This is a genomic window from Streptomyces sp. NPDC059002 (genome assembly GCF_042740435.1).
Taxonomy (GTDB): Bacteria; Actinomycetota; Actinomycetes; order Streptomycetales; family Streptomycetaceae; genus Streptomyces.
This window is the reverse complement of record NZ_JBHYJI010000047.1, coordinates 1-57454: the sequence shown is the minus strand read 5'-3', so window position 1 is coordinate 57454 and position 57454 is coordinate 1. Positions and strand designations below refer to the sequence as shown.

Below are 57454 nucleotides of genomic sequence, written 5' to 3'. Positions count from 1 at the left end.
TCGGTCAGCGCGCTGCCGATCCTGCTCAAGGGGATCCTCACCGACGACGACGCGGCGCGCGCCGTCGAGTCAGGGGCGGACGGCGTCTTCGTGTCCAACCACGGCGGGCGGCAACTCGACGGCGTGCCCGCGACCCTCGACGTACTGCCGGAGATCGTGGCGGCGGTCGCCGGGCGCGTCCCCGTGCTGCTCGACGGGGGAGTGCGCCGGGGCAGGGACGTGCTCGCCGCGCTCGCGCTCGGCGCCGACGCGGTGCTCGTCGGCCGCCCGGTCCTGCACGGCCTCGCCGTCGACGCGGACCGGGGAGTGACGGACGTACTGAACATCCTGCTCGCCGAACTGACCGACGCCATGGGCCTCGCGGGCCTGGGCGACCTCGCTGACATCGGCCCCGAAACGGTCCGGAGGGACAGGCCCTGAGCGGCCTTGCGGAAGACCGGTGCGGTTCGGGTGCGCCCCGAAGGGGCGCGGGTCTGTGACATGTGCGGCTCCGCCGCGTGGGCGCGACCAGCCACGATGCACCCGCAGAGGTGAACCGCACTTCCCCGCGGAGCACTCAGCGGTGCCGCCACCCGCGGTGCTGCAAGGCCGTCGCCAAGACATCCCGCAGCTCCCGGGCGACGCTGAGCTGTACGAGGCCGGTCGGCCGGCCCGCCGAGTGCTCCAGGTGTACGTCCTCCACGTTGACGCCGGCGCGGGAGGCGTCGGTGAAGAGCCGGGCCAGTTCGCCGGGTTGGTCGCCGATCATGACGGTCACCGTCTCGTACTGCTCCGGCACGGTGCCGTGCTTGGCGGGGATCCGGGCCCGCCCGGCCCGCCCGCGGCGCAGCAGGTCCTCGACCACGCGGGCGCCGCTGCCGCGCTTGTCCTCATCGGTGGCGCCCATGGCCCGCAGGCCCAGGACGGCGCCGTCCAGGCCCTCCGACAGCTCTTCGAGGAGATCGGCGACCACCAGCGCGTTGGCGCCGAGTACGTCCACCCACAGGTCCGGATCCCCGGCCGCGGTGCGGGTCAGGTCGCGCACGCCCGAACCCGCGAGGCTCACCATGCGTTCCTCGGCGGGCTCCAGGAGGGCGGCGACCAGGCTCGCCACGAGATGCGGGGCGTGCGAGACGAGGCCGACCGCGCGGTCGTGGGCCGCCGCCTCCATCAGGACGGGCACGGCCCCGCACATCGCCACGAGTTCGAACGCGGCGTTCAGCGTCTCGGTGCCGGTGGCGGCCGTCGGCGTGAGCACCCAGTGGTATCCGTCGAAGAGGTCCGCACGGGCGGCGAGCGGCCCGCTGCGCTCGCTGCCCGCCAGCGGATGGCCGCCGATGTAGCGCGAGTTGTCGCAGTCGAGGGCGCTCGCGTCCTGCTGCGGCCTTGCCTTGACGCTGGCGACGTCGGTGTAGTGCCGGGCCACGCCCTCGGCCTGCAGGCGTACGAGGACGTCGGGCACCAGCGCGGGCGGGACGGCCACGACGGCCAGGTCCACGGTCTTCGGCGGTTCCCGTACGGCACCGGCGCCGATCGAGGACGCGATCCTGGCCGCGGCGGGATCCGTGTCCCGCAGATACACGTGCACACCGTGGGACGTGAGGGCGAGCGCGACCGAGGTGCCGATCACGCCGGTGCCGACCACCAGGACATCTTCCATCGAGTTCACTTCCCGAGCGGGCTGGGATCCTGCTCGGAGGGGGTCGCCTCGATGAGGCTGAAGCTCGAACCGCCGATCGGCAGCACCCTGGTGCGGATCAGACCCGCGGCGGCGAACAGCTTGTCGAACTCCGGAAGGGTGCGTTCCTGGCCGCCGAGGAGCACGAGCATGCCGAGGTCGCTCCAGCGCGCCGGGTGGGGCTCGGAGGTCTCGGGAACGAGGAGTTCGCACACCAGGACGCGGCCGCCGGGGGGCAGGGCCCGGACGCTGGCGCGCAGGATGTCGGCGGCCTTCTCGTCGTCCCAGTCGTGCAGCACGCTGCCCAGCAGATGCACGTCCGCACCCCGGGGAAGCTCGTCGAAGAAGTCGCCGGCCACCAGCGTGCAGCGGTCCCTGACGGGAGCGAGCGGGGCATCGTGGGCCGCGAGGTCGATCACCGAACCGCGGTCGAACAGGACGCCGCTCAGCTGGGGTTGGGCCTTGAGGATCATCGACATCACCGTGCCGGTGCCGCCGCCGATGTCCATGAGCGTGTGCGCACCGTCCCACACCGGCAGATCGGCCAGGCCCGCGTACAGGCGCATGGCCCGCTCCCGCATGCGGGTGTTGAAGGCGGCCTCGCTCGTGGGCTTCGTGTCCTGGTCCTGGAAGAAGGTCTCGCCGTACGCCGCGGGCAGCGGCCGCAGGTCCGCGGCGGCGTCGGCCGCCTGCAGCCAGGCGCGGTGGGAGTCCAGGTTGGACAGCGTGGCCCGCATCGACACGGGCGAGTCGGCCTTGAGCACCGCGCCCAACTCCGTGGGGGTGAAGCGCCCTCGGAGGTCCCGGGCGAAGAAGCCCGCGCCGGTGAGGGCGTTCATCAGGCTCATGAGCGGTTCCGCCGCGAAGCCGACGGTGGCCGAGAGTTCCTCGGGCGTCGAGCCGTCCCGCGCGCAGGCGTCGGCTATGCCGAGACGTGCGGCGATGGCCAGCGTATAGGGAAGTACCGCGACGATGCTATCGTCCGCCATCAACAGGAATTCGCGCACTACCGGATCGGGCACGCCGCGCACCAGCTGTTCCAACTCAGTCAGCGTCCTCGCCCCACTCTTGGTCGATGTCATCCGGGTCGCGAAACTGGATTCGCCATCCGTTGGCAGAGATTTGCAATGCGGGTCCATGATCCCATTCCCGTCTTCATGCGCCACGAATATGAGTCTATCCAGATGCCGCCCGCCAATCACAGGACCATATCCACAACCGGGTTGCCCTGTCGTCGTCGTGACGGGTCGGGAGAGACGCCGACGGATGCTTTCCGCGGAGGAATGGACGTACCGCGGGATGACGTCCTATGGTCGGGCGCAGCGAGAGATCTGGAGAATAACCGGCCAAACGCGGGCGGCCGCGCCCCTGTCCTGTCGACGGGACAGCGAGCCGGTGTCGCCCTTCAAATGGATCCCGGCGCTGTGGGGAGAATACTTCAGGAGTTGCAGGATGGGGGCGGAAGATGATTTCTTCACGTTCGGTGGCAATTCGCTAATCATGGAGTAACTGACACACCCGAGAAGGAGCTGACGCATGAACACACTCGGCGCTGGTGTTCTGGAGAAGGCCGCTGCGGAATATGCCGAGCAGGGCTTCTCCATCATCCGCAACGTTGTGCCGCAGGATCTCCTGGAGGAGGCGCGTGCCCACGTCGAATGGCTCACCCGCAAGTACCCGGACCTGCGCCCGGAGCACTTCCACCACCCGCTGATCCGCAATGACGCCTTCTGGGCACGACTGGTCTCCGACCCGCGCCTGGTGGACATAGCGGAGTTCTTCCTCGGCCCGGACGTGGCGTGCTTCACCGCCCATTACATCTGCAAGCCGCCGTACGACGGACAGCCCGTGCTGTGGCACCAGGACGGCGCGTACTGGTCGCTGTCCCCGATGGAGGCGCTGACGGTGTGGCTCGCCGTCGACGAGAGCATCACGGAGAACGGCTGCCTGCGGATGATCCCCGGCAGCCACGAACTGCCGCTGCACAAGCCGTCGGTCCGTACGGACGAGCCCAACATGCTGTTCTCCGCCTCCGACGAGAACCTGGTGCGGGAGTGGGTGGAAAAGCGCGGGGTCGTGGAGATCGAACTCCAGCCGGGCGACGTCTCCATCCACCACCCCCACCTGCTGCACTGCTCGGAGGCGAACACCTCCGCCAAGCGGCGCTGCGGACTCGACATCGGCTACATCTCGACGACCACGCGGATCCACAGCGACGGGATCTACCTCGACCCGCTGCTGGTGCGCGGAGCCGACACCGAGGCCGTCAACAACTACCGCCCGTTCCCCGCCTACCAGGAGGGCGAGACGATCCCCTTCGCCGGGCAGGACGAGTGGGCCGACAAGGTGGCCCGGCTCAACGCCGCGCTGCCGGCCAGCTCGCGCGAGCTCCCTGACGAGAGCCCGATCGAGACCACCCGGCACATGATCGGCCGACTGCGCGAAGGCACGGCGAAGCGCTGACGCGGCAGCGAACGATGGCCACCGCTCTTGAGCGGTGGCCATCGTTCACGTGTAGGGCGGACGTTTACGTGCAGGGCGGATGCGACCTAAGGGAACGCCCCCTGCGGGATCGTGTCCCGCAGGGGGCGCGGGGCTGTTTCGGCATGCGGCTCCGCCGCGTGGGCGCGATCAGCCCCCGCCGGCCCGCGGAGGGCGAACTTCCCCCCGCGGAGCGCCTCTCACCAGTGGAACGCCTCCCCATCGGCCCGCTTCTCGATGCAGTACGTGCGGAACACCCGGGCCTTCGCGACCATGTCCGCATCCCCGGTGCGCCGCGCTGCCTCCTCGTACCAGTCGTACGTCATGGCCGCATGCGAGCGCCGCTCGAAGTGGAACTCGGCGAACCGCCGGAAGTCCGACCGCATGGACTCCGGGGTCAAGTTCCCGTCGGCGCCCAGGAGTTCTTCAAGTTCCGCCTCGGTCGCCTCGGGCCTTTCGACGATGCTGATCGGCTCGGTCGCGGGAATGTCCTTGCGGATCTCGATGGGCTCATCGGCGCCCGAGAAATCGAGGCAGAGGGAGAGCCGGGCGGTCTCCGCGGAACTGCGGGTCGAATGCGGGTCGGTCGTGTGGATCTTCCACACCTCGCCGCGCCGGAGGTGATAGACGACATCGTTCTCGGAATGCAGGGAATCCGGGCTCGTACGCAGCGGAATCTGCAACCGGGTGCCCGGCTCCTCCCATTCGAGGAAGTCCACGTGCGGGGCGAGGATCGCGTCACTGGCCCGGAAGATGCGGACCCACTGCAACCGGTCGAGGGGGAAATGCTCGGTCACCAGTGACATGATGCCCGGCAGCTTCTTGCCCAGTTCGGTGAGGGCCATACGGCCGTCGTGCGGGCGGAAGGAGGTGTCGGAATCGGCGCCGCTGCCGTTGGCGAGCACATGGGCCGACCACGACCCGAAGGTGAAGGCGTCGTATTCGCCGCCGTATTCGTGGTCGTCCACGATGGAGAACTCGGAATCCAGGTCGTAAGAGTCGATGGGCAGTACCGCGAGCCTTTGCGCCTTCAGCAAGGAAGCCACCCTCCCCTTCAGCAGTTTGATTGTCTGAACGTGCCCGGAAGTTGCCGGGTATTATTTCCGGCGTCACCGTAACTCTTCGCAGACGCCCCGGCAATGTCGGACCGGCGCCCCTTGGGTTCGTCGGCCAGGTCGGGCAGGATGGCGTGGACGCTTGTCCTGTCGGCGGGACAGCCGACGCCCGACGGGCTGTTCGAGCTGTCATCTCTTGCGCTGTCATCTCTTGCGCTGTCATCTCTTGCACGGAGTTTTCCTCGCCAATTACCTTGGCGGTGCGATGGCTCCCGGGTGCGAAAAGTTCACCCGAAGAATTCCCCGGGCTCCTTTCGGAAAGGCTGGCAATGGAATCGTCACCGCAGGTCCATCGGCGCGGCGGGCAGGACGAGGCGCCGGAACGGCAGGCCGCCCCCTCGGGTGCGCCGCTGTCGCTCGTACGGGAAATCTCCGCACTGTGGGAAGAACACCTCAACTGCGACGAAGTCGGTCCCGACGACGACTTCTTCGAGCGCGGCGGGAACTCCCTGATCGGGATCAAGATCATCGACCGGGTGACCCAGGACTACGGCGTCGAACTGTCCGTACGCGACTTCTACTTGGCCCAGACCCCGGCCCGCGTCGCCGAGCTGATCGAGCAGGGGAGGGCGCGGACGTGAGATTGACGCCGGGTCCCGCGCACGACGTCGACCTCGACCGCCTCGACCTGTTCGACCTGGACCTCTACTCCTACGGCGACCCCCACCCGATCTGGGACGTGCTGCGGGAACAGGCCCCCGTGCACCACCAACTCCTGCCGGACGGGCGGGAGTTCTGGTCGGTGACGCGTTACGAGGACGTCTGCAGGGTGCTCGGCGACCACCGGGAGTTCACCTCGGAGCGCGGCACCACGCCGACCCACGTCGGAGTGGACGACCCCGCCGCCGGCGTGCTCCTCACCTCCACCGACCCGCCCCGGCACACCGAGGTCCGCAGGCCGATCGGCACCAAGCTCACCGCGCGCGCGGTGAAGTCCTGGGAGGACTCGATCCGGCGGACGATCGTGCGCTTCCTCGAACCGGCCCTGGACGGCGGGACGTTCGACCTGGCCGAGCAGGCGCTGCTGCTGCCCGCGATGGTCACGGGCCCGCTCCTCGGCATCCCGGAGAAGGACTGGGCGGAACTCGTCCAGCTGACCGCGATGGTCACGGCCCCCTCGGACCCGCACTTCAAGACGGGCAGCGAGGCCGCGACCCTGGCGATCTCCCACCACGAACTCCTCGCCTACGTCAAGGAGTGGGTCAGGACGCGGCGGGCGGACGGCCGCGAGGACGACAGCCTGCTCCACCACCTCATGAGCGTCCGCCCGGGCGGCGCGCCGCTGTCCGACGAGGAGATCGCCCTCGACGGCTACAGCATCCTCCTGGGCGCCAACGTGACGACGCCGCACACCGTCTCGGGCACGGTGCAGGCCCTCATCGAGCGGCCCGAGCAGTTCGAGAAGGCGCAGGCCGACCCGTCGCTGATCCCCAACCTGGTCGAGGAAGGGCTGCGCTGGACGTCCGCCGCCTGCAACTTCATGCGGTACGCGGTGGACGACGTCGAGTTCGCCGGGGGCACGATCCCGGCCCGCGCGGCGGTCGTCGCCTGGATCGGCTCGGCCAACAGGGACGCGTCCCAGTTCCCCGATCCGCACCAGTTCGACATCACGCGGGACGGCGCGAAGCGCCATGTCGCGTTCGGGTTCGGGCCGCACTTCTGCATCGGCGGACCGCTGGCCCGGCTGACTCTGCGCGTCTTCTTCGAGGAACTGCTCCAGCGGTTCGGACCGATCGAACTCGCCGGCGAACCGCAGCACCTGCGGTCGTACTTCATCGCCGGGATGACCCACCTCCCCATCGCCGCCCAGAAACGACAGACGCCATGACTTCCGGCTCCACCACCGTCACCTCGCCGTGGTTCGTCCGGCCGCCCGCCACCGACCACGCCGCCCGGATCTTCTGCTTCCCCTACTCCGGGTCCGGTGCCTCGGCCTTCAGCGCCTGGCCGGCCGCGATCGGCGACGTCGAGGTCTGTCCGCTGCAGTTCCCCGGCCGCGAGAACCGGTTGGGCGCCCCCCACTACGGCACCTACGAGAACCTCGCCGCCAGCCTGGTCGAACAGCTGGCGCCGCGGCTCGACCGGCCGTACGCCTTCTTCGGACACTGCGCGGGGGCGCTGCCCGCCTTCGAGACCGTGGTCAGGCTCGCCCAGCGCGGGCTGCCCCGGCCGGACCGCTTCTTCGTGTCGGGCCAGCCCGCCCCGCACGACGCGTCGCGCGACCGCATGCTCGGCATGCCCGAGCCCGCGCTCCGCGCCGAACTGGAGTCGGTCATCCGGGGCCGGGGCATCGAACCCCGCCCCGACATGGTCGACATGGGCATGGCCGTACTGCTCAGGGACCTCGCCGCCGCGCGCGAGTACCGGCGGTCGGAGCCCGTCGTCCTCGACTGCCCCATCGTCGTACTGCACTGGCGTGACGACCCCGACGTGAGCCTCGAACAACTCGAGGGCTGGCGGCAGTACTCGGACTCGGTCGACATCCAGGTCGTCGACGGCGGTCACCACGACTTCATGGACGCGTCGGACGAGCTGCGGACGTCGTTGACCCGTTGGCGGTGACACCGGCGCAGTCGCCCACAGGCCCGGCGGGGCCGCCCCACCCGGCGGACCCGCCGCAACCGGCCCACCCGTCACCCACGGCGGAACGGCCGGGCCCGCACCACACCGCGCGGCGCCCGCCTCCGGTGGATCCCACCGAACCCGATGGGCCCACCGGAGGCGCACACCCGGGCGGTTCTTGTCCGCCCCGCAGGTCACGTACCGTCCGCCGCCCTGTCGCGGCAGCTGTCCCCAGACACCACTTGACCATCAGTGAGGAGCGGCATGTCTGTTGACGAGAACCGCAGCGATGCACGGCTTGACGAAGGGGACGCCACGACCGGCGTCCCGGGCTTCCGCGGCGCCCCCCTTCCCCTGATCGTCTCCGGGGCCACCCAGGACGACGTACGGGCGCGGGCGCGCGACCTGCTCGCGCACCACGAGGAGCACCGGAGCGCGCCGCGCGACCTCGCCCGGTCGCTCGCCGCCTCGCACAGCGCCGCCGAGCCCGCCGCCGTACGGCACAGGAGCGTCTCCTGGGCCGACGACGACCGGCGGCTCACCGGCGAACTGGCCGCGCTCGCCCGCGGCGACCGCAGCGCCACCCGGGTCGACGGCAGCGCCGCGCCACGGGACCGCGTCGTCTTCGTCTTCCCGGGACAGGGCTCCCAGTGGATCGGCATGGCGGCCGGACTCCTCGACGACTCCGACGTGTTCCGCGCAGCCGTCGACGCGAGTGCCAGGGCGCTCGCCCCGCACATCGACTGGTCCCTGGAGGACGTCCTGCGCGGCGCGCCCGGCGCCGCGTCCCTCGACCGTGACGACGTCGTCCAACCCGCCCTGTTCGCGGTGATGGTGGGCCTCGCCGAGCTGTGGAAGTCCTTCGGGGTGCGGCCCGCCGCGGTGCTCGGGCACAGCAACGGCGAGGTCGCCGCCGCCGTCGTGTCCGGCGGCCTGACCCTCGAGGACGGGGCGCGGGTCGTCGCGCTGTGGAGCAAGGCGCAGAGCAGGCTCGCGGGCCGGGGCGGGATGATCTCCGTCCTCGCGCCGTTGGCGGACCTGGAGCCGAAACTCGCGCCGTGGGGCGACCGGATCGCCGTCGCCGCGGTCAACGGACCTCGGTCGGTGATCCTGTCCGGCGACCGCGACGTCACCGACCGGCTGCTCGACGAGCTGACCGCGGAGGGCGTGCGGGCCAGGCGGATCCCCGTGGACGTCGCGGCACACGGCCCGCACGTCGAGGCGCTGCGCGACGAGGTGCTCACCGCGCTCGCGCCCATCGAGCCCCGCACGCCGACGGTGCCCTTCCACTCCACCGTGACCGGCGACTTCATCGACTCCGCTGCCCTGGACGCCGCGTACTGGTACACCAACCTGCGCAGCACGGTGCGGTTCGAACGCTCCGTGCGGGCGCTCGCCGCGGACCACCAGGCCTTCATCGAGATCAGCCCGCACCCGGTCATCACCATGGTGCTCCAACAGACCCTGGACGACCTGGAGTCCGACGCGGCCGTCGTGGAGTCGCTGCGCCGCGACGAGCCGGGGCCGCGCCGGTTCCTCGCCTCGCTCGCCCGGCTGCACGCCGACGGCGCCGCGGTGGACTGGCGGCCCGCCTTCGGCCCGGACGCCGCACTCACCGAACTGCCCGCGTACACACCGTCGTCGGAGAACCGGAACGCCTCCGCCGGAACACCGGACGCGGACCGCCTCCTGGAGCTGGTGCGCGTCGAGACCGCCCTCGTCATGGGGCTCGACTCGGAGGCCGCACTCATCGGCACCGAGGCGTTCCGGGACCTCGGTCTCGACTCCGCGAACGCGGTGGAGCTGCGCAACCGCCTGGTCGCCGCCACCGGTCTGCGGCTCCCCGTGACCCTGCTCTTCGACCACCCGACCCCGCAGCGGCTCGCCCAGCACCTCGCGGCGCAACTGACCGGCACCGCCGCCGCGTCGGCGCCCGCGAAGCGCCGCACCGCCGACGCGGACGAGCCCATCGCCATCGTCTCCATGGCCTGCCGCTTCCCCGGCGACGTGACCTCGCCGGAAGAGCTGTGGCAGCTTCTCCTGGACGAGCGGGACGTCATGTCAGGCTTCCCCGACAACCGGGGCTGGCACCTCGACACCCTCTTCGACGACGACCCGGACCGCGCGGGCCGCACGTACACCCGCCACGGCGGATTCCTGCACGACGCCGACCGGTTCGACGCCGAATTCTTCGGGATAAGCCCGCGCGAGGCGACGGCGATGGACCCGCAGCAGCGCCTGGTCCTGGAGACCGCGTGGGAGGCCCTGGAGCGGGCCGGGGTCGACCCGGCCTCGCTGCGCGACAGCGGCACCGGCGTCTACCTCGGCGCGTTCGCCCAGGACTACGGGCCCCGCCTGCACGAGGCGGACGACAGCACCGGCGGCTATCTGCTGACCGGCAACTACACCTGCGTGCTCTCCGGCCGTGTCGCGTACACCCTGGGACTGCGCGGTCCCGCCGTCACCGTCGACACCGCCTGCTCCTCGTCCCTGACGGCCATGCACCTGGCCGCGCAGGCGCTGCGCGCGGGCGACTGCGAACTGGCCGTCGCGGGCGGTGTGACGGTGATGCCGAACCCCGGCCTCTTCGTCGAGTTCAGCCGCCAGCGCGGCCTCGCGCCGGACGCCCGCTGCAAGGCGTTCGCCGCCGCGGCGGACGGCACCGGCTTCGGTGAGGGCGTGGGCGTGGTCCTGATGGAGCGGCTCTCCGACGCGCGGCAGAACGGTCACCAGGTCCTTGCGATCGTGCGCGGCTCGGCGATCAACCAGGACGGCGCCTCCAACGGCCTCACCGCCCCCAACGGCCTCGCCCAGCAGGACGTGATCCGCCAGGCCCTGGCCGGCGCGGGCCTGTCCTCGCAGGAGGTCGACGTGGTCGAGGCGCACGGGACGGGGACCACGCTCGGCGACCCGATCGAGGCCGAGGCGCTCCTTGCGACCTACGGCAAGGACCGGCCCGCTGACCGGCCGTTGTGGCTGGGCTCGCTGAAGTCGAACATCGGGCACACCCAGGCCGCGGCGGGCGTCGGCAGCGTCATCAAGATGGTGCTCGCCCTGCGCCACGGTGTGCTGCCGAAGACGCTGCACGTGGACGAGCCGACCCCGCACGTGGACTGGACCGCGGGCGCGGTCGAGCTGCTGACCGAGGAGCGGCCCTGGCCGCGGACCGGACGTCCGCGCCGCGCGGGCATCTCGTCGTTCGGCATCAGCGGCACCAACGCACACCTGATCGTCGAGCAGGCCCCGGAGAGCGGGAACACCGCGGCCGACGGCGCGCCGGAGCCGGTGGTGGCCACGGACGGGACGCTGCCGTGGCCGGTCTCCGCGAAGTCGGAGGCCGCACTCGGGCAGCAGGCGCAGCGGCTCCTCGACCATCTGGACCGTCATCCGCGGGCGACGCCCGCCGAGTTGGGGCACGCGCTGGAGTCGGGCCGTTCGGTGTTCGACCACCGGGCGGTGGTGATCGGCCGGGAGACGGCCGACTTCCGGGAGGGCCTCGCCGCGCTCGCCGCGGGCGAGCCGTCCCCGCACGTGGTGACAGGGGCGATGGCCGCACGGCCCGGCAAAACCGTGTTCGTCTTTCCCGGGCAGGGCTCGCAGTGGGTCGGCATGGGCGCCGAACTGCTGCGCTCCTCACCGGTGTTCAAGGAGCATCTGACGGCCTGCGCCGCGGCGCTCGAACCGTTCGTCGGCTGGAATCTCGTCGACGTGCTGTCCCAGGCGCCCGGCGCCCCCGCCTTCGACCGCGTCGACGTCGTCCAGCCCGCCCTGTGGGCGGTGATGATCTCCCTGACCCGGCTGTGGGAGCACCTGGGCGTCACCCCGGACGCCGTGGTGGGCCACTCCCAGGGCGAGATCGCCGCCGCCCACATCGCGGGCGTCCTCACCCTGGAGGACTCCGCCCGCGTCGTGGCGCTGCGGTCCCAGGCCATCACCGGCATCGCGGGCCGGGGCGGCATGGTCTCCCTGCCCCTGTCCACCGCCGATGCCTCGGCCCTGGTCGGACGCTGGCCGGGGCGGCTCGCCGTCGCCGCCGTCAACGGCTCCACCGCCACGGTCGTCGCCGGTGACAGCGACGCCGTCGACGAGCTGCTCGCCCATTGCGAGGGCGAGGGCGTCTGGGCCCGGCGGATCCCCGTCGACTTCGCCTCCCACTCCCCGCACGTGGCGACGCTCCACGACCGGCTCCTCGAACTGCTCGCGCCGATCGAACCGCGGCCCGCCACCGTCGCCTTCTACTCCACCGTCGCGGGGCGGGTCGGCGGGCCCATGGCCGACACCACGGTGATGAACGCCCGGTACTGGTACGACAACCTGGCCACCACGGTCGAGTTCGAGGCCGCCACCCGCAGCCTGCTGGACGACGGGCACACCGTGTTCATCGAGGCCAGCCCGCACCCCGTCCTGACCCACCCCGTGCAGGAGACCGCCGAGGACCACCCGGCGGGCGGCCGGGTCGCCGTCACCGGGACGCTGCGCAGGGACGAGGACACCTGGCAGCGCGTGCTGGCCTCCCTCGCCACGGTCCGCACCCGCACCCACGCGACCTGGGCCGACTTCTACCCCACGGCCCCGGCCGCCCACACCGGCCTGCCCACCTACCCCTTCCAGCGGCAGCGCTACTGGGTGGAGACACCCGTGGCGGGCCCGCGCGACCCGATCGCTCCCGATGCGGCGTCCGCCGGGGCGGCGAGCGGTGCGGCAGGAAAGCCGGGCGGAGTCGTCTTCATGTTCCCCGGGCAGGGCTCGCAATGGGTCGGCATGGGCCGCCAGTTGTACGACACCTTCCCCGCCTTCGCGCAGAGCCTCGACGCGTGCGCGGACGCGCTGGCCGAGTGGGTCGACTGGTCGCTGCTCGACGTGGTGCGCGGTGCGGAGGGTGCGCCGACCCTGGACCGGGTGGACGTGGTGCAGCCGGCGCTGTTCTCGGTGATGGTGTCGATGGCAGCCCTGTGGCGGTCCTGGGGCGTGGAGCCCGACGCGGTGGTGGGGCACAGCCAGGGCGAGATCGCCGCCGCCCACCTCTGCGGTGCGCTGTCGCTGCGGGACGCCGCCAAGACCGTGGCGCTGCGCAGCAGGGCCCTGGTGGACCTGATCGGTCACGGCGGGATGGCATCGGTCGCGGAGTCCGCGGACGTCGTGGCGGAACGTCTCGTTCCGTGGAGCGACCGGGTCAGTGTCGCCGTGGTCAACGGACCCCGCTCGGTGGTGGTCTCCGGGGAGCCGGACGCCCTCGACGAATTCGTCGAGAAGATGAATGCCGAAGGCACCCAGGCCCGGCGAATATCGGTCGATTACGCGTCTCATTCCCACCATGTGACCCGCGTCCGCGACCAGGTGATCGACCCGCTCTCCGATGTGCGTCCGACGACGTCGACGTTGCCCTTCTGCTCGACCCGGTACGGCGAAATCATCGACACCGCCGAGCTGAACGGCGAGTACTGGTACAACAACCTGCGCGAAAAGGTCCTCTTCGAACCTGCCGTACGGCGACTCGCCGACGACGGATTCCGGGTCTTCATCGAGATGAGCCCGCACCCCGTCCTGACGGTCCCGGTCCAGGAAACGGTCGAGGAACTGGCCGACGCGCTCGTCCTTTCGTCGTCGCGGCGGGACCGCGGCGAGGTGGAGGCCGTGGTCGGCTCGCTCGCCGAGTACGCGCTCCACCGGCAGCGCTACGGGACGGATTCCGGGCGTACGGCGGTGGCGGCTCAGACCCCGCCGACGGAGCGGCCCGCGGCCGAGGACCCGCAGGTCCCCCTGCCGGAGAGGCTCGCCACCCTCTCCGACGACGACGCGCGGGCTCTCGTCCTCGACCACGTCCTCGACAAGGTCGCCGTCGTGCTCGGCCGTGACTCCGCCGATGCCGTGGACCCCGACCAGGAGTTCAAGGACATCGGATTCGACTCGCTCCTCTCGGTGGAACTGAGCAAGCGCCTGACCGCGACGACCGGGCTCAAACTGCGGGCGAACATGGTGCTGCGGCACCCCACGCCGAAACAGGTCGCCGGGCACATCATGACCTCGCTGTCGGGCCGCGCCCCGCGGTAATCCCCTTGCGTCCCGGGCGCTTTGCCGCCCGGGACGACTGTCCCGTCGGCGGGACAAAGAAGTACGACAACGCTTTCCCCGTCCGGGGTCGGCGTTGCCTTGACCGGCTGATCCGCCTCCGTGAAGGTAGAGGCGCTCCGCGAATTCCTCCTTTTTGCCAAGGGGTTGATCCGTTTGCCTTCGTACAATGCGTCGTCCGCGCAAAAAGGGCTGTGGCTTGCACAGAAAATGTCTCCCGATACCCTGAACCACGCCCTCGCCCTGTGGGACGTGGACGGTGAGCTGGACGCGGCAGTCATGGAATCCGCGTTCCGGCATGTGCTCGGCGAGGCGGAAGTGCTGCGCGTCAACTTCGTCGACGAAGGCGGCGAGTTGCGGCTCGTGCCCAGACAACTGGGGGACTGGCGGCCGTTCTTCCTGGACCTCGCCGACGCGGCCGACCCCGAGGGGGCGGCGCGCGAGGCGCTGGCCGATCTGGTGCGGCAGCCGTTCGACCTGGCACAGGACATGCTGATCCACCTGGGCGTGGTCAGACTCGCGGCGGACCGCTCGCTCGTGGTGATCGCCTACCACCACCTCATATCGGACGGCTTCGGCGTGGGCGGCCTGCTGTCCCGCCGCCTCGCCGAGGTGTACTCGGCGCTGGTGCGGGGCTCGGCGGTACCGGACCTGCCGCATCCCTGGGACGTCGAGTCGTTCGCGGCCGAGGCGACGGAGTACCTCGCCTCCCAGCGGTTCACGGACGACACCGAGTTCTGGCGCGACTATCTGAAGGCCGCGCCGGCGCCCGCGCAGGTCCCGCGCGTCGCCCTGTCCGACGCGGCGCGGGCCGCGCTCGCCGAGCCCCTGGGCGGCGCCGACCGCTGGTCGGAGGTGGCGGGCTCCATCGGCATGGTGAGCCGGACGCTGACCGTGCCGCGCGCCGCAGCGGACGCGTGGGGCGAGACCGCGAAGTCCCTGGGCGTCTGGATGTCGTCCCTGCTGACCACGGCCGCCGCGGTGTACTTCAGGCACCGCTGCGACCGTGCGGAGTTCCTGCTCTCGCTGGCCGTCGGCAACCGGGTCGGGGTGGCCAGCAGGACGCCCGGCCTCGCGGTGAACGTCGTGCCGGTGCGGGCGAGGGTGCCGCTGGACGGCACCGTCGCCGAGCTCGCCGACGCGCTGGGCGACGAGACGTTCGAGATCTTCGACCACGCCGCCTGTCACTACTCGGACATCCAGCGCGCGAGCGGAACCGTCCTGGACGACCGCGGCAGTTTCGGCGCCGTCATGAACGTCGTCGACTTCGCGGAACAACTCCACTTCGCGGAAAGACCGGCGCGTTTCATCGCCGCGACGAGCGGCACCTTCGACGAACTGTCCGTCGCCGTCTACGGAGACGGAAGCGCCGACAGCGACATGTTCATCCGGCTCGACGCCCCCGCGCACCTGTACTCCCGGGCCGAACTGCGCTTCATCGGCGAGGAGTTGATCAGTTTCATCCACGCCGTGGTGAACGCCGGTGAGCGGCCGGTCGGCGCGCTCGACGTGCTGAGCGGTGCCGGACGCGACCAGGTGCTCACGGCGCCGAACGACACCCGGGCGATGGTTCCGGAACTGACGGTTCCGGAGCTGTTCGCCCGCCAGGTGGAGCGGACCCCCGACGCGGTCGCGCTGGTGTCGGGCGACTCCGAGGTCTCGTACCGCGAGCTGGACGAGCGCGCGAACCGCGTGGCCGACGCGCTGCGACACCGCCAGGTCGGACCCGAGACGGTCGTGGCGGTCGCGCTGCCCCGCTCGGTGGACCTCGCCGTCGCCCTGCTCGCAGTGGCGAAGGCGGGCGGCGCCTACCTGCCGGTCGACCCGGCGTTCCCCGTCGCGCGGATCACGTCGACGGCCGCCGACGCGTCGGTGCGCGCACTGCTCACCGACGCGACGACGGCCGAGGCGCTCGCCGCCGAACTGCCCGTGCCAGTACTGCTGTTCAACGATCTCGCGTCCGGCACCGCAGCCGACGCCGACGGTGCGCGCAAGACCCCGGTCCCGCCGCACCCGGACAACCTGCTGGCCGTGACGTACGGCTCCGCACCCGACGGCGCGGTCACCGGAGTCGCCCTGACACACCGGAACATGGAGCGGCTGGTCCTGGACCGCGCCTGGCAGACGGGCGCCCGCGGCACCGTGCTGTGGCATGCGCCGCCCACCTCCGACGGACTCGCCCTCGAACTGTGGGTGCCGCTCCTGAACGGCGGCCGGGTGGTCGTGGCGCCCTCGGCGGACCTGGACATCGACGCGCTGACCGGGGCGTACGACATCTCCACCGTGTGGTTGCCCGCGGGCCGGTTCTCGGCGATCGCGGCCCAACACCCCGAGCGCCTCGCCGGGTTGACCGAGGTGTGGACCGGCGCCGAGCAGGTGTCCGCGGCCGCCGTACGACGGGTGCGCGACGCCTGCCCCGAGCTGACGGTCGTGACCGGCCGCGGCCCGGCGGAAGCGACCGTGTTCGCCGCCTCCCACCGGCTGACGGCGGACCGGCCCGTGCCGCCCCCGGGCACGGTCGGCCGCCCGATGGACAACACCGCGCTCTACGTCCTGGGACCGGGCCTGACGCCGGTGCCCGTCGGCGTGGTCGGCGAGCTGTACGTGGCAGGACCCGGTGTGGCCCGCGGCTACGCCGGACGCCCCGGACCGACCGCCCAGCGGTTCGTGCCCTGCCCGTTCGGTCCCGACGGCGGGCTCATGCACCGCACCGGGGACCGGGTGCGGTGGGATGCCGAAGGGCGCCTGGAGTTCGTGGGCCGGGCCGACGCCCAGGCGGAGATCCGCGGTGTCCGCGTCGAGTCGTCCGAGATCGAAGAGGCGCTGTCCGAGCATCCGGGTCTCGCCCACGCGGTGGTGGTCGCACGGAACGACGACTCCGGGCAGCAGCGCCTCGTGGCCTACGTGGTCCCGGCACAGGGCCGCGACCACGGGGACAGCCTCGCGCCCGAGGAACTGCGCCGGTTCGCCGCCGCACGCCTGCCGGAGATCATGGTGCCTTCGGTGTTCATGGTCAGGGAACGCCTGCCGCTGACGGCGGGCGGCAGGGTGGACAGGACGGCGCTGCCGCAGCCCGCCTTCGAGGACGGCACGTACCGGGCACCCCGCAACCGCACCGAGCGCGTGCTGGCCGAGGCGATCGCCGAGGCACTCGAACTCGACCGTGCGGTGGGCATCGACGAGGACTTCTTCGACCTCGGCGGCAACTCGCTGCGGGCGATCAGACTGGTCGGCCTGATCCGGTCCGGGCTCAACCAAGAGGTCTCCATCCGCACGCTGTTCGCGGCGCGCACCATCGCCGGTCTGTCCGACGTGTGGCAGGACCTCGCCCGGTCCAGCAGGCCGAGCCTGCGCAGGAGGACGAGGGAAGGCGAAGTCCTCTGAGCGCTGTCCGTCGCCGACGCGGGCGCCGCGGCATCGGCTGAAGCCACCGCCGGCGCCGCGCCCCGCTTCCGTGAACGTGGACATGCGCGTGAACGTGAACGTGATCCAACGATGGCAGAGGGGCAGTGGAGTGACGGGGAACGACGTGGGGCACACCCGCGGGGACACGGACGTGGTCATCGCGGGTGCCGGGCCGACGGGTCTGATGCTCGCCTGCGAGCTGCGGCTCGCGGGCGTCGACGTGGTGGTGGTCGAGCGGCTCGCCGAACGGACGGGCGAGTCGCGGGCCGGCGGGATGCACTCCCGCACCCTGGAGGTGCTCGACCAGCGCGGCATCCTCGACCGCTTCCTCGCGGTCGGCGAACTGCAGCCGGTGGGCCACTTCTCCGGACTCAGGCTGGACTTCGACGAGTCCGAGTCCCGGCACCCCTACCCGCTGATGATCCTGCAGTCCGCCATCGAGCGGCTGCTCGAGGAGTGGGCCGACGAACTCGGCGTACGGGTGCGCTGGTCCTCCGAGGTGACCGGGATCAGCCAGGACGAGTCCGGCGTGACGGTCGAACTGGGGGCGGCGGAAGCCGCCCCCGAAACGCTGCGCGCCCGCTACCTCGTGGGCTGCGACGGCGGACGCAGCGCGGTCCGCAAGCTCGCGGGCATCGGCTTCCCCGGCACCCCGGCGACGATGACCGCGATGATCGGCGACGTCGAACTCCCCGATCTGCCCGAGGACTACATCTGGTGGCGCCGCCGCCCGACCGGCGACTATTCGGCGATCGCCTTCGAGGCGGGCTGGCACCGGCTGATCACCTTCGAGTACGACCGTGTCGTGGACCGCGCCGAACCCGTGACGTCCGAGCAGCTCAGGGAGTCGCTCGTCAGGCTCGCGGGCACCGACTACGGCATGCGCAGCCCCCGGGGCGTCTCCCGGTTCAGCGACGCCGCGCGCCAGGCCGACCGCTACCGGCAGGGCCGGGTGCTGCTCGCGGGCGACGCGGCACACATCCACTTCCCGGCCGGCGGGCAGGGCCTGAACATGGGCGTGCAGGACGCGGTCAACCTCGGCTGGAAGCTCGCCTCCGTGGTGCGCGGCCGGGCGCCGGAGAGCCTGCTGGACAGCTATCACGCCGAGCGCCACCCCGTCGCGGAGCGGGTGCTGCACAACACCCGGGCGCAGTCGGCCCTGGCCCGTCCTGGCCCCCAAGCGGACGCGCTGCGCGACGTGTTCACCTCGCTCATCGTGTTCGACGACGTCAACCGGCACCTGCGCAGCATGCTCACCGCGCTGGACATCCGCTACCCGGCCGACGGCGACCACCCGCTCGCGGGCCGCCGGGTCCCCGACGCCGACCTGAAGACGCCCGACGGCGCCTCGTACGTCTACGCACTGCTGCACGCGGGCCGCCCCGTACTGCTCGATCTGCGCGGCATCGCCGAGGTGGCCGCGGTGGCCGAAGGCTGGTCCGACCGCGTCGACTTCGTCCGGGCGCGCAGCGAGGACGACCACTGGATCGTCCCGGGCGTCGGCGAGGTCGACGCACCCGCCGCGCTCCTCATCCGCCCCGACGGCCATGTTGCCTGGGCGGCCGCGGGCGGCGCGCCCGGCACCGCCGCGCTCACGACCGCCCTCACCACCTGGTTCGGCCCGCCCTCGCAGGGGTGACGCCGACGAGGTGACCGCCACGGCCAACAGCCCGTGTGCACTCCGGAAGAAGGAGTGCACACGGGCTTTTTGGTAAGCCGGGTCGCGGTGCGCGCGGTCGGCCCTCTTACTGGAGGGCGCGGTTGAACTGCGCCGTGGACCAGCGGTAGCCGAGCGCGATGAGGCCGACGCACCAAGCGATGGCGATCCACCCGTTGTTGCCGATCTCGGTGCCGAGGAGCAGGCCGCGCAGGGTCTCGATGGCCGGGGTGAACGGCTGGTACTCGGCGATCGGCTGGAACCAGCCCGGCATCGTCTCGGCGGGGATGAAGGCGCTGGAGATGAGGGGCAGCAGGATCAGCGGCATCGCGCTGTTGCTGGCCGCCTCGGGGTTCGGGCTGGCCAGGCCCATGCCGATCGCGATCCAGGTGAGCGCGAGGGCGAAGAGCACGATCAGGCCGAACGCCGCCAGCCACTCCAGGGCGCTGGCGTCGGTGGAGCGGAAGCCGATCGCGACGCCGACGGCGCCGACGAGGATCACGCTCAGGACCGACTGCAGCACACTGCCGATGACGTGCCCGACGAGCAGCGAGCCGCGGTAGATCGCCATCGTGCGGAAGCGGGCGATGAGGCCCTCGGTCATGTCCATCGACATGTACACCGCGGCGCCGATCACGGTGCTGCCGATGGTCATCAGGAGCAGGCCGGGAACGACATAGGCGATGTAGTCGGAGCGGGTGGCACCGCCGCCGCCGATGCCCGAGCTCATCACGTCACCGAAGATGTAGACGAAGAGCAGCAGCATCATGATCGGCGTGAGCAGCAGGTTCAGCGTTCCCGACGGGTAGCGCCACGCGTGCAGCAGATTGCGGCGCAGCATCGTGTTCGAGTCGCGTACCGCGAGGGCGAGGGAGCTCATCGGGCGTTCTCCTTGGACTGGTTGGGTACGTCGGGGCCGGTCAGCGCGAAGAACACGTCGTCCAGGTCGGGGGTGTGCATGCTGAGCTCGTCGGCCTCGATGCCGGTGGAGTCCAGCCAGTCGAGGATGGAGCGCAGCTCACGCTGGCTGCCGCTGCTGGGGATCGTCAGGACCAGGGCCTCGTCGTCCGTGGTGACCTCGGTCAGCGCGAGGGCGGCGAACTGGTAGGCGGCCGGGTCGGTGAAGCGGAGCCGGACGTGCCCGCCGGGGATGAGCCGCTTGAGCTCCTCGGAGGTGCCCTCGGCGGCGATCTTGCCGTCGTTGAGGACCGCGATGTGGTCGGCGAGTTCGTCGGCCTCGTCCAGGTACTGGGTGGTGAGGAAGACGGTGACGCCGCCCGTGACGAGTTCGCGGATGATGCCCCACATGTTGTGGCGGGCGCGCGGGTCGAGGCCGGTGGTCGGCTCGTCGAGGAAGATCACCCGCGGGCTGCCGACCAGGGTCATGGCGATGTCGAGGCGGCGCTTCATACCGCCCGAGTAGGTGGAGGCGGGCTTCTTCGCGGCGTCCACCAGGTCGAACCGCTCCAGGAGTTCGGCGGTGACGCGCTGCCCCTCGCTCTTGGACAGGTGGTGCAGGTCCGCCATGAGGAGCATGTTCTCCTCGCCGGTGATCAGACCGTCGACGGCGGAGAACTGTCCGGTGACACCGATCGCGGCGCGCACGGCCTGCGGGTCGGTGGCGAGGGTGTGGCCGTTGATCTGCATCTCGCCCGCGTCGGCGTTGATGAGCGTCGAGAGGATCTTGACGGCGGTGGTCTTGCCGGCACCGTTCGGGCCGAGCAGCGCGTACACGGTGCCGGCCGGGATGCGGATGTCGATGCCGTCGAGCACCGTCTTGTCGCCGTACGCCTTGCGCAGACCGATGGCGGAGATCGCGGTCTGCGACGTGTCACGGCCGCCCTTATTGGATGTGGGCATGTCAGACGAAGGCATGGGGGCCTCCCGTTTCGAAAGTCGAAGTGATGTGGGGAAGTAAGTGAGTCGGGAACGGTTCTGCAGGGACCGGGCCCGAGTGCGGCGGATGTCGCTGTAGTCGATGAGGTCGTGCCGGGGACGGCGCGCTGCGCGAGGGTGCCCCTGGATTCATCGGGGTCCCGGACGCGGGGAGTGTGTCGCGCACCGGCGACCGGGCCGCGGGCCGCGTCTGCGTCCTCCGCGGACCCTCCGGGGCGCGCCGCGAGGGCGCCCACCGGGTCTTGTCGAGTCGTTCGGAGCGAAGATGCTGCCCCGCGTCGCGTCGAAGTCCACGCCCCGCAGCATCTCCACCTCCTCCTACGTGGTTACAGGGTCTTGCCGCCCCGGCCCTCGTCCTCCGCCGCGGCGCGGTCGAGGGCCTTTATCAGCCGCTCCCGCTCCCGGTCGGGGATGTATCCGCCCCTGCTGTAGTTCTGGGCGAACACCGAGACGAACTCCACGGGGTCGTCTCCGACGACATCACGGACCGACGTGCCCTCCACCGCGGCCTGCTCGAACAGATCCGCAAGGTCCTCGAAGGCCGCCGACGCGCTGTCGCCGTCCGCCGGCACGAAGAGCATCAGGTACCGCTCGATGGCGTCGACGGCCGCGCGATGGCTCTCGGGAAGCTGCTTGACGCGCGCCTTGTACGCCCACCACCGCTTCTTCGGTCCAATAACCTTCGAGAGCAAGCCGGTTTCTTCCGCGTCGGACATGGTCATCTGCCTCCTTCATGGAGCTGTTCCAGTCGTTCTGAGAGGAAGCTCCATGTCCTCCAGAACTCGTCGAGGTACTCCCGTCCCTTCGCGTTCAGGGAGTACACCTTGCGCGGCGGCCCCTTCTCCGACGGCACCTTCTCCACGTCGACCAGGCCGTGCTTCTCCACTCGGACCAGCAACGCGTACACGGTTCCCTCGGAGATGTCCGAGAAACCCTGTTCCCGCAGCCACGCGGTGATCTCGTAGCCGTAGGTCGGCCGTGCGGACAGGACCTCAAGGACGATGCCTTCCAGGATGCCCTTGAGCATCTCCGTTGTCTGCTTCCCCATGGGCACCCTCACCTACTCAGCGACATTGACTACTGGTACACCGTAACGCTGACTACCGGTACTTGGCAACACCGAATAGTGAAGTCGTTTGCTGCGCGCGGGGCGGCACCGCATAGCCTGGCCGGATGCTGCGCGAAGTCAGGGCCACCCGCTATGTCACCCCGCTGCGTCAGGGCGGTTCGGTGCCCGGTGTCGTCGAGGCCGACGACCTCGGCACGTACGTCGTGAAGTTCACCGGCTCCGCACAGGGCCGCAAGGCCCTGGTCGCCGAGATCGTCGTCGGCGAACTCGCGCGCCGCCTCGGCCTGCGCTTCCCGGAACTGGTCCTCGTGCACTTCGACCCGGCGGTCGCCGCCGACGAACCGCACCAGGAGGTCCAGGACCTGCTGCACGCCAGCGCGGGACTCAACCTCGGCATGGACTTCCTGCCGGGCGCGCAGGACTTCACGCCCGAGGCGATCGACGTCGACCCGCTGGAGGCGGGCAAGATCGTCTGGCTCGACGCCCTCACGGCGAACGTCGACCGCACGGTGCACAGTTCGAACCTGATGATCTGGCCCACGTTCGGCACCCGGCCGCCCCGGCTCTGGCTCATCGACCACGGCGCGGCCCTCGTCTTCCACCACCGCTGGGGCGCGACCCCGCCCGACAAGGCGTACGACTTCCGCCACCACGCCCTCGGCGGCTACGGCCCCGACACCCGGGCCGCCGACGCCGCGCTCGCCCCGCTCGTGACGGCGGAACTCCTGCGGGAGATCGTCGCGGAGGTCCCCGACGCCTGGCTCACCCCCGAGCCGGGCCACGACACCCCCGACGCGCTCAGGGACGCGTACGTCACCTACCTCACCGCCCGCGCGCGCACCTCCGCGGCCTGGCTCCCCACCGACTTCCCCTCGCGCTCCCAGCTGGCCACGGAGGACGCCCGCCGGGCCAGGGCCACCGAGGCGGGGCGCCCCGCCTGGCTGAAGCGGGTCCCCGACCTGCACGGAAAGCCTGCGGCCGAACAGGACTGGTCGAGACACCTGACCGCCGAGAGCAAGGACTGAACCGTGGCGGGGACCGGGGAACGCCCCACGGCGGCACCGCACGACTGCGCCCCCGGCGCTGTGCGGTGCCGGGGGCGGAGCGGGGAGCGTACGGAACGTACGGGAGGAACGGGTCAGCGCAGCTGCTCGTACGCCGGGAGTGTCAGGAAGTCCGCGTAGTCCGCGTCCAGGGAGACCTGGAGGAGGAGGTCGTGGGCCTGCTGCCACTTGCCCGCGGCGAACGCCTCGTCGCCGATCTCGGCGCGGATCGCGGCCAGTTCGGCGGCGGCGACCTCACGGGCCAGGTCGGCCGTGGCGGTCTGGCCCGTCTCGAAGACGACGCCCGCGTTGATCCACTGCCAGATCTGCGAGCGCGAGATCTCCGCGGTGGCCGCGTCCTCCATGAGGTTGAAGATGGCGACGGCGCCGAGGCCGCGCAGCCACGCCTCGATGTAGCGGATGCCGACCTGGACGGCGTTGACGAGGCCGTCGTAGGTGGGCTTCGCGTCGAGCGAGTCGATGGCGATGAGGTCACCGGCGGCGACGCTCACGTCCTCGCGGAGCCGGTCCTTCTGGTTCGGCTTCTCGCCGAGCACCGCGTCGAAGGACTTCATGGCGATCGGGACGAGGTCCGGGTGGGCGACCCAGGAGCCGTCGAAGCCGTCGCCCGCCTCGCGGTCCTTGTCGTTCTTGACCTTCTCGAACGCGACCTTGTTGACCTCCGCGTCCTTGCGGGACGGGATGAACGCGGCCATGCCGCCGATCGCGTGCGCGCCGCGCTTGTGGCAGGTGCGGACGAGGAGTTCGGTGTACGCCCGCATGAACGGGGCGGTCATCGTGACGAGGTTGCGGTCCGGCAGGACGAACTTCGAGCCGCCGTCGCGGAAGTTCTTGACGATGGAGAAGAGGTAGTCCCAGCGGCCCGCGTTCAGGCCGGAGGCGTGGTCGCGCAGCTCGTAGAGGATCTCGTCCATCTGGTACGCGGCGGTGATCGTCTCGATCAGGACGGTCGCGCGGACCGTGCCCTGCGGGATGCCGACGTAGTCCTGGGCGAAGACGAAGATGTCGTTCCAGAGGCGCGCCTCCAGGTACGACTCCGTCTTCGGCAGGTAGAAGTACGGGCCCTTGCCCAGCTCGATGAGGCGCTTGGCGTTGTGGAAGAAGTACAGGCCGAAGTCGACGAGCGCGCCGGGGACCGGGCGGCCTTCCAGCTGCAGGTGGCGCTCGTCCAGGTGCCAGCCGCGCGGACGCATGACGACCGTGGCGAGCTCACCGGCGTCCTTGAGGGCGTACGACTTGCCGGTGCGCTCGTCGGTGAAGTCGATGCGGCGCTCATAGGCGTCGGTGAGGTTGAGCTGGCCGAGGACCACGTTCTCCCAGGTGGGCGCGGAGGCGTCCTCGAAGTCGGCGAGCCAGACCCTGGCGCCCGAGTTCAGGGCGTTGATGGTCATCTTGCGGTCGGTGGGGCCCGTGATCTCCACCCGGCGGTCGTTCAGCGCGGCGGGCGCGGGGGCGACCCGCCACGAGTCGTCGGCGCGGATCGCCGCCGTCTCGGGCAGGAAGTCGAGGGTCGACGTACGGGCGATCTCCGCGCGGCGCTCGGCGCGGCGGGCGAGGAGCTCGTCACGCCGCGGCGTGAACAGCCGGTGCAGCTCGGCCACAAAGGCGAGGGCCGCGTCGGTGAGCACCTCTTCCTGCCGGGGCAGGGGCTCTGCGTCGACGATGGCCAGCGGCGACGGCGCTAGTGCGGACATGAGCTGTCACTTCCTTCAGAGAGCTGCACGGACGGTGCCGGGCGAGCCGCCGGGCAGACGCAGTGGCACTGGGTGCCACAGGGGCCGAGGTACGGCTGCGGGGCCCCGTCCGAGGTAACGGGCCTTCTGGTCAGTGGATACTAGTTTCCTCATGGTGGAAGTTCAATGGTTTGTTGACGTCGAGATTCTCTTCGTCGACAGAACATGTCGCTGAGTGCCATCGCGGTCACTCCAAGTGGATCAGGTCCTCGACGGTGTCTATGTCGTCTGCCCGCGCCACGTCCCCGCACTCGACCAGAGTGAGCCCGGCCGCATGCTCCTTCAGGTAGGCGCGCGCTCCCCGGTCCCCGGTCGCGCTCGCCGCGATCCCGGCCCAGTGCGCGGAGCCGAACAGGACCGGATGGCCGCGCTGCCCGTCGTACGCGGCGGCCGCGAGCGTCGACGGCGAGCGGTACGCCGCCCGCACCCGTGCCGTCGCCCGCGCGCCGATCCCCGGCTGGTCCACCAGCGAGACGAGCGCGGCCGCCGCGCCCGAGTCCCGCAGCGACGCTAGGCCCGCCCGCAGCGACGAGCCCATGCCCTCCGCCCAGTCCGGATTGTCGACCAGGACACAGCCGGGCAGCTCGGCCCTCGCGCGGACGTCGTCGGCGGCCGCCCCGAGCACCACATGCACCCGCGCACAGCCCGCCGCGCGGAGCACCCCCACCGCGTGCTCCACCAGCGGCCGCCCCCGGTGCGGGAGCAGCGCCTTCGGCCGCCCGCCGAGCCTGCGCCCGCCGCCCGCGGCGAGCAGCAGCCCGACGACCTCACCGGCCCCGTCGGCCCCGCCGTCCCCGGAGGCGGACTCCTTCGTCTCTCTCGTCATGACTCCTGCATACACCGCAGACGCCCTCCGGCGCGGCCCGCGACAACGGCCGGAAACTGGCGCATCCCTTGCCGGGTGGCGTTTACTGGCCCGCGACCCCGCGGCGCCTGACCAGCGCCGGGCGGGTCGGTGGAAGACCAGTACGAGAGATACGCGCACGACGGCGTGCGAGGGGGAGAGCTGTGTTGCGGAGCGTGGGGCAGAGACGAGTGACAGGCGGCGGCGAGGATCCACGGGTGGCGGAGCTGTACACCGCCGTGACCCGGCTGCGCCGTGAACTCGCCGCACACCCGGTGGAGTTCGCCGACCGGGGGATCGCCGAGGACGAACTCGCCGCCCTCGCCGAGATGGCCCGCGGCGGCACCCCGGAAGTCCTCAGGATGCGCAGGTCGCTGCTGCTCGTCGCGGGGGCGATCGGCTCGGTGAGCGCGCTGGCGGCGGGACTCGCCGGGGTGCGGGGCGCCGTGGAGATGTTCGGCGACCGGTGAACCGGCCGCCGGGCCCGGGCCCGGCGCTTTCAGGCCACCCAGTTGCGACGGGCCTGATCGACGTTCGGTGACCGCAGATCACCGGCCAGGGCCGCCGCGAGCCGCTGCGCCGCCTGTTCGAGCAGATCGGCGGAGAGCGTGTAGGGGACCCGCAGCCGGTGCTCGTGCGTGCCCGGGTCCGCGCCGAAGCGCGAGCCGCCCTCGATGCGTACGCCGTGGTCGAGGGCGGCACGGGCCAGCGCCGACGCGACCGGGCGGCCCAGATCCACCCAGAGCGAGAGCCCGCCGGGCGGCACCTGCCAGCGCCACTCCGGGAGATGACGGGCCAGCGACGCGGCGAGCGCGTCCCGCTGGGCCCGCAGCCGCGGCAGCCGTTCGCGCAGCACGTCGCCCATGCCGCGCAGCAGATGCAGCGCCACCAGCTGCTCGATCACGGGCGTCGCCATGTCGCTCGGCACGCGCTTCATCGCCAGCTCGGTGACAAGACGCGACCCGGCCCGCACCCAGCCGATCCGCAGCCCGCCCCAGTGCGACTTGCTCAACGAGCCCACGGTGACCACCTGTTCACCCGCGCCGTGCGGCGCGAGCGAGGCGAACGGCGCGGGCGGCGGCCCGTCGAGCGCGATGTCGGCGATCGTCTCGTCGATCAGCAGCCAGGTGCCCGTGGCGCGGGCCGTCTCCAGGATGCGCACCCGCTGCTCGCGCGGCATCAGATTGCCCGTCGGATTCTGGAAGTCCGGCACGAGATACGCGAGGCGGGGCGCGGCCTGCCGCAGCGACGACTCGACCAGACCGCTGTCCCAGCCGTCCTCCGAGACCGGCACGGGCACCGCACGAAGCCCCGCGCCGCGGATCGCGTCCAGGGCGTTCGGGTACGACGGGTTCTCCACCAGGACCCGGTCGCCCGGCCTGCCGAGGAGCGAGAGCGTCAGGGACAGCGCGTGCTGCGCGCCCGTGGTGATCAGGATCTGGTCCGGCAGCGTGGGCAGCCCGCGCCGCGTGAAACGCTCGGCGACGGCCGCCCTCAACTCCGGGATCCCGTACGGGTGGTAGCCGGGCGTCGGCGCGTGCTCCGCCAGCATCGCGGCCGCCGCGCCGAGCGCCGCGGTCAGCTCGGGCTCCGGGGCGCCGGGCGCGGCCACCGCGAGATCGAGCACCCCGTCGCCCGCGGGGAACGCCGCCACGCTGGCCGGACGCTGCCCCTCGGGCAGCTCGGTCCAGGTGCCCGCGCCGCGCCGGCTGCGCGCGTAGCCGCCCTCGCGCAGCACGTCGTACGCCGCCGTGACGGTGGCCCGGCTGACCGCGAGGGCCGTGGCCAGCTCGCGCTCGGCGGGCAGCCGGGTGTGCAGCGGGACCCGGCCGTCGAGCAGCAGGGTGCGCACGCCGTGGGCCAGCGCACGGTAGCCGGGGTGCTCGCCCGCGGCGCCGTGCAGCAGCGCGGCGAGCTGACGGCTGCCGAGCCTCCTGTCCACCGCGTGGACCACACGCGCTTCTGCCATGCCAACTCCCTCGTATTGGCCCTGCTCTCCAGGCCAATCAGCCTACAGACTCCTCTCCAGGCACCTTGAACCGGCTTCTTTGGCCTGGGAGGAACACCGATGGACGGCATGGGCGGCACGGACGGACGCGTGATCGTCGGGGTGAGCGGGTCGCTCGCGAGCCTCGCGGCGCTGCGGGCGGCTGCCGGGGAAGCGCGGCGCGGCGGCCGGGAACTCCTCGCGGTCATCGCCTGGGAGCCGCCGGAGGGCGAGGCGCTCTATCTGCGCCACCCCGACCGGGAATGGGCGCTGCACTGGGAGGCCGAGGCACGGGCCCGCATCGACCGCGCCTTCGACGAGGTCTTCGGCGGCCCGCCGCCCGGGATCGGCACCCGGCGCCTGGTCGTCAGGGACCGCCCCGGCCGCGCCCTGTGCCGCATCGCGGACCGCCCGGACGACCTCGTCGTCCTCGGCGCGCGGCCCGGCCGCCGCCGCGCCACCAGGATCCACCGCCACGTCACGGCACACGCGGGCTGCGCCGTCCTCACGGTGCCCGCCCCGACCGTGCCGAAGGGCCTGCGCAGGGCGCTGCGCCGGGTCACGGCGCAGGACTTCACCCTGGTCGGGCGGTGAACGCGGGGGTCTGGGCGGGGCGCTGCGAGCACGGCCCCGCGACGGTCACGCGCCCCGTCTGATCAGGCCGCGCGACGTCGCCGCCGCCACCGCGGACGTACGCGAGTCCACGCCCAACTTCGCGTAGATGTGCACCAGATGGGACTTCACCGTCGCCTGGCTCAGGAACAGCTCCTTGCTGATCTGCTGGTTCGACAGACCGTCCCGCACCAGGCGGAGCACCTCGAGCTCCCGGCGGCTGAGCGCCTCGGCGGGCGCCCGCATCCGGTCCATCAGCCGGTGCGCGATCGCGGGCGCGAGCGCCGAACGCCCCGACGCCGCCGTACGGACCGCCGTGGCCAGCTCCTCCGGCGGCGCGTCCTTGAGGAGATAACCGGCCGCGCCCGCCTCCACCGCCGCGAGGATGTCCGCGTCCGTGTCGTACGTCGTGAGCACCAGGACCCGCGGCGCCCCCTCGCGCGCGGTGATCGCCGCCGTCGCCGCCGCCCCGTGCATCCCGGCACCGAACTGCAGGTCCATGAGGACCACGTCGACACCGTCGGCGGCGGCCCGCTCCACCGCGGCCTCCGCCGTCGCCGCCTCCGCGACGATCTCGAAGTCCGGCTCCGCGTCGAGGACGGCCCGCAGACCGGCCCGTACGACCGGGTGGTCGTCGGCAAGCAGCAGCCGGACCTTCGTGGCGTCCCGCGTCACGCGGCGGCCTCCCGGGTACGCGCGGGCAGCGGCAGCGAGATCGCCACCGCCGTGCCCTGCCCCGCGGCCGACTCGACCGTGAACGTGCCGCCCAGCGAGCGGGCGCGCGAGCGCATCGCGGGAAGCCCGAAGCCGCCCTCGCCGCGCGGCGCCGCCGGCTCCGGCCATGCCGCGGGGTCGAAGCCGCGGCCGTCGTCCACCACGTCCAGCGTCACGGAGGCGTCCATGAACGTCAGCGTGATCTCCGCGCGGTCGGCCGCCGCGTGCCGCACCGTGTTCGCGAGCGCCGACTGCGCCACGCGCAGGAGCGCCACCTCGTACGGCGTGGGCAGCTCGGTCGGCGTGCCGCTCAGCGAGAAGCGGACCCGCGGGCCCGGGCTCGACGTGCTCAGCCGCTCCAGGGCCCCGGCCAGCGAACCGTGCTCCAGGTCCGGCGGCGTCAGCGCGCGCACGAAACGGCGGGCCTCGGCGAGGTTGTCCTGCGCCGCGGTGCGCGCCTGCTCGATGTGCGGGGCCGCGGGGGAGCCCGCGGGCAGGCCGCGCTGCGCCGCCCGCAGCAGCAGCTGGATCGAGGAGAGCCCCTGCGCCAGCGTGTCGTGGATCTCCCGCGCCAGCCGCTCGCGCTCGGCCAGCGTGCCCGCGGTGCGCTCGGCCTCGGCGAGTTCGGCGCGCGTGGCCACCAGCTCGTCGATCAGCTCGCGGCGGCGTTCGCTCTCGCGGTACAGCGCCTCGTACCCGAGCACCGTGACCACCGCCACGGCGGCACCGAGCAGCGGACCTATGAAGCTCCCCGGAGTGACCTGCGCGCTGTGCACCAGGAAACTCGCGATGGCCGCGACGGCCGTGCCGAGCACCGCGGGCAGCGCCCAGCGGATCGGCAGCAGGTGGAGCTGGAGGAAGTACAGCGGGAACGCCGCCCACAGTCCCTCCGGGGACAGCGTGAGCAGCACGAGCCAGCTCGCGCCCAGCGCCGCGAGCCACACGGCGGCGGCACGCCGCGAACGGGCGACCGGCGGGCTCAGCGTGCCCGCCGTGTACACGGCGGCCATCAGGAGCGCCGCCGCGCCGACACCGGCGGGATGCGTCGGCGCGCCGCCGTCGCCGCCGCCCGTCAGCGCCTTGACCACGGGCAGCGCCAGGAGGCCCGCGAGGAGGGCGTGGAGGCACAGGCGCAGGGCGCGGGGGACGGGCGTCGGGGTGCGGCGGGCGTCTTGGGCGGCCGGGGTTCGGGGGCGGGTCATGATGCTTCCAGCGTATGCGGGGGTGCCCGGGGCCTGCCCTTGTCGGGGTGCGGAGCCCGGCGGGCCCGCGGAGTGCGGGCCAAGTCTTCACCGTAGGGCCGGAGCCCTTCCGCGCCGTCAACCGAAAGTTTGAAAGACGGCTCCCTCCTTCGATTCGGGTGAAGCGTGCTGTGGCGCGATGCCCTGCGGGCGGGCCCGGCCGCAGGGTGGGGGCATGTTCGTCGCATGGAGAGACCTACGGTTCGCCAAGGGGCGGTTCGCCCTGATGGGAGCCGTCGTCGTGCTGATCACCCTGCTCGTCGGCCTGCTGTCCGGGCTGACCGCGGGGCTCGCCAGGGAGAACACCTCGGCGATCACCGGCCTGCCCGCCGACCACCTCGCCTTCGCCGCGCCGCCCGACGGGCAGTCCGTCTCCTTCACCAACTCGCTGGTGGAACAGCGGTCCTGGGAGAAGTGGGCCGCACGCCCCGGTGTGACCTCCGCGCAGCCCGTCGGGATCAGCACGCTCAACGCCACCGCGGGCAAGCGGTCCGGCGCGGTCTCCGCCTTCGGCGTCGAGCCCGCCTCCGGGATCGCCCCCGACGGCATCGCGGCCGGCGACGCGGTGCTCTCCGAGCAGGCCGCCGCCGATCTCGGCGTCGGCGTCGGCGACCGCGTCCGGCTCGGGGCGAGCGGCGTCGAGGAACGCGTCGCGCGGATCGCGTCCGACGCCTCGTACAGCCATACGCCCGTCGTATGGATCACCCTCGACGACTGGCAGGCGCTCGGGAACCGCGGTACGTCCATGGACGAGCAGGCCACGGTGATCGCGCTGCGGACCGGCGACGGGGTCGACCTCGGCGCCGGGGACGCGGCGGCCGGGACCCGGACGACGTCCCTGGACGGTGCGCTCGACGCGATCGGGTCCTACCAGGCCGAGAACGGGTCGCTGCAGCTGATGCGCGGGTTCCTCTTCGTCATCTCCGCGCTGGTGATAGGGGCGTTCTTCACGGTGTGGACGATCCAGCGCGCGGCGGACATCGCCGTCCTGAAGGCGCTCGGGGCCTCCACGCCGTATCTCCTGCGGGACGCGTTGGGGCAGGCCGTCGTGATGCTCGTCATCGGGACGGGGCTCGGGTCCGCGATCGCCGTGGGGGTGGGGTGGTTCATCGGCGGGAGCGACGTTCCGTTCGTCCTTGAGGCGTCGACCGTGCTGTGGCCCGCGGTGGTGATGGTGGTGCTGGGGGTTGTGGGGGCCGGTCTTTCCGTACGGCGGATCACCGCCGTCGATCCGTTGGTTGCGTTGGGGAGTGCTAGGTGAGTGTGTCGTCGTCGGTGAGTGTGCCGTCCGTGAGTGTGTCGTCGCTGGTTGTTGAAGAGGTCACGTTGACCTATCCCGACGGGGACGGGCGGCTCACCGCGCTCGACGGGGTCGGGCTCGATGTGCCCGCCGGGACGATGACCGCGGTCGTCGGGCCCTCGGGGTCGGGGAAGTCCAGCCTTCTCGCGGTCGCGGCGACGCTCGTCACGCCCGATCGGGGGCGGGTGGTCGTGGACGGCGTGGACACGGGGGCGTTGAGCCGGGCCGAGAAGGCGGAGTTGCGGCGGCGGCGCATGGGGATCGTGTTCCAGCAGCCGAATCTGTTGCCTTCGTTGACGGCGGTGGAGCAGTTGGAGCTGATGGCGCGGGTGGATACGGGGCGGGGGCAGGGGCGGGGGCGGTTGCGGGGTGGCCGGGAGGTGCGGGAGCGGGCGCGGGAGTTGCTGTCCGCGGTCGGCCTCTCCGGCGAGGCCGGGCGGCGTCCGCATCAGCTGTCGGGTGGGCAGCGGCAGCGGGTGGGGATCGCTCGGGCCTTGATGAACGGGCCCGCGGTGCTGTTGGTGGATGAGCCGACCAGTGCGTTGGACCATGAGCGGGGGGCCGTGGTGATGGACCTTCTCGCGTCGCTCACCCGGGAGCGGGGGACGGCGACGGTTCTGGTCACGCATGATCGGGCGCGGCTTGGGGTGGCGGATCGGGTGGTGGGGATGGTGGACGGGCGCTTGGGGCCTGTGGAGGGCTGAGGTGCCTTCGCCTTTGCTTCGTCTGTGGGGCGGGGCCGCGGGGGTATGTGCGTACTCGCTATCCCGTGGCTTGTGCCTCGGTCAGTGTGTGCCGTCACGGTGGGTCAAGGTGCTCCGTGCGCACATACCCCCACGTCCCCTCCGGCGCGCTTGCGCCTGCGGGCCGGTGGGGGTTGCTCCGCTTCCCCCCCCCGCCCGCAGGCCCGGGGGGGGCGAGTATGCACGCCGCCCCGCCTTCCCCACCCACCCGATCCCGCCCCGGTGCAGGCCGGTGGCTGCTCCGCTGCACCTGAGCCTCTCTCACCCGCCCGATCCCGCCCCGGCACTGGCCGCTCCGCCGCACCACCGCGTTCCCCGCCCGTCCCTTGCCGCCCCGGCGCAGGCTGGTGGCCGCACCGCCGCGTTCCCCACCCGTCCCGCGCCGCCCCGGCGCAGGCTGGTGGCCGCTCCGCCGCACCGCCGCGTTCCCCACCCGCCCGATGCCGCCCCGGCACTGGCCGCTGGCTGCTCCGCTGTACCGCCACGTTCCCCACCCGGTCCCGTGCCGCCCCGGCACTGGCCGGTGACCGCTCCGCTGTACCGCCGCCTCCCCCACCCACCCCATGCCGCTCCGGTGCAGGCCGGTGGCTGTTCTGTTGTGCCGCCGCCTCCCCCACCCACCCCAGCCCGGGGGCTGGTGGCAGGTGGTCGGCCGCGCCGCTGTGGGCAATCGTGCCGCTGGGCGGCACGGGTGGGCACAGCTCACGGTGCCGGGGGTCGTGAACGGAGGCGTGAGCTCGGGGCGGGTGGGCACAGCTCACGGTGCCGGGGGACGCGAACGGAAGCGTAGGACCGGGGGAGGCGCCTAGGCCCGGGCGGCAGGGCTTGCCCGGTGGGGGAGGTGTGGGGTGGGAGGGGCGTCCGCTCAGGGATGACTCGCGCTGGCCAGCGCCGCGGAAAGTTCCACCGCCACCTGCTGCAGCACAGGGACGATCTTGTCCGTGGCGGATTCCGTGACGCGTCCGGCCGGGCCGGAGATGGAGATGGCCGCCGCGGTGGGGGAGTTGGGCACCGGCACGGCCAGGCAGCGGACGCCGATTTCCTGTTCGTTGTCGTCGACGGCGTACCCCGTGCGGCGGACCTCTTCGAGCGCGTCGAGGAATCCTTCCGGCGTGGTGATCGTCTTCTCCGTGGCGGCGGGCATCCCGGTGCGCGAGAGGAGCGCGCGGACTTCCTCGGGCGGCGTGTGCGCGAGGAGGGCCTTGCCCACGCCGGTGGAGTGGGGGAGGACCCGCCGCCCGACCTCGGTGAACATGCGCATGGAGTGCTTGGACGGCACCTGTGCGACGTACACGATCTCGTCCCCGTCGAGCAGCGCCATGTTCGCCGTCTCGCCGGTCTCCTCGACGAGCCGGGCGAGGTAGGGCCGGGCCCACGTGCCGAGCAGCCGGGACGCGGATTCGCCGAGGCGGATCAGGCGCGGGCCGAGGGAGTAGCGGCGGTTGGCCTGTTGGCGTACGTATCCGCAGGCGACGAGCGTACGCATGAGGCGATGGATCGTCGGCAGGGGCAGACCGCTGCTGGCGGAGAGTTCGCTGAGGCCGACCTCGCCCCCGGCGTCCGCCATCCGCTCAAGGAGGTCGAAGGCGCGCTCGAGGGACTGGACCCCACCGCTCGCGGCGGGGGTTTTGGTGGCGGCGACTTCAGCAGATGCGTCGCTGGCGCTGGACGTCGGCACGGCGCGTTCCTTTCGGTGCTGGCGGGCAAGGAAGCAGCCTACCGGGCGGTTCTTCACAAGGGCTCTTGCGCGTCACGGCGTCTCCGCCGGTCAGAGGGGTTAACGGGGGTCTTTGTCCGCGTCTTCGCTGGGTTGTCCCGCGGTCCCTTGACGGTCTGGTTGTGCATAGCTACGTTCTGGCAAGCGGAATTCTAATTCCACGTTGTGGAAACGTCCAGTACGTCGAGGTGGTGAAGTCGACCCTTGACGTCGCGCGGCCGAGCGTGAAAACTCCTTCAACAGAACGTTGAATTCCGTTAAGCGGAAACACAAGGTCTGTGAAGCGGAACAGAAGAGAGGGGACACGGGTGTCGGAACAGGACGTGGCCGCTGAGCTGGTTCTTCGCTCGACTCGCGTCATCACGCCGGAGGGCACGCGCGCCGCGTCGGTCGCCGTCTCCGGCGGGAAGATCGTGGCCGTCGGCGCGTACGACGCCGAGGTGCCGGCCGGCGCGCGCATCGAGGACTTCGGTGACGACGTCCTGCTGCCCGGCCTCGTCGACACGCACGTCCATGTGAACGACCCCGGCCGCACCGAGTGGGAGGGCTTCTGGACCGCCACCCGCGCCGCGGCCGCCGGTGGCATCACGACCCTCGTCGACATGCCGCTCAACTCCCTGCCGCCGACGACGACTGTGGACCATCTGCGGACCAAGCAGGATGTCGCCAGGAGCAAGGCCCATATCGACGTCGGCTTCTGGGGCGGTGCCCTGCCCGGCAACGTGCAGGACCTCAAGCCGCTGCACGCCGCCGGTGTCTACGGCTTCAAGTGCTTCCTCTCGCCCTCGGGTGTCGACGAGTTTCCCGAGCTGGACCAGGACCAACTCGCCGCCTCCATGGCCGAGATAGCCGGGTTCGGCGGGCTGCTCATCGTGCACGCCGAGGACCCGCACGAGCTGGACGCCGCCCCGAGCAACACCGGGCCCAAGTACGCGGACTACCTGGAGACCCGCCCCCGTATCTCCGAGGACACCGCGATCGAGGGGCTCATCGCCGTCGCCAAACGGCTCGGCGCACGGGTGCACGTCCTGCACCTGTCGTCCTCCGACGCCCTGCCGCTCGTCGCCGCCGCCAAGCGCGAGGGCGTCAGGCTGACCGTCGAGACCTGCCCGCACTATCTGACCCTGACCGCGGAGGAAGTCCCGGACGGGGCCAGCGAGTTCAAGTGCTGCCCGCCGATCAGGGAGGCGGGGAACCAGGACCTGCTGTGGGCCGCCCTCGCCGACGGCACCATCGACTGCGTCGTGACGGATCACTCTCCCTCGACCGCCGATCTGAAGACCGATGACTTCGCGACGGCGTGGGGCGGCATCTCCGGGCTCCAGCTGAGCCTGCCCGCCGTCTGGACCGAGGCCCGTAAGCGCGGCTACGGCCTCGAGGACGTGGTGCGGTGGATGTCCACCCGTACCGCGGAACTGGTCGGACTCGACCAGAAGGGCGCCATCGAGGCCGGCCGCGACGCCGACTTCGCGGTCCTCGCGCCCGACGAGACCTTCACCGTGGATCCCGCGGAGCTGCAGCACCGGAACCGGGTCACGGCGTACGCGGGCAAGACCCTCAGCGGCGTCGTGAAGTCCACCTGGCTGCGCGGCGAACGCATCCTGCACGGCGGCGAGTTCAGCGAACCCGCAGGCCGACTTCTGGAAAGGAACAACTGAAACAGTGACGGCGCAGCATATATCTCCTTTGGCTTCCTTCACCGGCGACGCGAGCCCCTACGGCGGCGGCGAGCCCTTTGCCGACTACCGCACGGCCGACTTCCCCTTCACCCAGTACGCCAACCTCGCCGACCGGCAGCTCGGCGCCGGTGTGATCGCCGCCAACGACGAGTTCTTCGCGATGCGCGAGAACCTGCTGCTCCCGCACGACGCCGTCTTCGACCCGGAGCACTTCGGGCACAAGGGCAAGGTCATGGACGGGTGGGAGACCCGCCGTCGGCGCGGCGTCTCGGGGGAGCACCCGTGGCCCACCGCGGACGACCACGACTGGGCGCTGGTCCGCCTCGGCGCGCCGGGCGTCATCCGCGGCATCGTCGTCGACACCGCCCACTTCCGCGGCAACTACCCGCAGGCCGTGTCCGTCGAGGCCACCAGCGTCGAGGGTTCGCCCACCCCCGAGGAGCTCCTCGGCGACGACGTGAAGTGGACGACTCTCGTACCGCGCACGCCGGTTGGCGGACACGCGGCGAACGGCTTCGCCGTCGATGTCGAGCAGCGCTTCACGCACCTGCGCGTCAACCAGCACCCGGACGGCGGCATCGCCCGCCTCCGCGTGTACGGCGAGGTCGCGGCCGACCCCAAGTGGCTCGCCGCGCTCGGCACGTTCGACGTCGTCGCCCTGGAGAACGGCGGCCAGGTCGAGGACGCGTCCGACCGCTTCTACTCCCCGGCCACCAACACCATCCAGCCGGGCCGCTCCCGCAAGATGGACGACGGCTGGGAGACGCGCCGGCGCCGCGACAACGGCAACGACTGGATCCGCTACCAGCTGGTCCAGCAGTCCGAGATCCGCGCCGTCGAGATCGACACCGCGTATCTGAAGGGCAATTCGGCCGGTTGGGCCTCCCTCTCCGTGCGCGACGGAGAGAGCGGCGAGTGGGTCGAGGCGCTGCCGCGCACCCGCCTGCAGCCCGACACCAACCACCGTTTTGTGCTCGACGCGCCGGTCGTCGGCACGCATGTGCGCATCGACATCTTCCCGGACGGCGGCATCTCGCGGCTCCGTCTGTTCGGTTCGCTGACCGAGGACGGCGCGGCCAAGCTGGCGGCCCGCCACCAGGAGCTGGGCGGCTGATCCGCCCCCGCTGAACGTGGGGCGCACCGGGTGGACAGCCTCGGTGCGCCCCGCATCCATGCCCTGGAACGTCAGGCCGAGTGGCCGCCGTCCACGACGAGTTCACCGCCCGTGACGTATCCGGCGTCCGGGCCGCAGAGGTAGGCGACCAGGGAGGCCACCTCGTCCGCGGACCCGAAGCGGCCGAGCGCCGTGTTCGCCTTCTGCGGTTCGGCGAAGGGGCCGTCGGCCGGGTTCATGTCCGTGTCGATCGGACCCGGGTGCACCAGGTTCACGGTGATGCCGCGCCCGCCGAGCTCCCGTGCCAGGGACTTGGTCAGGCCCGTGAGCGCCGTCTTGCTCAGCGCGTACAGCGTGCCGCCGGGACCGCCCGCGTAACGGCCGAGCGCGGTGCCCGTGGAGATGATGCGGCCGCCGTCGCGCAGCAGGCCCGCCGCGGCCTGCGAGGCCAGGAAGACCGCGCGGACGTTGACGTCGAGCACCCGGTCGACATCGGCGAGCGACAGGTCGCCGATCGGTCCGAGGACCCCGACCCCGGCGTTGTTCACCAGGATGTCGAGCCCGCCCAGGTCGTCGGCGGCCCGCTCCACGGAGCCCACGGCGTCCCCGGCGTCCGCCGCGTCGGCCTTGATGGCGAAGCCGCGCCGGCCCATCGCCTCGATCTTCGTCACGATCTCCTTGGCCGCGGCCTCGTTCTGCACGTAGGTGATCGCGACGTCCGCGCCGCCCTGTGCCAGGCGCAGCGCGATCGCCGCGCCCATGCCGCGGCTGCCGCCGGTGACGAGGGCCTTCTTGCCGGTGAGAGTAGACATGTCGTTCGCGCCTCTTCTGTGTGTCCGTACTGGTATCCGGCGACTTGCGCCGTAAGTGCTTACGGGTTCAATGAAAGGCGTTCGCGCGGGCCACGGCTGGCGGGAAACGGACACGGATTTCCGGGGCCCCGCGCTCCGCGGGCGATGAGTTCGCACCCGGGGCACGGTCTGAAGAGGTGACAGTCCAGGATTCGCTGAGAGGCGCTCACCATGAAGCTCACCTTCACCCAGTTCCTGACCCTCGACGGTGTGTTCCAGGCACCCGGAGGCCCCGACGAGGACCGCAGCGGCGGCTTCGAGCACGGCGGGTGGTCGGTCCCCTACGGAGACGACGACTTCGGGGCCTTCATCACGGAGGTCTTCGACCAGGCCGACGCGTTCCTGCTGGGGCGCGGCACCTACGAGATCTTCGCCGGGTACTGGCCCCAGCACACCGACCCCGCCGACCCGGTCGCCTCGCGTCTCAACTCCCTGCCCAAGTACGTCGCGAGCACCACCCTGACCGGCGTCGACTGGCACGACTCGCACATCATCGGCCGCCACGACCTGGTCAAGGACGTCATCTCCCTCAAGGAGCGGCCCGGGCGCGAACTCCAGATGCACGGCAGCGGCAACCTCGCGCGGTCCCTGCTGGCGCACGACCTGATCGACACCCTGCACCTGGTGACGTTCCCCGTCGTCCTCGGGACCGGCAAGCGGCTCTTCGAGGAGGGCGCCCTGCCCACCGCGTTCCGCCTCGCCCGGTCGCGTGCGACGTCCACGGGCGTCGTCATCAGCACGTACGGTCGAGGAGGGCGCCCGGAGTACGGCACTTACTGAACCTGCCGCCGCCGTGACCGACCCGTGAGACGCGGCGCGCGGACCCTTCACCGCGCGATCTTGGCCGGATACGGTGTGCGCTCGACGTGCGAGCCGCCGAAGTCTCCACACCGCCGCACCCGTTGGAGACCGCGCCCGATGTCGACGCTCACCACCCCGGCCGCGCTCGCCCCGCGCCGCGCCTGGCTCACCGATCTGCCCGTCCTTCTCGTGGCTGTCGTCTGGGGCGCCAGCTATCTGGCCGCCAAGGGCATCACCACGAGCCACACGGTCGTCGCCGTGCTCGTGCTGCGGTTCGGGGTGGTGCTGCCCGCGCTGGTGGCGGCCGGGTGGCGGTCGCTGCGGGCGCTCACGGCCGCGCAGTGGCGCGGGGCCGGGGCCCTGGGCCTGATCCTCGCCGGGATCTTCCTCCTGGAGACCTACGGCGTCGTCCACACCTCGGCGACCAACGCGGGCCTCATCATCAGCCTCACCATGATCTTTACGCCGCTCGCCGAGGCCGTGGTGCAGCGGGCCCGGCCGCCGCGCGCGTTCCTCGCCGCGGCCGGGCTCTCCGTGCTCGGTGTGGTCCTGCTGACCCAGAGCGGCGGCTTCACCCGGCCCGCATCCGGCGATCTGCTCATCCTGCTCGCCGCCCTCGCCCGCACCGCGCACGTCCTGGCCATGGCGCGCATCAAGGCGGTGCGGGACGCCGACTCGCTCTCTCTCACCACCGTCCAACTGGGCGGCGCCGTCCTGGTGTTCGCGGTGCTCGCGGCCGCGGGCACGGGCACGGCGCCGTGGTCCGTCGCGGCGGACTTCGGCGCGGGGGAGTGGGCGGGGCTGCTCTTCCTCTCCGTCTTCTGCACGCTCTTCGCCTTCTTCGTACAGATGTGGGCGGTACGGCGGAGCTCTCCCTCCCGGGTCAGTCTGCTGCTCGGCACGGAGCCGCTGTGGGCGGCCGCGGCGGGCATCGCCGTCGGGGGCGAACACCTGGGCGCGGTCGGCCTGTTGGGCGGGGTGCTCGTGCTCGCGGGGACGAGCTGGGGGCGCAGGGCCGTCCGGTGAGCGGGTGTCCGTCCCCGGTGGTCGCGAGGGCGTCGTCCCCTTGCGAGGAGGCTGTCGGGAAGATGTGACGAAGAGTCGGCGACGTACGGTTAACTCCCGGAAAATTCAACGGACTTGACGTTGACACGCCAACCTCTACGCGCGTCACACTGGACCCATGCGAATCCCCCCACGAATCGTCAGTGTCACCGCCCTCGCCGCCGCCCTGCTGATCGGCGGCCCCGTCGCCGCCACCGCGAGCGCGGCGCCCGTCGCCCCCGTCTCGTACTCCGTCACCGCGGTCGGCGAGATCTGCTACTCCGCCCTGCCCTCCCAGGCGCACGACACCCTGGACCTCATCGAAAAGGGCGGCCCCTACCCGTTCCCGCAGGACGGCACCGTCTTCCAGAACCGCGAGGGCGAGCTGCCCCGGCAGAGCTCCGGCTACTACCACGAGTACACGGTCATCACGCCCGGCTCGGACGACCGCGGTGCCCGCCGCATCGTGACCGGCGAGAAGAGCCAGGAGGACTACTACACCGCCGACCACTACGCGTCCTTCGACCTGGTGGACCACGGCTGCTGAGCCTCTCGGCCCCGGGCCCCGGTTTCCCCGGCCCCGTACGGGGCGTGGCGCACGCCGGTTCCGTACGGGGCGTGGCGCGCGGTCAGGTCAGCGCTTCCCGCGGCTCTCCGCGGCGGCGAACAGCGCGACCGCGAGCACGAGCAGCGTGACGCTCGCATAGATCTCATGGCCGTCGAGGAAGCCGAGACGCTGGACGAGACCCCAGCCGTCGAGGCTCCCGGTCAGCTCGTGGATCAGCCCAGCCGCACCCTGGACCAGCAGGATCACGCCGAACACCTCAAGTACCTGTCTCATACCGGGATCCTCGCCCCGTTGCTTCCCCACGCACATCCGCCGCGGGGCGAGGATCCCCTGCACAGGCGCGTCCGAAAGTCTCGGACCTGCGCGACTTTGGTAGTCGATCACGCGCGCGGGGCGACCGGGGCCGCCTCTGGTGCGTAGATTTGTCGACCATGAGCGGCACTGAGCCCACCCGGCGGCCCGCACCGGCGGCCGAACCCCACACGGGAGCACGGGCCGGCGCCCCGGCCGCCTCCCAGCCCCTGGCCAGAAGGCCATGGGCGCTGCCCTCCGCCATCGCCGCGGAATTCGACCCGGACCGCGCCCTGCGCCGCGGCTCCCGGCGGACCGTGCGCGACTGGCTCGTCGACTTCGCCTGCTTCCTCGCCGCCGTCCTGATCGGGATGATCGGCGCCGATGCGGTCAGCGGCAATCCGCACGTCTCGGAGGGCGTCGCCGAATTCGACCAGGTGCTCGGCGCGCTGGCCTGCGCCGCGGTCTGGCTGCGCCGACGCTGGACGGTCGGCCTCGCCATCGCGATGGTGCCGGTCGGGATCGCCTCCGACACGGCGGGCGGCGCGGCGGCGGTGGCCCTGTTCACCCTCGCGGTGCACCGGCCCTTCCGGTACGTCGGATGGGTCGGCGGCGCCTCGGTCGCCGCGGTCCCCCTCACCTACTGGCTGCGCCCCGACGCCGACATCGCCTACGGGATCTCCATCGCCTTCGGTGTCCTGGTGACCGTGTCGGTCATCGGCTGGGGCATGTTCGTACGCTCCCGGCGCCAGCTCCTGCTCAGCCTGCGCGACCGCGCCCTGCGCGCCGAGAACGAGGCCGCCCTGCGCGCCGAACAGGCCCAGCGCCTGGCCCGCGAGGCCATCGCCCGCGAGATGCACGACGTCCTCGCGCACCGTCTGACGCTGCTCAGCGTGCACGCCGGAGCCCTGGAGTTCCGCCCCGACGCACCCCGCGAGGAGATCGTCCGCGCCGCGGGCGTCATCCGGGAGAGCTCCCACGAGGCGCTGCAGGACCTGCGCCAGGTGATCGGCGTGCTGCGCGGCGGCGACGCGGACGCCTCGGGCCGCCCGCAGCCCACGCTCGCGGCCCTGGACACCCTGGTCGCCGAGTCCCGCGCCGCGGGCATGAAGGTCGCCCTCGACAACCGCGTCGCCGACCCGTCGGCCGTGCCCGCCGCCATCGGCCGCACCGCCTACCGCATCGCACAGGAGGCACTGACCAATGCCCGCAAGCACGCCCCGGGAACCGAGGTGACGGTCACCGTGTCCGGCACCCCCGGCGAGGGCCTCACACTCTCCGTACGCAACCCGGCACCGGACGGCGACGTACCGAAGGTGCCCGGCTCGGGACAGGGCCTGATCGGCCTCGCCGAACGGGCCTCGCTCGCGGGCGGCAGGCTCGGGCACGGTGCGCTGCCCGACGGCGGATTTCACCTGGAGGCATGGCTACCGTGGGCCCCATGAACACCATCAGGCTCCTTCTCGTCGACGACGACCCCCTGGTCCGCGCCGGGCTCTCCTTCATGCTCGGCGGCGCGGACGACATCGAGATCGTGGGTGAGGCGGGCGACGGCACGGAGGTCGCACCGCTCGTCGGCGAACTCCGCCCCGATGTCGTCCTGATGGACATCCGGATGCCGACGATGGACGGCCTCGCCGCCACGGAGTCCCTGCGCAAGCGGCCCGACGCCCCCGAAGTCATCGTCCTCACCACGTTCCACGCCGACGAGCAGGTCCTGCGGGCGCTGCGGGCGGGCGCCGCGGGCTTCGTCCTCAAGGACACGGCGCCCGCCGAGATCGTCGCGGCGGTGCGCGCGGTGGCCGCGGGCGAGCCGGTGCTCTCGCCGACCGTGACCCAGCAGCTGATCACCCAGGTGACCGGCGTCGACCCGCAACTCGACCGCAGGCGGCGTGCGTTGGAGCGGCTCGACGCGCTGGCGGAGCGCGAACGGGAGGTCGCCGTCGCGATCGGCAGGGGCGGCTCGAACGCGGACATCGCGGCGGAACTCTTCCTGAGCGTCGCCACCGTCAAGGCGCACGTGTCCCGCATCCTGACCAAGCTGGACCTCAACAACCGGGTGCAGATCGCGCTCCTCGCGCATGACGCGGGGCTGCTCGACGAGGCGGGCTGAGGGCGGGGCCCGTGCCGGGGGCGGGGAACTCCGGTGGGTGGGCGGGGCGTTGGGTCCAGTGAGACCGGTCGGCGGTGCGGAGGTCCGGACCGCCGGCGGTGGGCCGCGAGCCGTGGCCCGCGAGCCGTGGGCCGCGAGCCGTGAGCCGTACGGGCAGTCCGGAAGGAGTCGCATGGCGGAGAGCGTGGATCTGGCCGCGTTCGGCGCGGAGTTCACCGCGAACCCCCATCCCGTCTACGCGGAGCTGCGCTCCCTCGGCCCCGTCCACCGCGTCCGGCTGCCACCCCCGGACGACACCACCGACATCCACCTCGTCGTCGGGTACGAAGAGGGCAGGGCGGCCCTCGCCGACCCCCGCCTCGTCAAGTCCTCCGCGCCCCTGGGCGTCACCCTCCTGGAAGAAGAGCTGATCGGCACCCATCTGCTGCTCGCCGACCCGCCCCGGCACACCCGCCTGCGGCGCCTGGTCACCAAGGAGTTCACCGCCCGCCGCGTGCAGGCCCTGCGCCCCCGCATCCAGCGCATCACCGACGACCTCTTGGACGCGATGCTGGCGCCGGGAGCGCCGGGAGCGCCGGGAGCGCCGGGAGCGCCGGGAGCGCCGGGGGACCGCCGCGCCGACCTCGTCGACGCGCTCGCCTTCCCGCTGCCCATCACCGTCATCTGCGAGCTCCTCGGCGTCCCCGACATCGACCGGGAGGAGTTCCGCCGCATGTCGAACAGCGTCGTCGCGGCGCCGAGCCAGGAGGCGGAGCGGGCCGTCTTCGTCGAACTCGCCGCCTATCTCGACGACTTGATCGAGGCCAAGAAGAACCGCGTCGGCGATGACGACCTCCTCGCCGCCCTGATCCGTGCCACCGGCGACGACGACAGCGACCGGCTCACCCCCGCGGAGCTGCGGGCCATGGCGTACGTGCTGCTGATCGCGGGCCACGAGACCACCGTCAATCTGATCGCCAACGCCGTCAGGGCCCTCCTCGCCCACCCGGATCAACTGGCCGACCTGCGTGCGGACATGACCCTCCTGGACGGCGCGATCGAGGAGACCCTGCGCTGGGAGGGCCCGGTGGAGAACTCGACGTACCGCTTCGCCGCGGAGCCCGTCGAGATCGGCGGCACCGTCGTGCCCGCGGGATCCGCCGTCCTCATCGGCATCGCGGCCGCCGACCGGGACCCGGAGCGCTTCCCCGACCCCGACCGCTTCGACATCCACCGCGCCCCGCAGGGCCATGTCGCCTTCGGGCACGGCCTGCACTTCTGCCTGGGCGCACCGCTGGCCCGCGTCGAGGCCAAGGCGGCGCTCGGTTCACTGCTCGCGCGCTGCCCGGACCTCGCCGCGGACGGGCCTTCGGGGGAGTGGCTGCCGGGGATGCTGATCAGGGGGGTGCGGCGGCTTCCCGTCCGGTGGTAGAAGTCGACCCATGACCGAGTCACCCCTGTCCGGGCCCGCACCGCAGGCCACGCCCGACGCCACGCCGGAGCCGCAGGCCGAGTCCCTGCCGATCGACCTCGCGATGGCCCAGAAGGTCCTGGACGCCCAGCCGTTCAGCCGTCTCGTCCGGGCGCGCATCACGCGGTTCGGCGACGGCGCGGCCACGCTGGAGATCGACATCCGCGAGGAACTGCACCAGCAGAACGGCTTCGTGCACGGCGGAGTCCTCGCGTACGCGGCGGACAACAGCATCACGTTCGCCGCGGGCACGACGCTCGGGCCCGCGGTGCTGACCGCGGGCTTCTCCATCCAGTACGTACGCCCCGCGACCGGCGCCAGGCTCGTCGCCCGCGCCACCGTCGCCCACTCGGGCCGCCGTCAGGCGGTGGTCCGCTGCGAGCTGTTCGCCGTGCGCGGCGAGGATGGCGCGGGTCCGGCGGAGCACGCGGAGGACGCGGAGGTCCTGTGCGCGATCGCGCAGGGGACGGTGCTCTCGACGGCGTGAGCCGGTGGTCCTACGCCTCGGCGCCGGGGATCTCCGCGAGCCGCACCGGCCTCCGCTCGCGCCGCGACAGCTCGCACGCCTCCGCGATCCGCAGCGCGTGCAGCGCCTCGCGCCCGTCGCAGGGGTTCGCGCGTTCGCCGCGTACGACATCGACGAACGCGGCGAGCTCCGCCTCGTACGCGGGGGCGAACCGCTCCAGGAAGCCGGGCCAGGGCTTGTCCGGGGCCGCGGGGCCCGCGGGCTCCGCCGAGGTGATCGGGGTGCGGTCGTCCAGACCGACCGCCAACTGGTCGCGCTCTCCGGCCAGTTCCATGCGTACGTCGTATCCCGCGCCGTTGCACCGGGTCGCCGTCGCCGTGCCGAGCGTGCCGTCGTCCAGGGTGAGCAGCACGGCCGCCGTGTCGACGTCCCCCGCCTCGCGGAACATCGCGGGGCCCGCGTCCGAGCCGGTCGCGTACACCTCCGTGACCTCGCGTCCCGTCACCCAGCGCAGGATGTCGAAGTCGTGGACCAGGCAGTCGCGGTAGAGGCCGCCGGAGAGCGGGAGATACGCGGCCGGGGGCGGCGCGGGGTCCGAGGTCGTCGCCCGCACGGTGTGCAGCCGACCGAGCCGCCCCGCCCGCACCGCGTCGCGCGCCGCCGTGTACCCCGCGTCGAACCGCCGCTGGAAGCCGAGCTGCAGCACCGTGCCCGCGGCCTCGACCTCGGCGAGCGCGGCCAGCGTGCCCGGCAGGTCGAGCGCGATCGGCTTCTCGCAGAACACCGGGAGCCCGGCACGCGCGGCCCTCCCGATCAGCTCGGCGTGCGCGGAGGTCGCCGCGGTGATCACCAGAGCGTCCACCCCGCCCCGGAAGAGTTCCTCGACGGAGGGCGCGGCCGTCGCCCCGATCCGCTCCGCGAGATCGCCCGCCCGCGCTCCATCCGCGTCGGCGACGACCAGAGACGTCACCTCGGGGTGACGACCAAGAGCCGCCGAATGAAATGTGCCGATACGGCCCGTTCCGATCAGTCCGATGCGCATGCCCCCACCCTCGCCACGCCCCGCCGGTCCTGTCAATGGTTTGTCCGGACAACTGAACTGTCCGGACAACCGAACTTCAGGGATGGTTCCTCCACGAGGCGTTCCGGGGCTTCGGGCCAACCGGCTTCCGTACTCGGGGTGCGGCGGTTGGCGACCTCCGTGCTGATGGTGCCGTGAGGGCATCAATTTGTTCGAGTGGCGGTACCGCGTAACGTCTGAACTCCATTGGCAGCAGCGAAGAGTGGAGTGGCCCATGCACGGCGCAGGCGACCGGATCGACACCTCAACTGCCCACTCGGCACGGGTGTACGACTACATCCTGGGCGGTAAGGACCACTACCCCGTCGATGCCGAGGCGGGCGACAGGATGTCAGAGCACTGGCCGGCCCTGCCGATCCACATGGTGGAGAACCGCCGGTTCATGCACCGTGCCGGGCACTACCTGGCCAAGGAGCAGGGCATCCGGCAGTTCCTCGACATCGGCACCGGCCTGCCCACGGCCCCCAACCTGCACGAGGTGGTGCAGCAGGTGGCGCCGGAGTCGCACGTGGTCTACGTCGACAACGACCCCATCGTCCTGGCCCACGCCCGCGCCCTTCTGCAGAGTTCGCCCGAGGGGGCGACCGCGTACATCGACGCCGACATGCACGACCCGGACGCCATCCTGGACAGCCCCGAGTTCCGCGCCCTGATCGACCTGAAGGAGCCGGTCGGCCTGATGGTCATCGGCATACTCCACTTCATCCTGCCGCCGGACGACCGTCACCTGGTACAGCGCCTGCTCGAACCGCTGCCGTCGGGCAGCTTCCTGGCCATGACCATCGGCACCGCCGACTTCGCACCCGGCGAGGTCGGCCGGGTCGCCGACGAGTACGCCCAGCAGGGCATGCCCATGGCCCTCCGGGACCTGCCGACCGCGACCTCCTTCTTCGACGGCATGAACCTCGTGGAGCCGGGCGTCGCCCAGGTCCACAAGTGGCGCCCGGGACCCGAGCAGGACGGCGTCGACGACCGGGCGATCGCGATGTACGGGGCAGTGGCGCGTAAGCCCTGACAACCTTCGTCGCCCCGCGGCCCGGCCCGCGGGGCGACGCACTTCCCAGGGAGAGTCGGCCCTCGCCGCAGGCCGTGCAGTTGGCCCAGGCTCTTGCGGTGAACTCGACATCTGGGGAGCCGTATTGCCTGGCGTGCTCGCAGCGCTTTCTTCCCGACATGCATACCGACTTCCTCAAGGACCCTCAAGAGGACGTGGATACCAACCCCCAGGAACCGGTGACGCAGTGATCAGGAATGAACAGGAGTTTGACGTCGTAGTGACGGGTGTCAGCATGGTCGGTGTCATGGTGGACATCGATGGCGAAAAGGGGTTCATCGACCAGACGAAGCATCCATCATGGTGGTCACTCGATGTGGAACCCGCCCAAGTCGGAGACGCGCTTCATGTCGTAGTTCTCGATGATTCCAGAACTCCGCCCCGCCTGAGCGCCCTCCAGGACGACATTGATAGTGCGCGACGAGTCCGAGGCGAGGTCAACTAACCTGCCGTACATGCGTGAGAGGGGGCGCTCGCGGTGTGTTGCTGGCCCTCATCCGGCTGGGGGTACACGTGGCAAAGGTGCGCACCCCTCCTCTTCCTCTCCACAGCCGGTGCCGCATCGACGTACCACAACGACCGTCACCTTCTCCCACGGCGCGCTCTGCCATCAGGGGCGGTTCTCCGAACGGGAGTTGGCCCTGCGCTTCTACACCGCGAGCAGATTCTGAACGGCGAGGCGGCACCCCTAAGCGCAAGCGCCGATACAGCAAGGCGCAACAGCAGCGCCGCGCCCGCCAGCGCGTCATCATCGCGCTCAACCGGGACGTGTTCGGCTCCTGGACAACGGTGCCCGCTTGGACTCTCTGCTGCCTCTCGGGAGTGTCGGCAGCGGGCCGGCCCGAGCGCGCATGACGGTGCCGACCACGTCCAGCGACAAGCCCCTACGGGGTGAGCCGGTGCGGCCCGCGGAACAGGAAGGTGGTCTCGCGGATGGAGTCGAGCCCGAGCATGACCATCAACACCCGGCCGAGGCCCATGCCGAGGCCCTCATGCGGCGGGCAGCCGTACCGAAAGGCGTTCAGGTAGTCCTGCAGCGGAGGTCGAAGCTGAGCGTCAAGCCCGGGTCGCCTGCGGGACGCATGTGGTAAAAGGGCCGGATGCGCGTCAGGTAGTGGGTGATGAACACCCACTCGTGCCCGGTCTGCTCCTTGATGTACGCGGCAATGCCACGTTCGCCCTCCGGGTCCAGGTCCTCCTTCGCTCCCTCGCGGTCCCAGCCCTTGGCGCGGAGGATCTGCTGCGCCTCGGCCATCGTGATCCGGGGGAACGGTGTCGCCGGCACCGAGACCTCCACGCCGAACGTCTCCCGGATCGCCTCACCATGGGCGTCGGCGACCTTGCGGATGGCGTGCGTGAGCATCTGCTCCTCGAAGACCTTGTCGATGCCCGCAGCGATCGCCATTTGCTTGTAAATCTGTGGCGACTGCGCCAGGTAGGCGGAGCGGTCGAAGTAGCCGAGCTTGAACACTCCGGCACCGCCCTCGCTCGCGGTGTCCATGAGCTTCGGGGTGTGCATCTCTGAGCGGCGGTTAGTTGATCGTTGATGTGGCTGCTTGCATGAGGATCTCGTACGACAGGGCCCGGTCGGCGAAGTCTTCCATGACGGTCAGGGTGATGAGTTCGTCGAGGGCGAGGTCGTTGGCGTATTGGTGGAGGGCTGCTTCGGCCGTGGTCCGGTCTCCGCAGATCCATTCCTTGGCCCGGGTCTCGGCCATGCTGTGCTGGTGGTTGGGTGTCTGCGCCGTGGGCTTCGGAACGATGGGTGTGCGGTTCCCCCGGCTCTCGACCAGGAGGTGCTCCGCGTAGGTGCGGGCGAGTTGGGCGGCGCGTTTCTGGGTCTTCGCCAGGTACACGCCTGCGCTGGACCGGCGAAGGCAAAGGGGAGGCCGAGGCGGGCCGCTGTCAGGGCGACGGGGATGCTGCCCCCGAGGATCTACACGGGTACGGATGTGTGGTGGGGCAATGTGTTCGCGGCGCTGTGGGAGAGGTATCGCTGCAGCTCTTCGATCTGGGTGGCGAACGCGGTCGGCGAGGCGGAGGGGAGGGTCCCTCGAAGGGTGGTGCTCAGCGTCGGACTGCCGGCCAGGGCACGGCCCACGCCCAGGTCGATGCGGGAGCCGAACAGGGCGGTCAGGGTGGTGAAGGCTTCAGCGACGCGGAGTGTTGAGTGGTTGGGGAGCATGACGCCGCCGGATCCCACGCGAATGGTGGTCGTGGCGGAGGCGATGGCCGCTGTGACGACCTCCGGAGCAGTCGCCGCCGCCGCGGGGTTGTCGTGGTGCTCCGCGATCCAGTAGCGGGTGTAGCCCAGTGCTTCTGCGTGTTGCGCCAGTTCCACGCTGGTGCGCAGTGCCGCAGCGCCGGTGGTTCCGGCAAAGACGGGAGCGGTGTCGAGGACGGAGAGCTTCATGGTCGGTCGCTCACCTTTCCCGGGTGACGCGATCGGCTCGGGTCAGCATCGGCACGGCTGCGGTCGCCGCGATCGCCGCCCACAGGGCCGCCCAGAGCAGGCCGGAAGGATTGCCCGACCAGGTGCCGCGCAGCCAGGCGACTTGGTAGGTGAGCGGATCGGCGTGGGCCAGAGCACGTAGGTAGCCCGGCGCTGAGTCCAAGGGGTAGAACAGCGGTGCCGCCAGCACGACGGGCAGGGCGGTGATGGTCAGGAGGAAGTCCCGTGCGGCGTACGACTGCACACGGGCGGCGACGGCCGCTCCCGCGGCGATCCAGCCGGCGTCGACAAGGAGCGCGGTCAGCACCGTGGTCGTCAGGCGCGACGCCGACACGTCGGCGAGGCCGCCCAGTACGGCAGCGAGGACGAGGACCAGCGCGAGTTGGGCGAGGAAGACCGCGCCGAGGATCGTGACGATGCTCGACAGGTATCCGGCGGGGCCGCCTCCGTGCAGGGTGTAGAGGGCGAACACCCCCCATTTGCGGTCGTTGGCGACATCCGAGATGGCAGCGGTCCCGGAGCGGAACGCGAGCATCGCGAACATGCCCGGGACGACGAACGCGAGATACGTGCCCAGGCTCTGGTTGTGCCCGGAGGCGACCGCTCCGCCGATCCCGGCGGCAAGAAAGAGCAGGTAGGCGATCGGCTCGATGATCCGGCCGTAGTAGACCTGTCGCCAGTTCCACAGGGAGAGCCAGTGGAAGCGGACCGCGATCAGGGGGCGGGCGAGACGGCGCGCCTGCGGGGGCGTCTGCAGGGTGCTCATGGGTGTGCGACCTCGGGCGATGGGAGTTCGGACGTGGTGGAGGGCTGCCGGGTGAGGTGCCGGTAGCCGTCCCACAGGTCGTTGGACTCGCCGACCGGGGCCAGGAAGGCCCTCACTGGCTGGTCGGCGAGGAGGCGGCCGGCACTGAGGGCCAGAACGCGGGTGCAGTGTCCGGCGAAGCGTGACGTGTCGTGGGTGCTGACCAGGACGGTGGACCCCTGCCTCGCGCTGTCACGGAGGAAGTCGAAGACCTGCGCGACGGCGTCGGGGTCCAGGCCGGTGGTCGGCTCGTCGAGGACCATCAGCCGAGGTCGGCCTGCGATGGCGCGGGCGATCTGGCAGCGGCGCAGTTCCCCGCCGGAGAGCGTCTCGGCCTGCCGGTCGAGGAACCGTTCGAGGCCGACGACCTCGCAGACCTCCTCCGCCGGGGCACGTACGCCGCGCAGGGTCCCGCGGCGGAACGCCAGTCCCATCTCGACATTCTGACGCACGGTCAATGACCAGTCGATGATCTCTCGCTGTGGGCACCAGCCGAACTCGGCCGGGCCCACCGAACGCTTTACTGTGCCCGAGTCGGCCCGCTGAAGACCGCACACGATCTCGAACAGGGTCGACTTCCCTGCCCCGTTGTGTCCGAGCAGTGCGACGACTTCTCCTTCCCCGATGCGGAACGAGACGCCGGAAAGGGCCGGGGTGGAGGCGTCGGCGTAGGTCTTGGAGACGGCCTCGGCCATCAGTAGGTCACTCATAGGGCGCTTTCGAGAAGGTCTGCGATCTGACGGGGCGAAGCTTCCTCCGGCACGGGCACGACAGTGGTCGCCTCGGGAAGGTGCCGAGCGATCTCGTGCTGGTCGGCACCGGAGAACCAAGAAGACAGGTCTGAGTCCGTGGTGAAGGGCTCCGTGCGCGAAGCGTGGCGTTCGAGGTGCACGATCCGGTCGACCTTGGCCTCGGAGAGGTTGGGGACGCCCAGGAATTCCGCGGGAGGCACCAGGAGCACGAGGCCGGTGTCCGGGGACACGGTTTCGCGGTGCACACCGTTTGTGATCTTGTCCAGGTGGTGTCGGCGGCTTCCCCTGCGAAAGCCGAGGGGGCTGTCGTGCCGGCGGAACAGGCCGGTGGTCAGGTCGAGCACGGCGAGGCTGTCGCTCACCAGACGTGCTCCGCGTTGACACAGCACCAGGGAGGTTGAGGTCTTGCCGACGTAGTTGGCCCCGGTGATGAGCAGTCCCTGACCGTCGGGCATCACCAGGCAGGTTCCCGGGCCGACCGCGGTGGTCATCCACAGGTCGGAGTAGCGGAAGGGCGGGAGCGGGGAGGGTATCTCGGACCACCCCGTGAAGGCGTGATCGACCACCCGGGCCCAGGAGCCGTCGGTGCGTCGGTCGATCTCGATGCGCTTGGCCAGGTTGTCCTTGCGGAGCAGGCTGGTGAAGAAGCCACGCTCGGGCCATTCGGTGCAGCTCAGGGTCACCACCACATCGGGTTCACCCGCGGGAGGCTGCGAGAGCTGCTGATCCTGAAAGTAGAACAGGGCCTCATCGACGTCGGCCGTGACCACCCGCAGCCGGCTGGTCACCCCGTAGAAGTCGAAGTACAGGTTCTGGGTCATGAAGGGTCTCCGGTGAGTTCCGTGACGATGTCCGCAGCGGCTCGTCGGATGTCCCGTCCTGAATCCAGTGCGATCTCCCAGTGGTTCTCCGCGAGGTGGGTGACGCAGTAGGTGCGGGACGGGCGCAGAGTGACCGTCCACGCCCAGTCGGTCGCGGCCGGGGAACGCTTGGCCGGCAGGAGGTTCGCGTGGACGGCCCAGGTGGTCCCGGTCGGCGTGGAGAAGCTGAGGGCCTGCGCGAGGTGGGCATGCAGCCACGGATGGGTCTCCAGCGTCGACTCCCCGACGCCGATGGGCCGGGTGTAGGAGAAGATCGTGCGCTCGTTGTGCAGCAGGGCGGTGTCATCACAGACGAAGTGCCAGCCCAGCCGGGTCAATTCGAGCAGGACGGACGACTTGCCGGCCTTCGAGGGGCCGTGCAGCAGAACGGCCCGGGAGGGCTCCCGCGGCGAGGCCACCGCGCTCGCGGGCACGGGGCGGACCAGGGAGTTCAAGGGGGGCAGTAGAAACGGCGGCAGCGGTGTCGCTCGGTCCGGCTGCCCCGCGTAACTCTCGTAGAGCTGCCAGGAGTTACCGGCCGTCTGGACATGGATGTCCTTGCGGACATCGGTGGCCCCACTGATGAATCGCCCCTCGGCGGGCAGGAGGGCGAGCGAAATGTCGGCACGCGCGCCGCCCAGAGGCCGCAGGTAGTCCTGAAAGTAGTAGCGGACATGGTCACGGTCCTCGGGGTGCCGGAGATGGACATCGACCGCCACGCCCCAGAAATCGAACGGAATTACCTCAGCTTCATCCAATCCTGCTGGGCGTTCGCCCACGGTTCGCTCCCCCCGATGAACAGAGATGTCCCGCTGTGGCTGCTGGAAATCAGGGAGTCGATGTCCCGGATCGTCGTATGACTGATCTGGGGGGCCATGTCCGGCCGCCATGAAGAAAGAACCGCTGCAACGGCACGGTCGGACGGATAGATCTCCTGAAGCCTGCGAGTGAGCGGGGAGATCCACCAGTACCGTATCCAGGAACGAAGTCGAGGGAAGCACCTTGACCGAGATACCTTCGGCCTCCCCGTCCCGCTCCCTGACCGCCTGAAGCGCCTGAGCCGCCATCTCATGGTAGGCCTGCGACGGATTGGGGTCGGCTCCGTAGACGGATTCCAGATCCACCACTGCCGCACGATAGAGGTCGGCCTGAGCATCGGGGACGCGAAGATCTTCGCGTCTCACACGCACCCGATGAATCCCTTGCTATCGATTTTCAGAGACTCAACAAATGACGAAGCCCGTGCAGCCCTGACGGTGAGCACCGCTGGCAGTGACGGTCTCCTCAATCGTCGGAACATACGTCGGGATCAAAAGCTCCTTATCCTTCTCAAGGGCGTCGACCTCGGGCACAGAATTCGTATTGACGATGGGATCCGAGAGAACGGACATTCGCTCCCACTTTCCAAGCAAAGTGTCCCGCAGGTCGAGACGGTACGACCGTAGACGCTGCCCCCACCTTGATCAATGCCGTAAAACAGGGCCCAGTTGCCCAGAAGCAGGAGCGAAACATTCCATACATGTCAAAGAAAGGCTCACTACATAATTCCGCGGGCCGCAGGGGTCACCTCGGCACACTTCCCCCGGCCAATAGCCTTGATGTGCAACCGACTTGAGGCGGCTTTGCGATCGGAGCTGTCCACCGGGCACCCTCGCCCATACGCCCTTTCCTCGCGTGACGCACATCTCACACCGGAGAGGATTCTGCTGTCCCGGGATTCCGGCGCCACGTTCGCCGGGGACCTGCCGGGGGGCCTGACCGGTCGGCAGACCACCGCTATGGTCCTCCGCGCGATAGACCGAAAGTCCGTGATCGGCGCAGGACTGCCCGATGAGGATGATGCTGGGGCCTTGCGCCCCAGGCCTTGCTCGGCCACAGCGGCTACCAGCTCACCGCCGACACCTGCACCTCACTGATGCCGCAGTCCGAGCAGGCTGCTGCCAAGGAGTGGAAGAGGTGCCCGCTACCTCCGCAGTAAGCGAGGGGGCGACGTTCGCAGTCGGCGAGTCTGATCAGGACGGCGAAGGCAGCCGCCATCTTCGCCTTGTCTTTCCTCCTGTGGCCTCGGGCGAGGTCTTGGGCGCCGCCTGACGCGCTGTCCCCCCTTTGTCCCCCGGCTTACGAAAGCGCCCCCTCGGAGAGCACTCCGAGGGGGGCTCTCCGGCGCTCCGCCACTGCTCAGGGACGTAAGCCCGGACCACGCACGGCTCGGCGCTTGTCCGGACAACAGAACTTCAGAACTTCCCGTCATCATCTCCCGGGGCTACGCTCGCCCCGTGTCCAAACCAGTCGCCAAAGCAGCCCAGGACAAGCCGGCTCAGGATCCCGCTGTCGCGCTCCGGCTCGGCGTCGACCGCAGCAGTCCGGTCCCTCTCTACTTCCAGCTGTCCCAGCAGCTGGAAGCGGCGATCGAGCGCGGCGCCCTGACCCCCGGCAGCCTTCTCGGCAACGAGATCGAGCTCGCCGCGCGGCTCGGCCTGTCCCGGCCCACCGTTCGCCAGGCCATCCAGTCGCTCGTCGACAAGGGGCTGCTCGTCCGGCGCAGGGGCGTCGGTACGCAGGTCGTGCACAGCCAGGTCAAGCGCCCCCTGGAGCTCAGCAGCCTCTTCGACGACCTGGAGGCGGCGGGGCAGCGGCCCGAGACCCGCGTGCTGCGCAACACCGTCGAGCCCGCGTCGGCCGAGGTCGCGGCGGCGCTCGGGGTCGCCGAGGGGGACGAGGTGCACCTCATCGAGCGGCTGCGCCTCGCGCACGGCGAGCCCATGGCGTATCTGACGAACCACATCCCCGGCGGGCTCCTCGACCTCGACACCGAACGCCTGGAGGCCACCGGGCTCTACCGTCTGATGCGTGCGGCCGGGCTCACCCTGCACAGCGCGCGGCAGTCCGTCGGGGCCCGCGCCGCCACCGCGCAGGAGGCGGAGCGGCTCGCCGAGCCGGGTGCGGGCGCCCCGCTGCTCACCATGCGGCGCACGACCTTCGACGACACGGGCCGGGCCGTCGAGTTCGGCTCGCACGTCTACCGCGCCTCGCGCTACTCCTTCGAGTTCCAGCTCCTCGTACGGCCGTAGGGCTCAACTGGCCGTCGTACGGCGGCAGGTCCCAACTCGCTCACGGTCGTCAGAATGTTCTGACAAAGTCATTGACGCTGCCGTACGCCCACCGCTAGAACTCCCCCCAGCCGCATTCGGGCGGCCGGGAGAAGAGGTGGTCCCCCATGCGTACCTCCATACGTACTTCCATGCGTACTTCCATACGTGCCTCCAAGCGCACCCCCACGCGGACAGCCCGCACCGCCGCGGTCCTCGTGGCGGCGATCGCGCTCGTGGCCGGGTGCAGCAGCTCGGGCGGCAAGGACGACGAGGACTCGTCGGGGGATGGTGGTGGGGGTGGTAAGGGTGTGAGTACGCCGCGTTTGAAGATCGCGATGGTGACGCACTCGGGTGAGGGTGACACGTTCTGGGACATCGTGCAGAGCGGGGCGAAGCAGGCGGCGCGCAAGGACAACGTGGAGTTCTTGTACGCGAATGACAAGGAGGCCAAGGGGCAGGCGGAGTTGGTCCAGTCGTTCGTGGACAAGAAGGTCGACGGGATCGTGGTGACGCTGGCCAAGCCGGAGGCGATGAAGGCGGTCCTGGGGAAGGCGGCGGCGGCCGGGATTCCGGTGGTGACGATCAATTCCGGGGCGGAGTTCTCGGCGAGGTTCGGGGCGTTGGGTCATATCGGTCAGGACGAGTCGGTGGCCGGTGAGGCGGTGGGGGAGGAGTTGAACGCGCGGGGCAGGAAGAAGGTCCTGTGTGTGATCCATGAGCAGGGCAATGTGTCGCTGGAGCAGCGGTGTGCGGGGGTGAAGAAGACCTTTGAGGGGTCGGTGGAGAACTTGAATGTGGAGGGGACGAACGCGCCGGGTGCGCAGTCCTCGGTCAGTGCCAAGCTGCAGGCGTCCAGGGGCATCGATGCGGTGGTGACGCTGGGTGCGCCGATCGCGGCGGTGTCGGTGAAGGCGAAGGAGGATGCGGGGAGCGGGGCGGAGGTGGACACGTTCGACCTGAATGCCGAGGTGGTGAAGCGGCTGAAGGCCAAGGAGGTCGGTTTCGCGGTGGATCAGCAGCCTTACCTCCAGGGGTACCTCTCCATCGATGAGCTGTGGTTGTACAAGACGAATGCGAATGTCCTGGGTGGGGGCAAGCCGGTCCTGACGGGGCCTGCGATCGTCACTGAGAAGGACGTGCCGAAGCTGGAGAAGTACACCGCCCGCGGCACCCGATGAACACATGCGTGATCCGCGTGGTCGATACTTGGGCGGCCGGGGCCGGGGATCCGGACCGGCCGCACCGAGGAGCAGAACAAGAAGGGCACGGCGTCGTGGCAAGGGTGAAGACAGGGGTACGTGCGGTGGGCGCCGTGCTGGTGGCGGTGCTCGGAGCCTCCCTGGTGGGATGCAGCAGCACCGGCGGCAAGCGCGCGGAGGATGCCCGCAAGGAGGCATCGGCCCAGGGGAAGGCGGCGGTGAACACGCCGCGCTGGACGTTCGGGATGGTGACCCACTCGGGCGACGGCGACACCTTCTGGGACATCGTCCAGAACGGTGCCAAGCAGGCCGCGGTCAAGGACAACATCAATTTCCTGTACGCCCATGACGACGAGGCGCAGCAGCAGGCCCAGCTCGTGGACTCCTACATCGACAAGAAGGTCGACGGGATCATCGTCACGCTGGCCAAGCCGGACGCGATGAAGGGCGCCCTGGCCCGCGCGAAGAAGGCCGGCATCCCGGTGATCACCGTGAACTCCGGCTCCGCGGAGTCCAAGGAGTTCGGCGCGCTCACCCACATCGGCCAGGACGAGACGATCGCGGGCGAGGCAGTCGGCGACGAGCTCAACAAGCGCGGCAAGAAGAAGGCGCTCTGCATCCTGCACGAGCAGGGCAACGTCGGCCACGAGCAGCGCTGCGAGGGCGCCAAGAAGACCTTCGACGGCACGATGCAGAACCTGTACGTGACCGGCACCAACATGCCTGACGTGCAGTCCTCCATCGAGGCCCGGCTGCAGACCGACAAGTCCATCGACGCGGTCGTCACGCTCGGCGCGCCCTTCGCGGACGCCGCGGTGAAGGCCAAGGAGGGCGCGGGCAGCAAGGCCGAGATCGACACGTTCGACCTGAATGAGAAGGTCGCGGCGGGCCTGAAGTCCGGCGCGCTCGGCTTCGCGGTCGACCAGCAGCCCTACCTCCAGGGGTACGAGGCCGTCGACCTGCTGTGGCTGTACAAGTACAACGCCGACGTCCTCGGCGGCGGCAAGCCCGTCCTCACCGGCCCTCAGATCATCACCAAGGACCAGGCCGCCGAGCTGGAGGAATACGCGAAGCGAGGGACTCGATGACAGCGACCGCACCCGCCCCGGCGCCGTCGCCGGGCACCAAGACCGACGAGCGCCTCCTGAAGACCTCGCCGCTGAAGAAGCTGATGGGCAGGCCCGAGCTCGGCTCGGTGGTCGGCGCCGTCGCCGTCTTCGTCTTCTTCTCGATCGTCGCGGACAGCTTCCTGCAGGCCAACAGCCTTGCCACGGTCCTGTACGCGGCATCGACGATCGGCATCATGGCGGTGCCGGTGGCGCTCCTGATGATCGGCGGCGAGTTCGACCTGTCGGCGGGCGTCATGGTGACGACCTCCGCGCTGATCTCGTCGATGTTCAGCTACCAGATGACCGCGAACGTCTGGGTCGGCGTGGGGGTCTCCCTGCTCGCCACCCTCGCGGTCGGCGTCTTCAACGGCGTCATGCTGACCCGTACGGACCCGCCGAGCTTCATCATCACGCTCGGCACGTTCCTGATGCTGACCGGCATGAACCTCGGCTTCACCAAGCTGATCAGCGGCACGGTCTCCACCAAGTCGATCGCCGACATGGAGGGCTTCTCCTCCGCCAAGGACGTCTTCGCCTCGACGATCACCATCGGAGGCGTCGACTTCAAGATCACCATCGTGTGGTGGCTCGCCCTGATCGCCGTCGCCACCTGGATCCTCCTGCGCACCCGCGTCGGCAACTGGATCTTCGCGGTGGGCGGCGGCGAGGACGCGGCCCGCGCGGTCGGCGTCCCGGTCGCCGCGACCAAGATCGGCCTCTACATGAGCGTCTCCTTCGGCGCCTGGATCTCCGGCCAGCACCTGCTGTTCTCGTACGACGTGGTCCAGTCCGGCGAGGGCGTCGGCA

The 57454-nt window shown here is 71.0% G+C and carries 50 protein-coding genes and 1 pseudogene (1 of these 51 cut by a window edge); 27 read left to right on the top strand and 24 right to left on the bottom strand.

The window, feature by feature from the left end:
- Positions 1-420, top strand: the end of a protein-coding gene (locus tag ACFWZ2_RS32005; protein WP_384551604.1) for an alpha-hydroxy acid oxidase. The gene continues 639 nt to the left of window position 1, outside the view; only the last 420 of its 1059 coding nucleotides appear in the window; its start codon lies off the left edge, out of view; its stop codon occupies positions 418-420.
- A gap of 136 nt (positions 421-556) precedes the next feature.
- Here ACFWZ2_RS32005 and ACFWZ2_RS32000 read toward each other — a convergent pair whose 3' ends face one another.
- Both ACFWZ2_RS32000 and ACFWZ2_RS31995 read right to left on the bottom strand, forming a co-directional pair.
- Positions 557-1639 (bottom strand): prephenate dehydrogenase, encoded by a 1083-nt coding sequence (locus ACFWZ2_RS32000; RefSeq protein WP_384551602.1) that lies wholly within the window; start codon positions 1637-1639, stop codon positions 557-559.
- 5 nt (positions 1640-1644) lie between these two features.
- A complete protein-coding gene (locus tag ACFWZ2_RS31995; RefSeq protein WP_384551600.1) occupies positions 1645-2679 on the bottom strand; it encodes a methyltransferase in 1035 nt (344 codons plus the stop codon).
- Positions 2680-3193: 514 nt separating this feature from the next.
- Here ACFWZ2_RS31995 and ACFWZ2_RS31990 point away from each other — a divergent pair.
- Complete coding sequence (locus ACFWZ2_RS31990; RefSeq protein ID WP_384551598.1) at positions 3194-4120, top strand: phytanoyl-CoA dioxygenase family protein; 927 nt, start codon at positions 3194-3196, stop codon at positions 4118-4120.
- Positions 4121-4338: 218 nt separating this feature from the next.
- Here ACFWZ2_RS31990 and ACFWZ2_RS31985 read toward each other — a convergent pair whose 3' ends face one another.
- Positions 4339-5175 carry a putative nonproteinogenic amino acid hydroxylase gene (locus ACFWZ2_RS31985; protein WP_384551596.1) on the bottom strand — a complete coding sequence of 279 codons (837 nt, stop codon included), beginning with the start codon at positions 5173-5175 and terminating at the stop codon, positions 4339-4341.
- 347 nt (positions 5176-5522) lie between these two features.
- Here ACFWZ2_RS31985 and ACFWZ2_RS31980 point away from each other — a divergent pair, with 347 nt between their 5' ends.
- The 6 genes from ACFWZ2_RS31980 (at position 5523) to ACFWZ2_RS31955 (ending at position 18928) form a co-directional block, all read left to right on the top strand.
- Entirely contained in the window at positions 5523-5834 is a 312-nt protein-coding gene (locus tag ACFWZ2_RS31980; RefSeq protein ID WP_384551594.1) for a phosphopantetheine-binding protein, read from the top strand.
- On the top strand, positions 5831-7081 hold the full coding sequence (locus ACFWZ2_RS31975) for a cytochrome P450 (RefSeq protein WP_384551592.1): 1251 nt from the start codon (positions 5831-5833) through the stop codon (positions 7079-7081). Before ACFWZ2_RS31980 ends, ACFWZ2_RS31975 begins: the two co-directional genes overlap by 4 nt.
- Complete coding sequence (locus ACFWZ2_RS31970) at positions 7078-7815, top strand: thioesterase II family protein (RefSeq protein ID WP_384551590.1); 738 nt, start codon at positions 7078-7080, stop codon at positions 7813-7815. The genes ACFWZ2_RS31975 and ACFWZ2_RS31970 overlap by 4 nt, the downstream gene beginning before the upstream one ends.
- 264 nt (positions 7816-8079) lie before the next feature.
- Positions 8080-13866 (top strand): acyltransferase domain-containing protein, encoded by a 5787-nt coding sequence (locus ACFWZ2_RS31965; RefSeq protein ID WP_384551588.1) that lies wholly within the window; start codon positions 8080-8082, stop codon positions 13864-13866.
- Between the two features lie 120 nt (positions 13867-13986).
- Positions 13987-17268 (top strand): amino acid adenylation domain-containing protein, encoded by a 3282-nt coding sequence (locus ACFWZ2_RS31960; protein ID WP_384551586.1) that lies wholly within the window; start codon positions 13987-13989, stop codon positions 17266-17268.
- Between the two features lie 130 nt (positions 17269-17398).
- Positions 17399-18928, top strand: coding sequence for an FAD-dependent monooxygenase (locus tag ACFWZ2_RS31955; protein ID WP_384551584.1), 1530 nt, complete (start codon positions 17399-17401; stop codon positions 18926-18928).
- Positions 18929-19034: 106 nt separating this feature from the next.
- On the opposite strand, the gene ACFWZ2_RS31950 is transcribed toward ACFWZ2_RS31955, so the two are convergent.
- The 4 genes from ACFWZ2_RS31950 to ACFWZ2_RS31935 form a co-directional block, all read right to left on the bottom strand.
- Entirely contained in the window at positions 19035-19826 is a 792-nt protein-coding gene (locus ACFWZ2_RS31950; RefSeq protein WP_384551582.1) for an ABC transporter permease, read from the bottom strand.
- Positions 19823-20821: an ATP-binding cassette domain-containing protein gene (locus ACFWZ2_RS31945; protein WP_384551580.1), complete on the bottom strand. Its 999-nt coding sequence runs from the start codon at positions 20819-20821 to the stop codon at positions 19823-19825. The genes ACFWZ2_RS31950 and ACFWZ2_RS31945 overlap by 4 nt, the downstream gene beginning before the upstream one ends.
- Before the next feature lie 347 nt (positions 20822-21168).
- Positions 21169-21558 (bottom strand): DUF1048 domain-containing protein, encoded by a 390-nt coding sequence (locus ACFWZ2_RS31940; RefSeq protein ID WP_384551578.1) that lies wholly within the window; start codon positions 21556-21558, stop codon positions 21169-21171.
- A 2-nt stretch (positions 21559-21560) separates the two neighbouring features.
- Positions 21561-21890: a PadR family transcriptional regulator gene (locus tag ACFWZ2_RS31935; protein ID WP_384551576.1), complete on the bottom strand. Its 330-nt coding sequence runs from the start codon at positions 21888-21890 to the stop codon at positions 21561-21563.
- Between the two features lie 125 nt (positions 21891-22015).
- Between ACFWZ2_RS31935 and ACFWZ2_RS31930 the strand changes: the two genes are divergently transcribed.
- Positions 22016-22936: a HipA family kinase gene (locus tag ACFWZ2_RS31930; RefSeq protein WP_384551574.1), complete on the top strand. Its 921-nt coding sequence runs from the start codon at positions 22016-22018 to the stop codon at positions 22934-22936.
- Between the two features lie 113 nt (positions 22937-23049).
- Here the strand turns inward: ACFWZ2_RS31930 and aceB are convergent, their stop codons facing one another.
- Together aceB and ACFWZ2_RS31920 are read right to left on the bottom strand one after the other, a co-directional pair.
- Positions 23050-24669, bottom strand: coding sequence for a malate synthase A (aceB, locus tag ACFWZ2_RS31925; protein ID WP_384551573.1), 1620 nt, complete (start codon positions 24667-24669; stop codon positions 23050-23052).
- 226 nt (positions 24670-24895) lie between these two features.
- Positions 24896-25534: an NTP transferase domain-containing protein gene (locus ACFWZ2_RS31920; RefSeq protein WP_384551571.1), complete on the bottom strand. Its 639-nt coding sequence runs from the start codon at positions 25532-25534 to the stop codon at positions 24896-24898.
- A gap of 236 nt (positions 25535-25770) precedes the next feature.
- On the opposite strand from ACFWZ2_RS31920, the gene ACFWZ2_RS31915 reads away from it, so the two are divergent.
- A complete protein-coding gene (locus tag ACFWZ2_RS31915) occupies positions 25771-26022 on the top strand; it encodes a DUF5955 family protein (protein WP_384551569.1) in 252 nt (83 codons plus the stop codon).
- A 29-nt stretch (positions 26023-26051) separates the two neighbouring features.
- On the opposite strand, the gene ACFWZ2_RS31910 is transcribed toward ACFWZ2_RS31915, so the two are convergent.
- Positions 26052-27521, bottom strand: a complete 1470-nt coding sequence (locus ACFWZ2_RS31910; protein ID WP_384551567.1) for a PLP-dependent aminotransferase family protein — start codon at positions 27519-27521, stop codon at positions 26052-26054.
- 99 nt (positions 27522-27620) lie between these two features.
- On the opposite strand from ACFWZ2_RS31910, the gene ACFWZ2_RS31905 reads away from it, so the two are divergent.
- Complete coding sequence (locus ACFWZ2_RS31905; protein ID WP_384551565.1) at positions 27621-28133, top strand: universal stress protein; 513 nt, start codon at positions 27621-27623, stop codon at positions 28131-28133.
- 45 nt (positions 28134-28178) lie between these two features.
- Here ACFWZ2_RS31905 and ACFWZ2_RS31900 read toward each other — a convergent pair whose 3' ends face one another.
- Together ACFWZ2_RS31900 and ACFWZ2_RS31895 are read right to left on the bottom strand one after the other, a co-directional pair.
- Positions 28179-28826 carry a response regulator gene (locus tag ACFWZ2_RS31900; protein WP_384551563.1) on the bottom strand — a complete coding sequence of 216 codons (648 nt, stop codon included), beginning with the start codon at positions 28824-28826 and terminating at the stop codon, positions 28179-28181.
- Positions 28823-30067 (bottom strand): sensor histidine kinase, encoded by a 1245-nt coding sequence (locus ACFWZ2_RS31895; RefSeq protein ID WP_384551561.1) that lies wholly within the window; start codon positions 30065-30067, stop codon positions 28823-28825. Before ACFWZ2_RS31895 ends, ACFWZ2_RS31900 begins: the two co-directional genes overlap by 4 nt.
- Positions 30068-30281: 214 nt before the next feature.
- On the opposite strand from ACFWZ2_RS31895, the gene ACFWZ2_RS31890 reads away from it, so the two are divergent.
- Positions 30282-31367, top strand: coding sequence for an ABC transporter permease (locus ACFWZ2_RS31890; protein ID WP_384551560.1), 1086 nt, complete (start codon positions 30282-30284; stop codon positions 31365-31367).
- 2 nt (positions 31368-31369) lie between these two features.
- A complete protein-coding gene (locus tag ACFWZ2_RS31885) occupies positions 31370-32110 on the top strand; it encodes an ABC transporter ATP-binding protein (protein WP_384551620.1) in 741 nt (246 codons plus the stop codon).
- Between the two features lie 904 nt (positions 32111-33014).
- On the opposite strand, the gene ACFWZ2_RS31880 is transcribed toward ACFWZ2_RS31885, so the two are convergent.
- Complete coding sequence (locus ACFWZ2_RS31880; RefSeq protein WP_384551559.1) at positions 33015-33827, bottom strand: IclR family transcriptional regulator; 813 nt, start codon at positions 33825-33827, stop codon at positions 33015-33017.
- Positions 33828-34174: 347 nt separating this feature from the next.
- On the opposite strand from ACFWZ2_RS31880, the gene allB reads away from it, so the two are divergent.
- Together allB and alc are read left to right on the top strand one after the other, a co-directional pair.
- Complete coding sequence (allB, locus tag ACFWZ2_RS31875) at positions 34175-35524, top strand: allantoinase AllB (protein ID WP_384551557.1); 1350 nt, start codon at positions 34175-34177, stop codon at positions 35522-35524.
- 4 nt (positions 35525-35528) lie between these two features.
- Positions 35529-36659: an allantoicase gene (gene alc, locus ACFWZ2_RS31870; RefSeq protein ID WP_384551555.1), complete on the top strand. Its 1131-nt coding sequence runs from the start codon at positions 35529-35531 to the stop codon at positions 36657-36659.
- Positions 36660-36730: 71 nt separating this feature from the next.
- Here alc and ACFWZ2_RS31865 read toward each other — a convergent pair whose 3' ends face one another.
- Positions 36731-37471, bottom strand: coding sequence for an SDR family NAD(P)-dependent oxidoreductase (locus ACFWZ2_RS31865; RefSeq protein ID WP_384551553.1), 741 nt, complete (start codon positions 37469-37471; stop codon positions 36731-36733).
- Between the two features lie 210 nt (positions 37472-37681).
- Here ACFWZ2_RS31865 and ACFWZ2_RS31860 point away from each other — a divergent pair, with 210 nt between their 5' ends.
- From ACFWZ2_RS31860 to ACFWZ2_RS31850, 3 genes are all read left to right on the top strand, one after another.
- Positions 37682-38290: a dihydrofolate reductase family protein gene (locus tag ACFWZ2_RS31860; RefSeq protein ID WP_384551551.1), complete on the top strand. Its 609-nt coding sequence runs from the start codon at positions 37682-37684 to the stop codon at positions 38288-38290.
- Between the two features lie 138 nt (positions 38291-38428).
- On the top strand, positions 38429-39337 hold the full coding sequence (locus tag ACFWZ2_RS31855; protein ID WP_384551549.1) for a DMT family transporter: 909 nt from the start codon (positions 38429-38431) through the stop codon (positions 39335-39337).
- A gap of 157 nt (positions 39338-39494) precedes the next feature.
- A complete protein-coding gene (locus ACFWZ2_RS31850) occupies positions 39495-39902 on the top strand; it encodes a ribonuclease domain-containing protein (RefSeq protein WP_384551548.1) in 408 nt (135 codons plus the stop codon).
- An 87-nt stretch (positions 39903-39989) separates the two neighbouring features.
- On the opposite strand, the gene ACFWZ2_RS31845 is transcribed toward ACFWZ2_RS31850, so the two are convergent.
- Complete coding sequence (locus ACFWZ2_RS31845) at positions 39990-40196, bottom strand: hypothetical protein (RefSeq protein ID WP_384551546.1); 207 nt, start codon at positions 40194-40196, stop codon at positions 39990-39992.
- 158 nt (positions 40197-40354) lie between these two features.
- Between ACFWZ2_RS31845 and ACFWZ2_RS31840 the strand changes: the two genes are divergently transcribed.
- From ACFWZ2_RS31840 to ACFWZ2_RS31825, 4 genes are all read left to right on the top strand, one after another.
- Entirely contained in the window at positions 40355-41659 is a 1305-nt protein-coding gene (locus ACFWZ2_RS31840; protein WP_384551544.1) for a sensor histidine kinase, read from the top strand.
- Positions 41656-42327: a response regulator gene (locus ACFWZ2_RS31835; protein ID WP_384551543.1), complete on the top strand. Its 672-nt coding sequence runs from the start codon at positions 41656-41658 to the stop codon at positions 42325-42327. Before ACFWZ2_RS31840 ends, ACFWZ2_RS31835 begins: the two co-directional genes overlap by 4 nt.
- A gap of 172 nt (positions 42328-42499) precedes the next feature.
- Positions 42500-43738: a cytochrome P450 gene (locus ACFWZ2_RS31830; protein ID WP_384551541.1), complete on the top strand. Its 1239-nt coding sequence runs from the start codon at positions 42500-42502 to the stop codon at positions 43736-43738.
- A gap of 103 nt (positions 43739-43841) precedes the next feature.
- Entirely contained in the window at positions 43842-44264 is a 423-nt protein-coding gene (locus ACFWZ2_RS31825; RefSeq protein ID WP_384551618.1) for a PaaI family thioesterase, read from the top strand.
- A gap of 10 nt (positions 44265-44274) precedes the next feature.
- Here the strand turns inward: ACFWZ2_RS31825 and ACFWZ2_RS31820 are convergent, their stop codons facing one another.
- A complete protein-coding gene (locus ACFWZ2_RS31820) occupies positions 44275-45285 on the bottom strand; it encodes a Gfo/Idh/MocA family oxidoreductase (RefSeq protein WP_384551539.1) in 1011 nt (336 codons plus the stop codon).
- A 253-nt stretch (positions 45286-45538) separates the two neighbouring features.
- Here ACFWZ2_RS31820 and ACFWZ2_RS31815 point away from each other — a divergent pair, with 253 nt between their 5' ends.
- Positions 45539-46339 carry an SAM-dependent methyltransferase gene (locus ACFWZ2_RS31815; protein ID WP_384551537.1) on the top strand — a complete coding sequence of 267 codons (801 nt, stop codon included), beginning with the start codon at positions 45539-45541 and terminating at the stop codon, positions 46337-46339.
- 346 nt (positions 46340-46685) lie between these two features.
- Here ACFWZ2_RS31815 and ACFWZ2_RS31810 read toward each other — a convergent pair whose 3' ends face one another.
- The 8 genes and pseudogenes from ACFWZ2_RS31810 to ACFWZ2_RS31775 all read right to left on the bottom strand — a co-directional run bounded on the left by ACFWZ2_RS31810 (position 46686) and on the right by ACFWZ2_RS31775 (position 52374).
- Complete coding sequence (locus ACFWZ2_RS31810) at positions 46686-46835, bottom strand: hypothetical protein (protein ID WP_384551536.1); 150 nt, start codon at positions 46833-46835, stop codon at positions 46686-46688.
- Positions 46836-47262: 427 nt separating this feature from the next.
- Positions 47263-47903, bottom strand: a pseudogene (locus ACFWZ2_RS31805) (amino acid--tRNA ligase-related protein); the annotation flags it as partial.
- Between the two features lie 7 nt (positions 47904-47910).
- On the bottom strand, positions 47911-48234 hold the full coding sequence (locus ACFWZ2_RS31800) for a hypothetical protein (protein ID WP_384551534.1): 324 nt from the start codon (positions 48232-48234) through the stop codon (positions 47911-47913).
- Positions 48235-48314: 80 nt separating this feature from the next.
- Positions 48315-48791 (bottom strand): MsnO8 family LLM class oxidoreductase, encoded by a 477-nt coding sequence (locus tag ACFWZ2_RS31795; RefSeq protein ID WP_384551532.1) that lies wholly within the window; start codon positions 48789-48791, stop codon positions 48315-48317.
- 10 nt (positions 48792-48801) lie between these two features.
- Positions 48802-49596 carry an ABC transporter permease gene (locus tag ACFWZ2_RS31790; RefSeq protein ID WP_384551530.1) on the bottom strand — a complete coding sequence of 265 codons (795 nt, stop codon included), beginning with the start codon at positions 49594-49596 and terminating at the stop codon, positions 48802-48804.
- Complete coding sequence (locus ACFWZ2_RS31785) at positions 49593-50345, bottom strand: ABC transporter ATP-binding protein (RefSeq protein WP_384551528.1); 753 nt, start codon at positions 50343-50345, stop codon at positions 49593-49595. Before ACFWZ2_RS31785 ends, ACFWZ2_RS31790 begins: the two co-directional genes overlap by 4 nt.
- Complete coding sequence (locus tag ACFWZ2_RS31780) at positions 50342-51208, bottom strand: hypothetical protein (RefSeq protein ID WP_384551526.1); 867 nt, start codon at positions 51206-51208, stop codon at positions 50342-50344. The genes ACFWZ2_RS31785 and ACFWZ2_RS31780 overlap by 4 nt, the downstream gene beginning before the upstream one ends.
- Positions 51205-52374 (bottom strand): hypothetical protein, encoded by a 1170-nt coding sequence (locus ACFWZ2_RS31775; protein WP_384551524.1) that lies wholly within the window; start codon positions 52372-52374, stop codon positions 51205-51207. Before ACFWZ2_RS31775 ends, ACFWZ2_RS31780 begins: the two co-directional genes overlap by 4 nt.
- Positions 52375-53523: 1149 nt before the next feature.
- Here ACFWZ2_RS31775 and ACFWZ2_RS31770 point away from each other — a divergent pair.
- From ACFWZ2_RS31770 to ACFWZ2_RS31755, 4 genes are all read left to right on the top strand, one after another.
- Positions 53524-54318 carry a GntR family transcriptional regulator gene (locus ACFWZ2_RS31770; RefSeq protein ID WP_384551522.1) on the top strand — a complete coding sequence of 265 codons (795 nt, stop codon included), beginning with the start codon at positions 53524-53526 and terminating at the stop codon, positions 54316-54318.
- Positions 54319-54488: 170 nt separating this feature from the next.
- Positions 54489-55517 carry a sugar ABC transporter substrate-binding protein gene (locus tag ACFWZ2_RS31765; protein WP_384551520.1) on the top strand — a complete coding sequence of 343 codons (1029 nt, stop codon included), beginning with the start codon at positions 54489-54491 and terminating at the stop codon, positions 55515-55517.
- 104 nt (positions 55518-55621) lie between these two features.
- Positions 55622-56626: a sugar ABC transporter substrate-binding protein gene (locus ACFWZ2_RS31760; protein ID WP_384551617.1), complete on the top strand. Its 1005-nt coding sequence runs from the start codon at positions 55622-55624 to the stop codon at positions 56624-56626.
- On the top strand, positions 56623-57454 hold an 832-nt coding region (locus ACFWZ2_RS31755; RefSeq protein WP_384551518.1), incomplete at its 3' end, for an ABC transporter permease. The genes ACFWZ2_RS31760 and ACFWZ2_RS31755, both read left to right, overlap by 4 nt.

Coding starts and splice junctions, on each gene's coding strand:
- ACFWZ2_RS31855 (WP_384551549.1), top strand. CDS start 38,429: ATGTCGACGCTCACCACCCCGGCCGCGCTCGCCCCGCGCCGCGCCTGG.
- ACFWZ2_RS31965 (WP_384551588.1), top strand. CDS start 8,080: ATGTCTGTTGACGAGAACCGCAGCGATGCACGGCTTGACGAAGGGGAC.
- ACFWZ2_RS31840 (WP_384551544.1), top strand. CDS start 40,355: ATGAGCGGCACTGAGCCCACCCGGCGGCCCGCACCGGCGGCCGAACCC.
- aceB (WP_384551573.1), bottom strand. CDS start 24,669: ATGTCCGCACTAGCGCCGTCGCCGCTGGCCATCGTCGACGCAGAGCCC.
- ACFWZ2_RS31950 (WP_384551582.1), bottom strand. CDS start 19,826: ATGAGCTCCCTCGCCCTCGCGGTACGCGACTCGAACACGATGCTGCGC.
- ACFWZ2_RS31835 (WP_384551543.1), top strand. CDS start 41,656: ATGAACACCATCAGGCTCCTTCTCGTCGACGACGACCCCCTGGTCCGC.
- ACFWZ2_RS31970 (WP_384551590.1), top strand. CDS start 7,078: ATGACTTCCGGCTCCACCACCGTCACCTCGCCGTGGTTCGTCCGGCCG.
- ACFWZ2_RS31980 (WP_384551594.1), top strand. CDS start 5,523: ATGGAATCGTCACCGCAGGTCCATCGGCGCGGCGGGCAGGACGAGGCG.
- ACFWZ2_RS31920 (WP_384551571.1), bottom strand. CDS start 25,534: ATGACGAGAGAGACGAAGGAGTCCGCCTCCGGGGACGGCGGGGCCGAC.
- ACFWZ2_RS31810 (WP_384551536.1), bottom strand. CDS start 46,835: ATGTACGGCAGGTTAGTTGACCTCGCCTCGGACTCGTCGCGCACTATC.
- ACFWZ2_RS31935 (WP_384551576.1), bottom strand. CDS start 21,890: ATGGGGAAGCAGACAACGGAGATGCTCAAGGGCATCCTGGAAGGCATC.
- ACFWZ2_RS31765 (WP_384551520.1), top strand. CDS start 54,489: ATGCGTACTTCCATACGTGCCTCCAAGCGCACCCCCACGCGGACAGCC.
- ACFWZ2_RS31865 (WP_384551553.1), bottom strand. CDS start 37,471: ATGTCTACTCTCACCGGCAAGAAGGCCCTCGTCACCGGCGGCAGCCGC.
- ACFWZ2_RS31845 (WP_384551546.1), bottom strand. CDS start 40,196: ATGAGACAGGTACTTGAGGTGTTCGGCGTGATCCTGCTGGTCCAGGGT.
- ACFWZ2_RS31830 (WP_384551541.1), top strand. CDS start 42,500: ATGGCGGAGAGCGTGGATCTGGCCGCGTTCGGCGCGGAGTTCACCGCG.
- ACFWZ2_RS31890 (WP_384551560.1), top strand. CDS start 30,282: ATGTTCGTCGCATGGAGAGACCTACGGTTCGCCAAGGGGCGGTTCGCC.
- ACFWZ2_RS31910 (WP_384551567.1), bottom strand. CDS start 27,521: ATGGCAGAAGCGCGTGTGGTCCACGCGGTGGACAGGAGGCTCGGCAGC.
- ACFWZ2_RS31795 (WP_384551532.1), bottom strand. CDS start 48,791: ATGAAGCTCTCCGTCCTCGACACCGCTCCCGTCTTTGCCGGAACCACC.
- ACFWZ2_RS31945 (WP_384551580.1), bottom strand. CDS start 20,821: ATGCCTTCGTCTGACATGCCCACATCCAATAAGGGCGGCCGTGACACG.
- ACFWZ2_RS31815 (WP_384551537.1), top strand. CDS start 45,539: ATGCACGGCGCAGGCGACCGGATCGACACCTCAACTGCCCACTCGGCA.
- ACFWZ2_RS31905 (WP_384551565.1), top strand. CDS start 27,621: ATGGACGGCATGGGCGGCACGGACGGACGCGTGATCGTCGGGGTGAGC.
- ACFWZ2_RS31940 (WP_384551578.1), bottom strand. CDS start 21,558: ATGTCCGACGCGGAAGAAACCGGCTTGCTCTCGAAGGTTATTGGACCG.
- ACFWZ2_RS31820 (WP_384551539.1), bottom strand. CDS start 45,285: ATGCGCATCGGACTGATCGGAACGGGCCGTATCGGCACATTTCATTCG.
- ACFWZ2_RS31780 (WP_384551526.1), bottom strand. CDS start 51,208: ATGACCCAGAACCTGTACTTCGACTTCTACGGGGTGACCAGCCGGCTG.
- ACFWZ2_RS31860 (WP_384551551.1), top strand. CDS start 37,682: ATGAAGCTCACCTTCACCCAGTTCCTGACCCTCGACGGTGTGTTCCAG.
- ACFWZ2_RS31850 (WP_384551548.1), top strand. CDS start 39,495: ATGCGAATCCCCCCACGAATCGTCAGTGTCACCGCCCTCGCCGCCGCC.
- ACFWZ2_RS31895 (WP_384551561.1), bottom strand. CDS start 30,067: ATGACCCGCCCCCGAACCCCGGCCGCCCAAGACGCCCGCCGCACCCCG.
- ACFWZ2_RS31825 (WP_384551618.1), top strand. CDS start 43,842: ATGGCCCAGAAGGTCCTGGACGCCCAGCCGTTCAGCCGTCTCGTCCGG.
- ACFWZ2_RS31990 (WP_384551598.1), top strand. CDS start 3,194: ATGAACACACTCGGCGCTGGTGTTCTGGAGAAGGCCGCTGCGGAATAT.
- ACFWZ2_RS31785 (WP_384551528.1), bottom strand. CDS start 50,345: ATGAGTGACCTACTGATGGCCGAGGCCGTCTCCAAGACCTACGCCGAC.
- ACFWZ2_RS32000 (WP_384551602.1), bottom strand. CDS start 1,639: ATGGAAGATGTCCTGGTGGTCGGCACCGGCGTGATCGGCACCTCGGTC.
- ACFWZ2_RS31930 (WP_384551574.1), top strand. CDS start 22,016: ATGCTGCGCGAAGTCAGGGCCACCCGCTATGTCACCCCGCTGCGTCAG.
- ACFWZ2_RS31790 (WP_384551530.1), bottom strand. CDS start 49,596: ATGAGCACCCTGCAGACGCCCCCGCAGGCGCGCCGTCTCGCCCGCCCC.